Below are 57,671 nucleotides of genomic sequence, written 5' to 3'. Positions count from 1 at the left end.
TGTACATACCAGTTTTCGAATATAAGAGGAATTCTCTCCTATTCCTGCCGTAAAAACAATAGCATCAAGTCCATTTAAAACTGCCGTATACGAACCAATATGTTTTTTAATTCGATAGGCATTCATATCTAAAGCCAACTGGCAATCAACATTTCCTTTCGCTGCATTCGCTTCAACATCCCTCAAATCGCTGTAGCCGGTAAGACCAAGCATTCCACTTTGTTTCTGTAACATCGTATTGACTTCATCAAGCGTATAACCCAAAGAGTTAACTAGATAAAAAATCACGGATTGATCTACATCTCCGCTTCGGGTTCCCATTATCAAACCATTCATAGGACCAAAACCAAGCGTATGGTCAATGCTTTTTCCTTCTTTTATGGCTGTCATGCTACATCCATTTCCTAAATGTATCGTAATAATTTTCGAGCCTTTATTTATAGAATTCTGTTTCAAATAATGAATCGCATTTTCTGAAACATACTTATGACTCGTTCCGTGAAATCCATAAACACGAATTTTATTCTCTGTTAAAAGGGAATTCGGCAATGCATATTTGTGCGCCACAACTGGAATCGTTTGATGGAATGCAGTATCAAAAACAGCTACTTGTATTGCCGAATTGAAAATTCCCTCGGCCACATTTATTCCTTCCAAATTCGCTGGATTATGCAAGGGTGCTAAATCAAAAAGTTGTCTGATTTTGTCTTTTACCTCACTGGTAATAATTACGGTATTCGAAAAAGCGCTTCCACCATGCACCACACGATGTCCGACCGCTTCAATTTCATCCGTACTTTTAATCACTCCTACTATTTCGTCCATCAGTAATTTGGCAATTTTCTCCAAACCTATTTTATGGTTTGCGATAGGCAAAGTTTCTTCTAATTTAGTAGTATTCGTAACATACGTTAGATTTGAAGTTTCCAATCCTATTCGGTCAATCATCCCCGAACAAATGACTTCATTCGCGGGCATATTGATTAATTGGTATTTTATAGAGGAACTTCCTGAGTTTACAATTAATATTTTCATTTTATAATCCTTGTGCTTGAATCGCTGTAATCACGACAGTATTTATGATATCATCAACCGTACAACCGCGGCTTAAATCATTTACGGGTTTGTTCAGTCCTTGTAACATTGGTCCAATTGCTAACGCACCCGTTTCTCTTTGCACTGCTTTATACGTATTATTTCCTGTATTTAAATCCGGAAAAATCAAAACACTCGCTTGTCCTGCCACTTCCGAATTTGGCATTTTACTTTTCCCCACATCCATATCGACGGCAGCATCATATTGTATAGGCCCTTCAATTTTTAAGTCGGGACGTTTTTTTCTCACTATTTCAGTCGCTGTTCGCACTTTATCCACTTCATCTCCTTTTCCGGATGAACCGGATGAGTAGGAAAGCATCGCAATTTTTGGTTCAATACCAAAAGCCAAACTGGAATCGGCAGAAGAAATGGCAATTTCAGCCAATTGCTCCGCAGTAGGATTTGGATTAATAGCGCAATCTCCAAAAACAGAAACCCTATCCTCTAAACACATGAAAAATATCGAGGAAACCACTGATGAATTGGGTTTTGTTTTAATGAATTGTAACGCGGGTAAAATGGTATGTTGCGTCGTATGTGCGGCACCGGAAACCATTCCGTCAGCATGTCCTTTGTAAACCATCATTGTACCAAAATACGAAACATCATCCATCAAATCTTTCGCCATTCCTACAGTTACGTTTTTTGCTTTTCGCAGCTCAAAATACGTGTTTACATAATCATCATAATATTTAGATTCTATTGGATTAATGATGTCAACTTTTGAGAAATCGAACTCTAAACCTAGTTCTGAGACTTTGCTTTCTATTTGTTTTTTGTTACCAATAATCGTAATATCAACCACATCCATTGCTAGTAATCGAGAAGCCGCAATAATGATTCTTTCATCGTTTCCTTCTGGCAAAACAATGTGTTTCCTATGTTTTCTGGCTCTTTTTACCAAATTATATTGAAACATTTTTGGAGTCATTCCCTCGGCTTCAAAAGTAATTAGCTTTTCAGCCAAATTATCTAAGTCTACATATTTTTCGAACGTTAGGATAGAGGTCTCAATTTTTTGCTTGTTATCCGCGTAAATTTTGGACTTAATTGAACCTATTTTATTGGTAATATAATACGTTCCTTCTTCAACAGCAAAAATTGGAACAACCGGAGAAAGTCCTTCAATTAATTTTAAGATGCTCACTTCAGGCAATATATTACCGGTAAGAAGAATTCCTGAAATTGTCGGATAATTAACTGATTCATTTGCTTGTAACGCACCAAGAATAATATCAGCTCTGTCACCTGGAGTTATTACCAGACTATTTTCTTTCAAGTGCAATAGGTAATTACAAAGTTGCATGGCACCCACGCTGAAATTACCGGTTTGATTGTTTAAATAAGCAGACCCAAATAAAACTTTAGCTTCTAATTTGTTTACAATTTCTTGAATTGTGGGATTATTCAAATTAGAAATTAAAGGAATTGAATTCACTAATACGCTCTCCGGCAAACTTTTTTTCAATCCTGTAGTTACCAATTCTATATTCTCCCTTTGGACTTTATTAGCGATTACAGCCAAAACCTCTACTTCTTTTACTTTGAATGAATCGTATGCTAGGTAAAGACTATCAATTAATTCCTCTAATGTTTTCCCTACTCCGGAGCCAACAATAATAGTTGGAATCCCCAGATTTTTAGCAATTAGAACATTCATATCTAATTCTATAACAGTTCCTTCTCCTGTAAAACTAGTTCCTTCAACCAAAACAAAATCGAAACGTTCTTCTAATTTCTTATATTTTTCAATAATCAAATCAAGGACCTCTCCTATTTTTCCTTTGTTCTTCTTTTTGATTAGTTTACTTTTTGTAATAGCGTAGGCATCTTCAAATTGAATGTCTAACCCAAAATGACCAATCACCGTTTCAATATGATTGTCAAATCCTCCCTCTTCAAAATCTTCTACAATGGGTCTAAAATAACCTACTTTGGCAGTCTTGCCAATAAGCATACTCATCAACCCTAAAGTTATAATTGACTTACCACTATTCTGTTCGCTTGTTGCTATATATATGGCCTTGTTCATTTTTTATTTTTATATTTAATTCCAAATAGAATTGGATCTATTACTTTTTTATTACTAAAACCAACGACGTTTTTTAAAATAAATTATCATTCCAATTACAATCAAAAACATAATTCCCATTACAGTATGATAGCCATATTGATATTTTAGTTCAGGTAAATTTTCAAAATTCATACCATAAACTCCCACAATAAATGTGAGCGGAATAAAGATAGCCGACACAATAGTCAGTGTTTTCATAATCTCATTCATCTTATGCGTTTGCGCCGAAAAAAAGAAATTAGAAGCACTTTCCAGTGAACCCATATCGGATTCAATTTGTTCCAGGAGCTCCAAACTTTTTTGATGCAATCGAATAAAAAAACTAAAATTATCTGTTTCAATTGAATTGAACACGTTATCGTCTTTTATGCTTTTAATATCGTACAAAGAATCTCTTAAAGGAATAATTGATCGCTTCAGAAAATTGAAATTATCGCGATGTTTTTCAATTCTTTCCAGAATTTTTGGGTCAGCACTGTTTTTAGAAAGGTTAATCAGTTCTTCTACTTTATCTTCTTCATTCTCTATGGTTATATAGAAATTTTGCATAATGGCATCTAAAAGGATGTACAAAAGATAATCCGCTTTTTTTGTCCTTACAATTCCAGAATTCGTCCGAATTCGTTCCCGAATATGTAAGAAAAAATCACTTCGTTTTTCCTGAAAAGAAATCAAAATACCATCTTTTATCAGAAAACTGATTTGCTCGACACTAATATTATCTGAATCTCCGGCCGGCAAAAGTGATTTTATATTAAAAAATAAAGTATCTGACAATTCTTCTAGTTTTGTTCTCTTGGTAGTATTTAAAATATCGGCAAGCATAAAATTATCGATATTAAAATAGTTTCCAATGGACTTTATTAATTCAATATTATTTAAACCATGTATATTCAACCAATTGGTTTTTTGAATATTAATATATTTATCCAGATCCGAAACTTTAAAATCCTCATATTCTGTCAAATCAAAATTGTCAAAAACAAATAACTGCATTTCTGACTCGTGGCTTTGATGCACCCCGGTATATTCCAGATTGTAAGGTTGCAGTTTTCTGCCTTTCTTGTATTTAATTTTTCTCATCCAAAATTTTTTTATCTGGTAATAGTACGAAAATCTTTTATAAATGAATGGCTACTTATGGAATTTGACATTCATAAAAAACAAAGATAATCAGAAATAATAATTCTTAATATGAGATTAATCATTTAAGACTTATTAAAAACATTTATTTCTATATAAAAACAAAACCCGACTCCTTTTTGAAACGGGTCGGGCTTACTTTTATTTAAAAACTAAATTAGTTATTTCTTCTTCGATGATCCGGCAGAAGTTAATACAAATTTTTTATCCGCCGGAACATAAATCATTTTATTTTCCTTTGCTTTATTTTTCAATACCACATCTCCTTGTTTATTTACTATACATTCAAAACCTTCATTTCTAATTCGGTCTATTGTTTCAGAAACAGTTTGCTTATCATCTAAAAAGTGTACTTCAGTTATTTTTGTAGTAATTTGTTCATTGGTCAGCAGTTTTATTTTTGAAGCTATATCACAAATTACAGAAACGGTAGTTACAGCAGCCTCCGTTTTTAATTTAGTTTGCATGGTCTTTTTTTCTAGCCAAGTTATTTTATGCAAAGTAATTCCCTTGGTGGTAAAGGGTTCAATTTTGCATTCTAAAGGCAATTTATCTACCTCAAAACTTTTCATTAAAATCGTGTCTTTCTTGGCTCCTTTATTGGTGACTAACAAATAAAATTTATTCTTACTCATTTCTGCCAAAACATTATCTGATTTCGCAAAAATAGATGCAGATCCTGTTTTTTTTACTGCTTTATTGCTTTGGCTGAAAATAACAGTACTAAAAGATGACAGGACAAGAAGTAAGATTGTTTTTTTCATAGTTGCTTTCGATTTTAAATGTATTGAAAAGTACAATAATATTTCATACAAAAGGAGCTCATCTCTTTTTAAACAAAAAATAAATTCCATAAAAAAACCGAGCTATCACAAGTTCGGTTTTTAAAAACAAAGGAAATTAAAATTAAGTGGTTTGTGATTTTAAAGCTAAATTGTAAACTACAAGTCCAAATCCAATTTTATTAATGGCATCCGCAATATTGTACACAACATCAATATTAAGTCCTAAACCATGTATACCGTTGTACCAACCGTCAGTTCCTAACATATATCCCAATGGATAAATTGACCATCCAACTAGTACAAACCAACATAATATTTTATGGGCAGCCAAAACATTTCCACCTGCTGCGGCGGCTAATTTAGAAGCATTACCAAGCCAGATTTCATAAACAATCACAAAGTAAGCGATACCTGAGATTAATCCCCATATCCATGCATTAGGACGATCTACTGCTTCTCCGAAATAGCCTGTAAGGAGCATCACTAATGATAAAATTATCATTTTCCACATCAATGATTGCTTGGCACCAGCAACTTTCAAAATTAAGAAAAACTCAACACACATCAACGGAACTGTTAACGTCCAATCGACATAACGAAAAAATGTAGGCGATTCCTGGAACGTAGCCCAATAATCTCTCATGTAAAAATAATGTACAGCAGCAATGAAAGTAATTAAACCTGAAACTAATACTGAAGTTCGCCATTTTTTATCAAATTGATTTAATGATAAAAAGAAAAAAGCCGACGCAGCCATCATAGCCATGCAGCCAACAAAAAAGGTAAATCCTACATAATCAGTAGGAGATAATCTTGCAACTAATCCTGGAATAAACATAAAGTTTGTCATAAATAATTGAGGTTAAGTGAATTTGTTAATTCAAATATATGAAAAGTTAAATAATAAAAATACGTTTTGTTTATTTTTTTTGTATTAATTTTAAACAAAATATAAATTTAATGTCAAAATATTTGAATATCGCAATTGTAGTTAGCTTTTTTGGATTATGGATTGATTCTTTTTTTTCACATCAAGTTCAAATTATCATTGGATTTTTATTGATATTTTCCTTTGGAATTTTACATGGGGCAAATGATCTATTGCTAATCGAAAATATCAGCACTAGAAAACAGGTGATTCCTTACTTTAAAATAATAGCTTATTATTTACTTGTAGTTTTGGTTGGTGCACTTTTATTTTATTTAATACCTTGGTTAGCATTATTACTATTTCTTATTGTAAGCGCATATCATTTTGGAGAACAGCAATGGCAGAATTTAAAGCAGCTAGTGTCAAAATGGTTTACAATACTATTTCAATTTTTCTATGGTGCAACCATCTTGTTTCTCCTATTTGCCTTTCATGTTAATGAAGTCCAGAACATTGTATTTCAGATAATAAAAATTTCAATTGATATCCATTATATTGCAACAGTTCTGAAAATAATTAGTGTTATTTTAACAATATTAGGGACTTATTTGTATTGGAAATTTGAAATAGCAAGAAAACAACTTTTAACAGAAACATTTTATTTACTGCTATTTATTATTATTTTCAAATCCTCAAGTTTAATATGGGGATTTGCATTATACTTCGTTTTATGGCATAGTATACCCTCAATAATTGATCAAATAAAATTCCTTCATGGAAATTACTCCTTCCCGCTTTTTGTTACCTATTGCAGGTCGGCAGTTTTATATTGGGGAATATCCATATTGGGAATTTCAGTTCTTTATTATGTATTTAAGCAGGAACAATTATTCAATGCGTTATTTTTTTCCTTTCTTGCTGCCATAACATTTCCCCATGCCTTAGTTATTACAAAAATGTTTAGTGGCAAAAAACAAGACTGAATCGGAATTAATAACAATAAAAAAAACCGTTCACCAAAGGCAAACGGTTTTCTAAATCAACAGTAAAGACGACATAAATCGTGTCTCTAAGGAAATTATTATTTTACTTCTTCAAATTCAACGTCTTCAACATTGTCTCCTTGAGCAGCATCCCCTTGAGGTTGTGCTTCACCTTGACCTTGTTCTCCTTGAGCATACATCGCTTCAGTTGCTTTTTTCCAAGCTGCGTTGATGTTGTCAAGAGCCGTTTGAATTGCAGGAATGTCTTGAGATTGGTGCGCCATTCTCAATTCAGTTAATGCATATTCTACAGCAACTTTGTTTTCATCAGATAATTTAGAACCTAATTCTTTCAATTGAGTTTCAGTTTGGAAGATCATTCCATCCGCCTCGTTCAATTTTTCAGCTCTTTCTCTTGCAATTTTGTCAGCATCAGCATTAGCTTCTGCATCTTTTTTCATTCTTTCGATTTCTTCAGCTGTTAATCCAGAAGAAGCTTCGATACGAATATCATGAGATTTACCAGTTCCTTTATCAGTTGCCGAAACTTTAATGATACCATTAGCATCAATATCAAAAGTTACTTCAATTTGTGGAACTCCTCTTGGTGCTGGTGGAATACCATCTAAATGGAAACGACCGATAGTTTTGTTATCAGCAGCCATTGCTCTAGCTCCTTGTAAAACGTGGATTTCAACTGTTGGTTGAGAATCTGCAGCAGTAGAGAAAACCTGAGATTTTTTAGTTGGAATAGTTGTGTTAGGCTCAATAAGAGTTGTCATAACACCACCCATAGTTTCGATACCTAAAGATAAAGGAGTAACGTCAAGTAACAATACATCTTTTACATCTCCAGAAAGAACTCCACCTTGAATAGCTGCTCCAATTGCAACAACCTCATCAGGGTTAACTCCTTTAGACGCTTTTTTACCAAAGAATTTCTCCACTTCTTCAGCAATTCTTGGCATACGAGTAGAACCTCCAACCAAGATAACTTCGTCAATATCAGAAACAGTTAAACCTGCATCTTTAAGCGCTTTAGCAACTGGTGCCATTGAACGTTTTACTAAAGAATCAGTTAATTTTTCAAATTGTGCTCTAGTTAATTTTTTAACTAAGTGTTTTGGTCCTGAAGCTGTAGCAGTTACATAAGGTAAGTTAATTTCAGTTTCAGCAGAAGAAGACAATTCAATTTTTGCTTTCTCAGCAGCTTCTTTCAAACGTTGCAAAGACATTGGATCTAAACGTAAATCAATACCTTCTTCAGTCAAAAATTCAGCAGCTAACCAGTCAATAATTTCGTGGTCAAAATCATCCCCACCTAAGTGAGTATCTCCGTTTGTAGACAATACTTCAAAAACTCCGTCTCCTAATTCAAGAACAGAAATATCAAATGTACCTCCACCTAAATCGTAAACAGCAATTTTTTGATCTTTACCTTTTTTATCAAGACCGTAAGCAAGCGCTGCTGCTGTTGGTTCGTTGATAATACGCATTACTTTAAGACCTGCAATTTCACCAGCTTCTTTTGTAGCCTGACGTTGTGCATCATTAAAGTAAGCAGGAACAGTAATAACTGCTTCAGTAACTGTTTGACCTAAATAGTCTTCAGCAGTTTTTTTCATTTTTTGAAGTGTCATAGCTGACAATTCTTGTGCAGAGTATAAACGTCCATCAATATCAACACGTGGTGTATTGTTGTCCCCTTTTACTACTTTGTAAGAAACTCTTTTTGCTTCAGCCGAAACTTCTGAAAAAGAATGACCCATAAAACGTTTGATAGAAGCAATAGTCTTAGTTGGATTAGTTACCGCTTGTCTCTTCGCAGGATCCCCTACTTTAATTTCTCCACCTTCAACAAAAGCGATGATAGATGGTGTTGTTCTTTTTCCTTCTGCGTTAGGAATAACAACTGCTTCATTACCTTCCATTACAGAAACACAAGAGTTTGTCGTACCTAAATCAATTCCGATTATTTTACCCATTTTATTTATATTTAATTATAATGTATACTTATTTTAACGGCTCATGGTGCTTAAGTCAATCATTATGCCAATGCAAAAGGGTCCAGTAAATTGTCAGTTTTTGTTAAAATTGTCGTAAATTAATCTGACAATATGACATTTTAGGCATGCTGTCATTACTTCTATAAAACAAAACAGCATTCCTTTTGAGAGCAAAGTCACAAACACAAGAAAACAATGATTTAAATTCGTTTTTACAATGTATGACTGTCATAGCACGGACCCAAACTTATATACAAAGTAAATAGAATTCATATCGAAATAATGGAACGTTTTTTTTACCATATAAGAGATATAAGTTCGCTTCTCGGAACTTATATTTCTTTATGATATTAATTCAAATTTATTATTTAAAAACTTATTTGACCTCCATTACGGATAATCCTATTAAATTGTGTCCCTTCAAAAAAATATTTACATAAAAAAACGGGAATAAATCCCGTTTTAATAATTGTCCTATAATTCTCCTTTAAAATTTAAAGTTTAATCCCGCTGTAAATGTGGTACCGCTAAAACCAAATTGGTTTACTTCCCATGCGTATTTAAAACGACCTCCCAAATCAGTAACAACATCTCCTTTAGTATCTAATTTGTCAGGGTAGACATTTAGTAAGTTGTTTACCATCACATTGGCAGATATAGTATTTGTAAATTTATAAGAAAGACCTAAATCTGTAATCACTTTTCCAGCAAAAGTTTGATCTTTTGCAACATCAGTAGCATGTTGCCAAGTAACTTCACCAAAATAAGTATTGTTAAAAATAACACTCATTTTATTAATATCATAATTAGCTCCTAACAATACTTTTGTATTAGGTCTCGCATTTAATATTCTGCCTTGCTCTTTACGGTTAAAAATATCATACCCATTTGCTTTTAAAATAGCGGGCGTAGCAATTTGCCCATCAATTTTAGTATTAGAAATATTAGATGCCAAACTAAATCCTAGTTTCCCATTTCCAACCGCTAGATTTTTGTAGTTCAAAACAACATCAACACCTTTGGTTATTGTATTAACTGCATTGATAAAAAACTTCATACTTGTTATATCATTGTCAATTAATACTTGTTCAACCGGGTTAGTTGTTTTGTTATCGCCATCAAATTCAATCGCCCCAGAAAACAAAACACGGTCTTTTACTTTGATCTGGTAGAAATCAACCGAAGCAGAAAAATTAGCACCTGATCTAAAAGTAATCCCTGTCGATATATTTTGAGATTTCTCCGCATGCAATTGAGGAACTCCAAGTCCTATAACCGCAGGATCTACATTGTTAAAAGTCCCTTGATTAGAAATTGTACCTCCAGATACAAGCGTTTGAATATTACTCAAATAAATCTGGTGCAATGCAGGAGCTCTAAATCCAGTGCTGTAAGAAGCACGAACGGCAATATCGTTATTCAGTTTGTAACGAGAATTTACTTTCCAAGAAAAATTATCACCAAAATCAGAATAGTTCTCATATCGTAAAGATCCTCCTATCAAGAAAGCCTCATTCACATCATAATCTAAGGTAGTATAAACACCGATGTTATTACGGTCTTTTTTTAACGCATTTGCCGGTTGCAATCCAGGAAAAGATTGTGCGCCTCCACCGACATACGACTCCACTTGACCCGCTCTCGCTTCAAATTGCTCTTTTCTTATTTCTGTACCAAAACCGAAAGTCACTTTATCAAAAGTTCTGCTAAAATCGGCATTTCCTACAAACTGACTAAAAGTATATCCACCCGTTTTAAATTCAGTTGGACTTTTAGCCCCCAAAGAAACGTTTAATGAGTTTTTTACAGTATAATCAACCGTATTAGAACCCGCTGTAAAACTGAAATCCGAATTAAAACCAAACAAAGTAGATCTTAACCCAACACTTCCTAGATTATCGAACACATCTGTATTGAATGTAGGTTGGAAACCATTATAAGTTGTACCAGCTGCGTGCAATAAATTGTTAGGATCTGAAACCCAATAAGGAGCTCTATATAATGCAAAACTCGTTCCTTTTCTTATATTGATATCTCCAAAAGTATAAAGCGTTGTTTTGTCCGAAAGAGGATATTCAGCATTGAAAACCAAAGCACCCATTTTAGAATCTGGTTGTCCGATAGTCATTCCTAAGTCAGGATTTCTACTTAACCAATCTCCCCATTGCGGGTCATTTGCAGCTACCCCAAACAAATCATCTTTTCCTGGCTTTCCAGCTCTATTGGTTTTATTTTGGTCCAAATAAGAAAGGTTGAAATTTACAAAGCCTTTATCAGCAATTTTAAATCCCGAGTTTAGATCAGCTCCAAAATTAAAACCATCTCCCAGTGAAGTTACTCCTGAAGTAAGAGTTACTTCAGTAAAGTTGGTTTGCTTTTTAAGGATAATATTCACTACCCCTGCAATAGCATCAGAACCGTATTGAGAAGACGCTCCATCACGAAGTACTTCTACTCTTTCGATTGCAGAAAACGGAATACTTTTCATATCTGTTCCTACCTCACCTTTTCCAGGAGTATCATTGATATACACTAATGCACTTTGATTTTTTCTTTTTCCATTCACTAAAACTAAGGTACGACTGGGTCCTAAACCACGCAAATCTGCCGGGTCAAAATGGGCTGTAGCATCAGAAATAGCCTGACTGCTAGAATTAAAGGAAGGGATTTTGTAGGCCAACATTTTATCAAATGTAACCTGACCGCTAGATTTAAGATCTTCTGAGTAAATCTTATCGATCGGAACAGCAGAATTTAGTACACTACGCACTTTTGATCTGTTTCCTGTAACAACAACCTCATCTAAACTATTATTAGGCAGTAGCTTAAAAGTAATGGGGGCGGTATCATTTGCCACCTCAACATTTTGATTTTGATAACCCACATATTTGGCAGTCAATGTAGCGGGCAATCCTTTTACCTTAATTTCAAAATTACCGTTTCCGTCCGTGGTTACACCATTGGATGTTTCTTTATCTATAACATTAGAATAAGGCAAAGATTGCCCATTCTCGTCCGTCACAATCCCTTTGATTGTTTGGGCATTCATAACTGCGGGCATTATTAACATAAATAATACACCTAAAACAAAACGGTTAATTCTCATAAATAGTTTTTTTGATAATTTCATATAGTGAAGATAGCAAACCTATGTATTTTTGTTAAAATAATCTTAAAAATATTATGTTTTTATTAAAAAAATTATCAACAATACATTTTTAATTGAAAAATCTTACAAAAATAGCTTTTTATAAATTGAACCACCCGCTATTATTTTGATTAGTGCCACACTTGTACAAACAGCTGAATAATCGCTACTTTAGGGGTCAAGTTCTTCAGTTTTCTGGAGCTATTCCCGCTATACATTGCAATCTTTTTATCCTCCAAAAAGGCGAATAAAAAGGATTTTCACTGCTATCGGGGCTAAGGGAATTTGGGTTTCAATGCCTTTTTTTGGAATTAGGAATTTTTATTGACACTTTCAAAAAAATCCAATTTTATAAACTCCCAAGATTTTTTAAGTAAACGTAACGGGTCAAAATCAGCATCAGCCAATTCAAAATTTACAAATTGACTTTTAATATTGGTGCAATCGTTACAAGGTTACCGCTGTTCATTAAACGAAATCATTTCGTCAATACTTACTTTATCAAGATAATAATCTAAGTCCCAAAAATATTTTTTTCTGCTGCACCTCAAAATAATATATAATTTCATTGCAATAATTTCATTTTCAGAAGTCATTCTAATAGTATCTTTAGAAACTGCATCAAAAATAAAATCATCCGTATAATACAAGTCTATTTTTACAAAATCCTCTTTTGAATTTCCCACTTCAAAATAAGTTATAAACGCAACATTATTAAGATTTCTTGAACTAAAAAACGAATATTTATTCTCAAGAAAACTTCTTATCTCCTTAAAATCGATGGTGCCATATCGGCATCAGTAAACAAATCAATATCAACAGAAACTATATGCCCAATAGAAGTTTTCCAGCTAAATACTAAAACGTTTCATCAATCAGGGAATGGATAGGCTAGTTTGGGAGAAGCTTATTTGAAAAATGGAGATAAAAAGCTTCCCATTTTGAATTATAAAAAATCAGTAGAACTTGATTCAAGTAATGAAAGTGGAAAAAAAGTATTAAAAGACATTTCAAAATCATAAATTTGCCCTTCTTTCGTATTAATTTAAATCGAAAGGAAGCGACATTAACTAATATAAAAAACAATGACAGCATTTAGCAAAGAATTATCTTTTCGATGGTCAGATCTTGACCCTAATTTTCATGTACGACACAGCGCTTATTATGATTTTGGCGCGCAACATCGTATTGAGATTTTAGAAAGCTTGGGTTTAACTATGAAAGTTTTGCGATCACAAAATTTTGGTCCTATATTATTCAGGGAAGAATGCGTTTTCAAAAAAGAAATACTGCTTTCGGATAAAATAACTATTCATACTAAAATATCTAAAATGAGACCCGATGCTTCGCGCTGGTCTATTGTACACGAATTTATCAATGACGAAAATAAACTTTGTGCCATAATAACTGTTGATGGTGCCTGGATGGATACCAAACTGCGCAAAATAGCCAACCCAACACCTGAAATCGCGATGGACGCTATTCGTAATTTTCCAAAATCCAATGATTTTCTAGAACTTTAAATTTATGAAACAATTTTATAAAATTGCCAGCTGCTTATTAATCGTAATCGCACTGGCTGTAAGTTGCAGTCCGCTGATTAATGCAAACACTACTGATTTTACCACTGGAAAAGTGCAGGAAATCCTGTTTGGCAAAGACGGGTATACAGCCAAATTAGCAGCAACCAACAATTCAATTTATTTAGTAACTATAAGTCGTGCCAATTTATTAGATCCAACACAATATAAGGAGATTTCAACTGGAGAAACTATACAAGTGAAAGGCGATGTTTTTAAAGTTGCAGGCGTTAATCATATGACAGTGCGAGTGCTAAAGTAACGAAAAATCAAAAAAATTGTAAATCAAGAATACAAAAAAGTCAGTAGAAAATGTTCTACTGACTTTTTTGCGTTCATTAAATATTCTTTACTACAAATTAGTTCTGCTTCTATTAAACAGCCCAACAATAAATAAAAGAACAACAGCACCTAAAACCGCAGTTAGTATGCTGGCTAAATTAAAACCACCAGTTTGAGTACCTCCTATACCGAGTCTGGTCCCTAACCAGCCTCCTAAAAAACTTCCTAAAATTCCAACAATTATGTTTCCGATAATGCCAAAGCCACTACCTTTCATAATTTGACCAGCTAACCACCCTGCGACTACTCCTAAAAGTAACCAAACTAAAAAATTTTCTGTTGACATAATTAATTAATTTAAATTGTTAAAAGACTATTTTAGTAAAAATCAAACATAAAGGTAGCATTTTTCTGTTTAAAAAAATAAAATATTTTACATATATTATTATATTTCAGACACTTAAGTTAATTTATAATAGAACTGCGCGCTAAACTTAAAAACCTTTTTTTTATCTCCTTTTTTCAAACATGAAACGCAATAAATAAAAATTAGTCAGTTTTATTATCTGTCCATTAAAAATAAATTAGAGAAAAGACTAACGGTCTTACTAAACGATTGTTATAATTATTCTTAGAGCTTCACTTTTAAACAAATTTTCAAATCTCATCGAATCAATTTGAGTAGTTCGAAAATGTATTACTTTTTTCATACTTTTATAAACTGAATGCTATTTAATTCCTAATCAGAAAACCAAAAAATGAAAGCAACAAAATTACTATTCCTAATGATTATCGCCTCAGCCATTACCAGCTTTACAATAGTTACGGCAGATTCTAAAATCGTAGTTCAATCCAGAGAGTTCTACCAACTCAAAACCTACGTTTTAAATTCAGAACAACAAGTTCAAACCACAGATAAATATTTAAAAGAAGCCTATTTACCGGCACTAAAAAAACTGGGAATTAAAAATATTGGGGTTTTTAAACTAAAACCAAATGCTACTGACACGTTAAAAAAAATCATAGTATTAATTCCTTTTAAGTCCCTCTCACAATTTCTTGCATTGGAAGAAAAACTGGCTAAAGATAAAACCTATTTGGCTACCGGAGCGCAGTATTTGAATGCGACTTATAAGCAAGCGCCTTATTCCCGTATCGAATCTGTTTTATTAAAAGCATTTGCTGATCATCCCATTTTGACAATTCCTGTTTTGAATAGTCCAAGAGCAAATAGAGTGTATGAATTAAGAAGTTATGAATCAGCAACCGAAGCGATTTACAGCAATAAAGTCGATATGTTTAAAGCTGGTGGGGAAATTAAACTCTTTGACCGCCTTGCATTTAATCCCGCTTTTTATGGCGAAGTAATTTCGGGAGCCAAAATGCCAAACCTGATGTATATGACCACTTTTGCTAATCAGGAAAGTAGAGATGCGCACTGGAAAGCATTTTCAGATTCTCCGGAATGGAAAGAATTAATAGCCTTGGAAAAATATAAAAACAACATTTCCCATATGGACATTACTTTTTTATATCCAACGGACTATTCTGATTATTAGATTATTTATACAAAAACCTAAAAATCATTACCCCTAAACCGCAGTTTTACAAAAAAGACTTCTAATTGTTACGTATAGAACTACAACTCTAAAAAAGTTGTGGTTTTTTATTTTAAGAACTATAACACACAATTTTAAAGAAAGAAATACACATTTTCAGAAAAATTATATAAGTAAATTTAAGTATCTTTAAAGCTATGGAAAACCTTAATCATTTCTTGAAACTTGCGGCTGGGATTGGTTTATTCCTTTTTGCTATGTATTTATTGGAGGAATCCTTAAAAAATCTATCAGGACGAAATTTCAAACTTTTTCTGCAACGCATTACCAAAAATAAATTTGGCGCTGTTGCAGGTGGTGTAATCATAACAGGTATTCTACAAAGTAGCTCTATGGTTACACTGATGCTACTTGCTTTTGTAGGTGCAGGGGTTTTCAGTATGCGAAATTCAATGGCAATTATCTTGGGCGCAAATTTGGGAACAACAGTTAACGGTTGGCTAATTGCAAGTCTTGGTTTTAAAATGGATATTGAAATAATTGCCTATCCTGCCGTATGCTTAGGAGGTATATTTCTAATTCTTTTTGGTAATCGCAAGACAATGAAACATCTAGCCTATTTCCTTTTTGGTTTTGGATTGTTATTCATTGGCCTTTCTTTTATGAAAACCGCAATGGAATCGCAAGTACAGGATTTTGATTTTTCACATTATGTTGAAATGCCAAAAATCGTTTTTATATTCATCGGTTTCCTCATAACCCTTATTGTACAATCAAGCTCTGTAACCATGGCCCTCACACTTAGTGCGCTGCACGCTGGGGCAATCAGTTTTCCTATAGCAGCTATAATTGCATTGGGATCAGAAACGGGTACGATTATTAAAATCGTACTTGGAGCGATAGGCGGCAATGCTTCAAAAAAACGAATCGTTCTGGGTAATTTATTTTTTAATATTTTTATTACAGCACTGGCCTTTGTTTTTCTGACCCCAATTCTTTTCCTGATTACTGATATTTTACATATAAAAGATCCGTTAATTGGGTTGGCCACTTTTTCCAGTCTGATTAATTTTTTAGCCATTGTGATTTTTTTTCCAATACTCAACCCTTTCACAAAGCTTTTGGAACTCTTTTTCAAAGATACTGATGCCGCTACAGTGGCTTTTATTAGTCATGCAGCAATCAATGAACCTGAAACCGCTCTTGATTTACTCCGTAGAGAAACAAAATACTTCTTCTATAATTCAATGTTATTCAATCTGGAATTATTCAAAATTGATACCGTACAACTTCGAGAAAATACTGACTTTAAAAGGATTAATGAAAAAAGAAATTTCTTTTCAAAAACGATAGAAGAGAAATATGAATTCCTCAAACAATTACAAGGGGAAATACAATCGTTTTACTTAGACTTACGAACAAAATTAAAAGGAGAAAAGCAGGCTGAACTCAACCAACTGATTTCTTCAGTACGGAGTTCCATGCACTCGGTAAAAAGTGTGAAAGACATTGGCACTAATATTTCAGACCTCAGAAATTCGTCAAAAGATATTAAGTACAATTTTTTTACACACCATAAAAAAGAAACTGAAAATCTGTATTTTGAATTGAATGCATTCCTTATTCAGGATAAAAAAGCAAGCTTTGAAGAACTGCAACATTTATTTGATTCGATACAAAATAATTATAGCACCGCTTTAAATAATTTTTATACCGAAGCGGTAAATGCACCTATTGAAAAAATCGACATAACCACTGTTATTAACTTTAATCGAGAATTATTTACTTCAAATAAAGCAATGCTTATGGCTTTAAAAGAAATTATATTAGAAGAAAAACAAGCTGAATACTTTAATGAAATTCCCATTTATAAAACATAAATTAATATGTATATTTTTACTTGAACATAAGCTATTAAATATCGAACACTTAAATTATTTATAAATTGCACTTTGTTTAATTCAAATCCAAAAATTTTACAATATTTACCCTTAAATTCATAAGGTTTTTCTATTTAAAATTTAGATATTTGTAGATTATTCCATTTTGGATTACAATTGTTAATCTGGTTTAAATTGGTTATTTTTAAACCTTAAAAAACACTTCATTTGAAAAACTATTTAAAGAAAATTTCTAAAATTTTCCTTTGGACATTAGGAGCAATCATACTATTGTTTCTATTGCTAATAGCCATTATTCAAATTCCCTCCGTCCAAAACTATGCTAAAGAGAAAGCGGTAACCTATCTTGAAGGAAAAATTAAGACTAAAGTTTCTATTGACACCTTACAAATTGGATTTCCAGAAAAGATAATACTCAAAGGTGTTTATTTTCAGGATCAAAAAAAAGACACTCTTTTAGCTGGAGAAAAATTATCGGCTGATATTAGTATGTTGCAATTGATGAATAACAAAATCGAAATCAACTCCTTGGAACTTGAAGGAATTACTGCCAATTTAAATAGAGATTCAAAAGCAGTTTTTAATTTTGAATATATCTTTAAGGCTTTTGCTTCGCCAGAAAAGCAAAAAAGTGATTCTCCTCCTATGCAATTTTCTGTAGCCGATATTAAACTGGACCGTATAAAATTTAATTATAATGATGCGGTTACAAAAAACGATTTAAATGCAAATCTAAATCATTTTGAAACGACTGTAAAAACGTTTGATTTAGATCAAATGATTTTTGAAATTCCAAAAGTTAAAGTTAATGGCTTACGGTTTAAGTTAAAACAAGGTTTGGTTCAAATATCCAATAAAACTAAAGTTGCTGCTATAAAAAATGCGCCGGAATCCATCTTAAAATTAAAACTCGGAGAAGTTGATTTTGCCAAAATTGATGTAGATTACCAAAGTGACGAAACCAAATTATCAACTAAATTTTATTTAAAAAAACTGTTAGCTAAAATTGATAAAATTGATCTTAATAATCAGTTATTATTATTTGACAGTATTGATTTGACTGGTGCTGAAGGCGAATTGGCTTTTGGTAAACTTGACCCAACAAATGCAAAAAAAGAATCAAATGGTGCACCAAACAATTGGGAAGTAAAAATAACCAAAACCGAGTTTAAGCGAGTAAACTTCCGTTATGACAATAATAATATTGACAGAATAAAGGAAGGTATTGATTACAATCATTTAGACTTTACTAAATTAAATCTACAACTTGATGCCTTTTACTACAATCCAGAAAACATTTCCGGAGATGCGAATTCGTTAACATTTAAAGACAAAAGCGGTTTAAATATTCAGTCGTTTAATGCTGAATTTTTCTATGGTAAAAAGAATGCTTTTCTTAAAAAATTATATTTAAAAACACCTCAAACAGAATTAAGAGATGAAATTTTAATAGGTTATCCTTCGATCCAATCATTAGTCAAAAATCCAGGGGAATTAGGGATTACAGCTAATTTGAAGAAAAGTAAATTGGGTATTAAAGATATTTTGCTTTTTGCTCCCATTTTAATAAAAACGAATCCTTTCATGAGCAATCGCAACGCGATACTACTGGTAAATGGTAAAGTTTCGGGGAAATTAAAGAATTTTTCATTTCCAGACATAGAAATCAGCGGTATTGGAACTACAAAAGTGGTTGCAAGCGGAAAAATTATAGGTTTACCAGATGCCAATAAAGCTTTCTTTGATTTGAATGTTAAAGACTTACAATCCAGTTCTAAAGATTTTAATGGAATCTTACCTCCAAAAACGATTCCAAATTCGATTCAGCTTCCGTCGAAATTCAGCGCCGTTGGAACTTTCAAAGGAACTATTACTAATTTTAATACCAATATGAATTTGGTAAGTAGTTTTGGAAAGGCAAAAATCAAAGGCACATACGACCGCAGTGTAAAAAATAAAGAGAAATATGATGCCCAAACAGAGCTAACTAATTTTGATTTAGGGAAGTTTATCAAAAACGATTCTATTGGAAAAGTAACTTTGAAAGCCAATATAAAAGGGAGTGGTTCCAACCTAAAAACAGCTATGGTTTCACTGAACGGAACTATTCTAAAAGCGTATTATAATAAATATACGTATAAAAATTTGAGTATAAAAGGAAATATTCGCAACGGAAATTTCAATGCAACTGCTTTCGCAAAAGATCCTAATCTCAAATTTGATTTGGTCAGTAGTGGAAGCTTTAGAGACAAATATCCAACAGGAAAATTAAAATTGAATATTGATATCGCTGATTTAGAAAAACTGAATCTGCATGCTGGTCCTATGAAAATTAGAGGTGTTATAAATGCTGATATTCAATCTGCTAATTTAGATTATCTTAATGGAACCGTAAATGCATATAATATTACCATTGCAAATGCGAAAGAACAATTTTTAATTGATTCAATCAGCGTAGTGGCAACATCTACCTCTCAAAAGAACACATTAGTATTTAAATCTCCATTTATGGATGGGGAGGTAAACGGGAAATACAAGTTATCAAAAATAGCCACCGCTTTATCTAATTCTGTTGCAAAGTATTATGACAGCAAACCAAATAGAAGAAAAATCCCTGTCGAAAAACAACAATTTGTTTTTAAAATTGGCGTAAAAGACAGTCCAATTCTATTGAATCTCATTCCTGATTTGAAAAGTCTGGAACCAATTAATATTAGTGGAAGATACAACTCTGTTAACGATTCTATTGTTCTAAACGGCACAATTCCTAAATTAACTTACGGAGAAAATACGATCACAAATGCCGTACTTAAAGTTGATACCAAAGATAAAGCGCTCGTTTATAGTTTAATTATTGACGACATTCAAAATAAGCAAATTCAGTTGCCTTACACCAATATTTCGGGGAAAGTGCAAAACAATATTCTGGATTACACACTGCAATTAAAAGACGTAAAAGACAAAGAAAGATACTTGATAAGTGGAACTCTGCAAGCAACGAACGGAAATAACGAAGTAAGTTTTGATCCAAATAATCTATTGCTCAATTACGAATCTTGGAAAATAAAGCAAGATAATTTAATTCGTTTTGGTAAAAATGGAATTTATGCTGATAATTTTGAATTGAGCAAAGATGGAAGTAGTATTAGAATACAATCTGAATCTAGTAACAGAAATGCACCAATCGCAATTGATTTCAAAGATTTTGACATCAAAACTATTACTAGTGTAGTTGAAAAACAGGATTTGCAGATGAGCGGTAAAATCAATGGAAAATCATTGGTTAAAAATGTAAATACGTCACCCCTTTTCACTTCGGATTTAACTATTGAAAATTTTACTTTCAAAAAAGATACTGTCGGTAACGTTATTATAAAAGTAAATAATGCATTTGCAAATAGATATGATGCAGTAATTTCGATTACAGGTCAAGGGAACCAAGTCAATTTAGATGGAAATTACAAAACAACTGACAGCAGTTTTAATATGAATCTGGCTATTGAAAAACTGAATTTGAAAAGTATTCAAGGTTTTACTTTGGATAATCTAAAAGAAAGTACAGGATTTTTTACTGGAAATTTTAAAATTACGGGGAATACAACTCAACCCAAAGTAATTGGAGAATTGCAATTTAATGAAATTGGTTTCAAAGCGACGAAACTCAATTCATCTTTTAAGTCTGCAAATGATAAAATTGTATTTACAAGCGATGCTATTCTTTTTGATAATTTCATTATAAAAGATGAAAAAGACAATCCTTTGACCATTAATGGAAAAATTAACAGTGCCAATTTTAGGAATTTTGGTTTTGATTTAGCCTTGGATGCAGATAATTTTAAAGCCATTAATTCTAAAGCCAAAGACAATGCAATGTACTATGGCGAATTGTATTTAGACAATCATTTAAAAATATCAGGCAATTTTGATAATCCTGTTGTGGAAGGAAATATAAAAATTAACAAAGACACCAAATTCACTGTGGTCATCCCGCAATCTGACCCATCAATTGCTGATAGAGAAGGAATTGTAGAATTCATTGATCAGGACAATCCGCAATTATTGGGAGAAATTGCTTTAGAAGAATTTACTAGTGAATCAGCTATAAAAGGAGTCAATGCTTCGGTAAATATTGAGATTGATAAAGAGGCCGAATTATCTCTGGTGATTGACAAAGCCAATGGGGATTTTCTAAAATTAAAAGGAGAAGCACAATTGAACGGTGGAATTGATCCTTCCGGAAAAACGACGCTGACCGGTCGATATGAATTATCCGAAGGAAGTTATGAAATGAATTTCAATTCCATTAAAAGAAAATTCGACATCAAACCAGGAAGTTATATTCTTTGGACGGGAGAACCAACCACCGCTGACATTAGTATTACAGCAATTTATAAAACAGATGCAGCGCCAATTGATTTAGTAAATGATCAATTAGGAACTGTAACTGCCGAAGTGAGAAATACATACAAGCAAAGAATTCCTTTTGAAACCAGATTAAAAATGACTGGAGAAATAATGAAACCTACCATTTCGTTTGACATCGTTTTGCCAGAAGGAAATAACAGTGTTTCGACAGAAATTATTAATACTACGCAAGCCAAATTGGCTCAATTACGTCAACAGCCAGATGAATTGAACAAACAGGTTTTTGCCTTACTTTTATTAAATCGTTTTATTGGAGAAAATCCATTTGCGAGTGAAGCAGGAAGAGCAAATGTTTCTTCATTAGCAAGAGAAAGTGTGAGCAAAATTTTATCACAACAACTGAATAATTTGGCAGGCGACTTAATCAGCGGTGTAGAATTTAATTTTGATTTAAATACTTCTGACGATTATACAACGGGTCAGCGAGCAAACAAAACCGATTTGAATGTAGGTATATCTAAAAAACTGCTGAACGACCGATTGAAAGTTACCGTTGGAAGTAGTTTTGGAATTGAAGGACCGCAACAAGTCAATCAAAATGCAAACAATATAGCCGGTGATGTTTCTTTGGATTACCAACTTTCGAAAGATGGTAGGTATAAAATCAGAGCGTACCGTCTCAATAAATATCAAGTGGCGCTTCAAGGTGAAGTCGTAGAAACTGGAATTGCTTTTATAATCACTTTGGATTACAATAAATTCAAGGAATTATTTAATAAAAGCAAAATTAAAAAAGCAACTAAAAAAAACAAATAAAATTTTGAACTATTAAGAAATTAAGAAAATTACTGAGTTGATTTTTCTTAATAAAACTTAATTCCTTACTGTTTAATTTCTTTTTAATCACATCAAAAAAATCAGATGAATAAAAATCATTTACTATACTTCCTTTTTCTAGTTTTGTTTGCCGCTTCCTGCAGCAATACAAAATTTTTACCCGAAGGAGAACTCCTATACATTGGTGCAACAGTGAAAGTAGAAGGAAAAGAAATATCTAATAAAGAGAAGAAAGCATTAAAAACGGCATTAAAAAGTACTCTTAGACCAAAACCAAATTCTTCATTTTTGGGATTACGTCCTAAATTATTCATCTATAATTTAGCGGGAACACCAAAAAAAGAAAAAGGATGGCGCTACTGGTTGAAAACCAAAGTTGGTGAACCTCCTGTTTTATTCAGTCAAGTAGATCTAGAATACAGCAAAAGTGTCTTACAGAATTTCTCCGAAAACAGTGGTTATTTCAACACTAAAACTGAAGCGGATTCAACCCGCCATGGCAAAAAAGCAACCGCGGAATATATTGTAAAACCATTAAAACGATATAAAATCAGAGAAGTAAAATTCCCAACGGATTCCTCCGTCATCTCCAGTGCGGTTCGTAGAACAAGCAGCAGAAGTTTATTAAAAAAAGATAATGGCTACAGTCTTGATATTATTAAAGAAGAAAGAGTTCGTATTGACGCCCGACTAAAGGAAAAAGGATTTTTTTATTTTAACCCTGATTATCTTAAAGTGCAAGTGGACAGTACCGTTGCAGATCATCAGGTGGATCTTATTGTAAAAGTAAAAGATGAAACTCCAAAACTGGCGGAGACGCCTTTCAAGATTAATAAAATTATTGTTTATCCTAACTATTCTATTGGTTCTGATAGTTTGAAACCCGATTATAATTCCATCAAAAAATACAATGATTTTACCATTATAGATCCGGATAATTTATTCAAACCACGGATTTTTGACCGCGCTTTATATTTTAAAAAAGAAGATCTATACAATCGGACCAATCATAATTTATCTTTGAATCGATTAGTGAATTTGGGTACTTTCAAATTCGTTAAAAATCAATTTAAACCTTCTGATACCTTAGGAAATTATTTAGACGCCTATTATTATCTTACGCCTCTACCTAAAAAATCCCTTCGTTTGGAAGTTTTGGCAAAAACCAATTCTGCTAATTATACCGGAACCGAACTCAATTTAAACTGGAGTAATCGAAACGCTTTTAGAGGTGCTGAATTACTAACAATATCTGCTTTTGGAGGTGTTGAAGTACAGGTTTCCGGACAAAATAACGGATTTAATGTGTACCGGGTTGGAACCGAAGCTAATTTAGTTTGGCCAAGATTTGTTTCCCCATTAAAGCTTCGATCTTCTAGTGGTTTTGTGCCCAAAACAAAAGCTACATTAGGATATGAATTTCAAAACCGAACCAAATTGTATTCGTTGCAAACATTCAAAGGCTCGTTTGGTTATTTATGGAAAGCGAGCGAGAAAAAAGAGCATTTATTAAATGTTACTGAAATCACTTATGCAAGCCCTCAAAATATAACTCCTTTGTATCAAGAACAAATTTTAGCCAATCCATCACTAAGTAAAGTAATAGAAAAACAATTAATTTTTGGTCCAACCTATTCTTATACTTACACCAATACAGTAGAGAAAAGAAGGAAAAATACATTTTATTATAAAGGGTCTTTAGATTTAGCCGGAAACATAACCGGATTAGCTACAGGAGCAAACATAAAAAAAGGAGATACCATCAAACTGTTTAATGTTCCTTTTAGCCAATTTATAAAAGTCGAAAACGATTTTAGACATTATTTGAAATTAGGTCCAGATTCACAGCTTGCCAGCAGAATTATTGTAGGCGCAGGATTTGCTTACGGAAATTCGAATGAGTTACCATTTATTAAGCAGTTTTTTATTGGTGGAACCAATAGTTTAAGAGCATTTCGTGCGCGATCCATTGGTCCTGGAACCTATGATGGTAATGCTACGGCAAGTAGTTTTTTAGCAGATCAGTCAGGAGATTTAAAACTGGAATTCAATACAGAATACCGAGCTAAAATTTATGGTTTGGTAAAAGGAGCTTTATTCCTAGATGCAGGAAATATATGGCTGTTGAAAGATAATCCTGAAAAACCAGGGGCCCAATTTTCTAAAAATTTCATGAACGAATTAGCTGTTGGTGCTGGGGCGGGATTACGTTTTGATTTTTCTTTTCTAATTCTTAGAACAGACCTCGCCTTCCCTATTCGGAAACCTTATTTGCCTGATGGGCAACGCTGGGTTTTAGATCAAATCAATTTTGGAAGTGGCATGTGGAGAAAAGAAAATTTAGTTTTCAATTTGGCTATTGGATATCCTTTTTAGGCAGAAATTAAGGCAATCAAAACTTTTTAGAAAAAAGTTCCATTAATTTTTAGTTTAAAATTTAAACACTTTTAACAAATTTATTTGGAACATCCGGAAGTACCACTAAATAAAAAGCATTTAATTTACCTTACTTTTTTATCAAAGCTATATATTTTATTTAAAATATGATTTGTATTTATTTAAAAATGAACAATCTAAATAAAAAATTAAATTAATTAAAGTAAGTAAAATGTTTTTCATTCTTGAAAACTAAACACAATAAAGTAGGCAATACAATCAAAAGTAAAGGCATCGCAATGATAAATCCTCCAATCACAGCAATCGCTAGTGGCTGATGCAATTCTGATCCAGTTCCAATTCCTATTGCTAGTGGAAATAAGGCTATGATTGCTCCAAACGCAGTCATTAATTTGGGGCGCAACCTAGTGGATATTGAATAAATTATAGATTCATTTACATTCCGTGTCAATTTAAAAGTTTCCCTGAATTGCAGAAATGTAAAAATAGCATTCTCACTTATTATTCCTACTATCATAATAATTCCTGTGTAACTTCCCACGTTTAATGGCGTTCCTGTTAGAAAAAGCAAAATATAGCTTCCTGCAATTCCTAAAACAGAAATTATTAAGATTACCAATGCTACTCTAAAATCTCTAAATAAAAATAAAATGACACCAAAAACCAATAAGGAAGAAGCGATTAATATCATCAACAACTCCTTGAACGATTGTTGCTGCTCTTTATAAGCACCTGCGTATTCAATATAATAGCCACTGGGTAAATGAATATTTTCTGAAATTTGAGATCGAATATCCTTCATCACACTTCCTAAATCCCTATTATCAAGCCTTCCCGTAACCACACTTATAATTTGAAGATTTTCACGTTCTATTTCCGCTACTCCTTTTTGAGCTTCAATACTAACCAAACTGGAGATAGGAATGGATTGTCCATTTGGTAAAAACAGTTGCAATTTTTTAATTTCTTCTAGACTTCTTTTTTCTGAATTTTTATAAATTAACCGAATGGGAGTTACACGTTCATTTTCTAATAAATTCCCAATAACATTCCCTTCAAGGGCAGTTTGCAATTGAAATTGCAAGTCGGCTGGAGTAATTCCGTATTGCGCTAACTGACTATAATTAGGCACTATATTTATGGATGGCCCAGCCAAAACAATACCGTCAAATACATCAGCAGTACCTTTTACTTTTTCGACTATTGCATTTACTTTCTTGGCTATTTTTTGTAATTCTGCTTGATTGTTCCCAAATATTTTTACTTCAATCGGCGAAACAGAACTCATTAAGTCACCCAACATATCCCCTATTACCTGACCAAAATCAATGCGTAAAGCGGGCTGAGTCGCTTCTACTTTTTGTCTAATTTCATCAATAATAGCATTGCTGGTTTTACTTCGGTCCTTTTTTAATTGAATCAAATAATCCCCGCGATTGGGTTCCGTTATAAAAAATCCCATTTGGGTTCCTGTTCGGCGACTGTACGCTTCTACTTCAGGAATTTTTATAATTATCTTTTCCACTTCTTTCAGCATTCTGTCAGTCTCTTCAAGTGAAGTTCCTGGGGGGCTTTCATAATCCAAAATGATACTTCCTTCATCCATTTCTGGTAAAAAACCAGTTTCTAAATTAGGCAGAATAATAAAAATAGATAGCACCAGAACGATACAAAATGAAATACTAATTATAGGTTTTCCAATAAAATAAGCTACCCAAGTCTGTGTTTTTACATCGTGAATTTCAAGTTCTTTTTTAACTTCAGAATTATTTTCTTTTTTGGAAAGCAATAAATAAACGACCGGAAGCAACAACCAAGTCACAAAAAAAGAACAAACTAAAGTGATTATCATGGTATCTGTTAACACTTTAAAATACGAACCCGCAACACCGCTCATTAATACAAAAGGAATAAAAATCACAATCGTACTTATGGATGAACCTACCATTGCCGGAAATAAATAGTGAATCGCTTTTTGCAAAAGCGAAACAGTGGGCTCATCAGGATGTTCCTCATAAGTTCTGTGAATTTGTTCTACAACTACAATCGCATCATCAATAATTAATCCTAAAGCCGCTGCAATCGCGCCTAGGGTCATGATATTAAACGTTTGTCCGGTTACGTACAACACAATCAATGTTAACCCCAAAGTAACGGGAATAACAACCAAAATTGTAACGCTGGCTTTCACTGATTTTAAAAATAAAACAGCAACAATAATCGCTAACAAAAGCCCTATCAACAAACTATCCGTTACACTTTTTACAGCATCATTTACAAAACTGGCCTGCTCATAAAATGGCGTTATTATTATATTTTTCGGAAGGATTTTTTTTAATGATTCCAGTTTATCATGCATCGCCTCAGATAATGAAATCAAATTTGAATTGGGTTGCTTGAGAACGGCGATAAGAATACTTTCTTTACCATTCGCATTTACTTTTATGTACTCTTTAGCTTCTCGAATTTCAACAGCAGCAATATCTTCTAAGGTTACAATTGCTTTTCCGTTATTGCGAATAACCAAATTTTCCAGTTCGTCCTTTTTATTAACCTGGGCATCTGCAATTGTGAGATATAAATAACGATAATCCGACAAATACCCATTGGATTTAATAAAATTGGTTTGACTTAAAACTTGCGTGATAGCATCTGGCGTAATTCCCAATGCTGTCATTTTAGTGAAATCAAGTGACAACCAATATTCTTTTTCTTTTCCGCCAATAATCCTAATCTCAGAAACACCATCAATTTGAGAAAGGAAAGGTTTTATGGTATAATTGGCTATTTTTTTAAGTTCAATAGGCGAGATTCCTTTTCCTTCTATAGCATATCCAATAACCGGAAGAATAGAAGGATTCATTTTCTCGACTGAAATTTGAGTATCAGGCGGAAGATTATTTTTTATCTGATTAATTTGCTCTTCTATCCGGGTTTTGCTCAAATCGATATCCGATTTCCAATCCATGAATGCCGAAATTTCGCAACTTCCTCTACTGGTTGTACTTCTGACCGTTTTTAAATCCTGTACTTTTTTAATGGCATTCTCTAACGGTTTTGTAACCGTAATCATCATTTTATCAATCGGCTGTTGTCCGGCATCTGCAATGATTTTTATTTTAGGGAAAGTAATCTCCGGAAATAAACTGGTTTGCATTTTAGAATACGCAAAAAAACCTCCCAAAATAATTAGAAAAATTATGGCACTCAATCCGTTTTTATGTTTGACAAAAAAATTATTCATTTTAATCCGGTTTTATCACTTTTACTTTAATGGTATCTGCAACACCATAATTTCCTGAAAGTAAAATTTTATCTTCAGAAGTTAAAATAGGTGTTAGAATTTCTACTTTATCAGGCGTTTCTACTCCTTTTTTTATCGGGATTTTTATGGCAGTATTGTTATTAATCATTTTCATAATCCAAAAATCAGTTTCCGTTTCATTACTTAAAACGGCTGCTTTTGGTAATGAAACAGTTTTTGAATTTGAACTTTTATTAATTCTGACTTTTACAATTAAATTCTCTGGAATGTCGTGTTTACCAATGACTTTTAAAATCACACTTTGTGTTTGTGAAGTGGCATCAACGGAAGGCATGTATTTTTGAACTTTCACTTTTACCAAAGTACTATCTGGTAAAATCACCGTTAGTTCTTCATTGATTGAAACATATTTTTTGAACTCGTAAGGCAAACTCAAAACTATGGCAAAACTTCCGGAGTCATTAATAGAAACTAATGGATCACCATCCTGAACATAATCACCTTGTTGCACATTTACTGAAGTTACAAAGCCATTAGTATTTGCTCTGACTTTTATGGCTCCGCCAAAATTTAAACTAGGGTCAATTTTATTAATCGTATTCCCTAACACTTTTGCCTCACGGGTTTTTATCGAAAATAATGCCGCCCCTTTAGAAACATAATCATTGGAAACCACGTTAACTGAATTCAAATAACCTGTAGCATTTGCTTTTATAACATTTTTGACCAAATAAGTTGCTGTAGCATTCAGGTCAATAAAACTTTGAATTGAACTGGTTTCAATCGTCGTTAAGGTCACAGGAACACTCGCGTCAATTACTTTTTCGGCTTCATTATTATTTTTACAGGAAATAAAAAAAAGCGCTATCACGATAAAAAACAGAATGGATTTCTTCATAGAATTAGTCATTAAAACTCCAATAATTAATTTCATTTATAATTTGAAGTTTGTTGCTATTATTTTGGGAAATGGCATTTTTGATGGCTATTAAATTACCAACAGCAATAATATATTCGGTAATTTGTGCATCTCCGGTAAGCAATAATTTTTTATTTGCTTCAATTAATGCATCAGCGATAAGAAGCTGTAATTGCAACTGATTTTCTACAGCTGCTGATTGTTTCCGTTTCAAATTCAACATTAATAATTGTTGTTGGTATTGTTTATTGAAATTGTTTTTATAAGCTAAATTAGTAGCTAATGCCGCATCATTTTTTTGATGCTGCAAAGTGCGTTGATTACCATCATAAATAGGAATTGACAAACCCAAACCCACACTAAATCCGAAATTTTTATAAGCCTGATAGGCAAAACTGGAATTGTAACCTGCATCTCCTAATAAAGACAAGGAAGGTCTATAACTGTAATCAATGAATTTATTTTGATTCTGAAGTTTTAAGCTGTCCACCTCAAATTGTTTCAAAAAAACTATTTTATCCGAAGACCGACTATTTTTCAAAGTAATTTCAGGCTTTTTTAAATTAATAAAAGTCGTATCGGTTTCTCCTGAAAGGTAATTCAACAAAGCCAAATCATTTTGATATTGTTGTTTTAATTGTAACAATACTAAATCCTGTTGCTTCACAGTTGCGCTAAAAATCAAATAATCTGTTTGTTTGTAAACTGCATTTTGAGTTAATTTTTTTAGGATGCTTGTTTCCTGTTTTAAAAGAGTTGCAATTTTTTGGTTGAAACCAATTTGTTCTGAACTTGCTGAAGCCAAAATATATTGAGCAATAATGGTTTTGTTTAAATCTCTTAAGGTAATTTTTTGATTTAAAACCAAAGCTTCTTTTATCAATTGAAACGAATCAGATTGCGAATTGATTCTTTTTTTTCCAATTATTTTTTGGTTAACTCCGACCAAACCCGCAACAGATTGTCCGTTACTCAATGCGGTATCATAACCAAAACCACTAATTACAGGTGCGTAATTAGCATTAAGATTTCCAGTAACTTGTGGTTTATAAACTGCGCGATTCAATAAACTATCTAGTGTCGCGGATTTTATTTGATTGCTATAATCTTTAAGTAAAGGAGAATTATTTTGTGCTTTAGCAATAAAGTAATTCAAATCTTTTTCTTGCGAAAAAGATTTGAAACAAATAAAAAATAATAATAAAAGCTTCCATTTCATTGGATAAATTTAGATAAAAAGAATTAAACTATTTAGAAATTGGTTCAACAACTAGAACAACGAACGAATTAGGTACTATTCCTGCTCGTGGTTTTGGGTTTTCTGTTGTTGGTTCTGGTTTTAAACCAAAATCTGCCGAAGGTAAATACAGTTGATTTGTAGTTTTGTTCAGTGCAATGGTTCTGGCTCCTTTTTGAGACTTTACAGTTTCAAGAATTGAAAAAGTATTTGCGTTACTCTCTTTTACAACCGTAATCGTTCCTTCGCCATTAGAAGCGAAAATAAGCTTCTTTTTGGCATCAAAAACAACGCCGTCACAACCATCACCAATTGGTAGTGTCTTTATAATTTTTCCATTTTTAGCATTAACAATTATCATTAAATTATTACTGCAAACAGAAAACAGTCTATTAGTAACTAAGTCAATTGCCAGTCCTGATGGTTCATCTCCAGGAACAATACTCCAAGTATTTGTTACTTTTAGTGTTGAAGCGTTTATCGTTTTTATTTCGTTTTTATTTTCAATATTCACATAAATTAATCCCTTAGTATTGGTAACTGAGAACTCTGGTTTTCCACCCAATGGAATTGTTTTCACCACTTTGTTTGTATTGGCATCAATAACCGTAGCATCATTACTTTCTGCATTGTAAATAAACACTTTTCGAGAAAATTGATCGTTTAAAATGGCATCTGGTTTAACTCCTGTAATTTTTACTTTTTCAAGTAATTCAAATGTTTTCAAATTGACAATTGTAATAGAATTGTCTTTTCCGTTGCTAATAAATGCTTTATTGAGATCATTGGCAACTGCAATTCCATGAACTCCTTTTGTATCTGGAATAGTTGCTATTGTTTTATCTGATTTTAAATCAATCACATTGACCATGTTTCCGTGTGAAACAAATAAATGTTGCGCCACATCATCAACAGCAAGATAATCCCAGCCGTCATTACCAGAAGTGCTGATCTTTTTAGATAATTTATAGGTTTGACTGTAACTATTAAAAATAGAAGCAAAAATTATTACGGACAGTAGTATTTTTTTCATTTTAAAAAACTTTAAAAATTAATTTTAACCTTTTTTGTAAGACAAATAGCTTGTCCGATCTATTTGCACTTTATGCAGACACCACTTTTTACATCATAAAAAAGAGTCGGATGTAAAACCAACTCTTTATGTATATTAATTAAAAAAATCGAAAATTATTCTTTTATCGACATACCATTTTCTTTAAAAGCAAGGCTTTTACTCTTCATACCTTTTTTTAAATCTACTTCATAGATAGTTCCATGTTTTGAACTTTCTGTTTTGTCCGCTTCTGCAATTTTCCAATCACTGTATTTCGATTTTACAGCTGTTAAAATTGCTTTTGGTAAATTGACAACTTTAATTTCTCTTTCCGTTTCCAGCCAAGTTCCATCTTCTGAGAAATTAGCAGAAATCTTGTTTCCTTCCAATGTAAATTCTGCTTCCCATTCTTTTGGACCTTCAACTCCCCAACTCACTTTTGTTGCAGCAGGAAATTTTTTAGCGAAGGCTTTTTTTACTGCATCCGGTGGAGTTCCGGCAAACGCACAACTGCAAATGAATACAATTGACATAATCATTACTAATTTTTTCATTTTTTAAAAGTTAAAAGTTAATTGTAAAAATTTTATAGTACAAATATCAAATACAATTCTATTTTAATTCTATGCTAAGAGAGTAGCAATTCAGTTTTTCATAACGCGCATAAAGTCAAACTCGTTGTTACATTTGGTCGATTATTTGCAAAAATACTTCCTGCCAATAATTTGGATGATACGAGGTTTCGGTATCGCCAAAGCGGACTATAATAATATTTTTCTCGGGATACATATAAAGATATTGACCAAATAATCCCACAGCAAAATAACTGCCATATTTCAAAGGTCCTATTCCCCAATTATTATTATAAAAGTGTTTATTATTTCCCGATGGATCTGAATGAGTAGATAATTCTACCCATTTTTTAGATACAATTTGCTTCCCATTCCAATTCCCATCGTTTAGATAAAGTCTACCTAACTTAGCAAAGTCAATGGCTCTTGCTTCTAAACAACAAAATGATTTTTCAATTGCTTTATCATCTTTTCGATCCAAACTCCATGATGCTGGTGCCTCCATCCCTAATGGTTTCCAAATTTTATCTTCAAAATATTTTGAAATTGTACCTCCAGTCACCTTCTCTATAATATATCCTAAAAGTAATGTGTTCTCGCTGCTATATCTAAATTTAGTATTGGGCGGACATTCAAGAGTTAAATTGAGCATTCTCTCTCTTAAATTATCGCCCCAGTAAAACGCTGCATTATCAGATGCAGGATCTAATTCGTTATCAGTAAATCGTATCCCTGATGTATGTTGTAATAAATTTTTTATGGTAATTTTTTCCCAACCAATTTTACCTTTAAATTCAGGTAAATAATCAATAATGAAGTCATTCTCACTTTTTATTTTTCCTTCATCAATTGCTATTCCTATTAATGTTGAAACAAATGGTTTAGCCATCGAAAAGGAAGAAACAACTGAATTTGATGTATACCCTTTATTATATTTTTCATAAACAATTGTGTCATTGCGAATAATTAAAAATGTTACCGTTTTATGTAATGTCGTAAAACTATCCAAGTTGACATTTGTAGAATTAAAATCCCTATTGATTACTCCTACTTTTGTTCCTAACTGAGAATCTTTATTGGATTTATAAAAATTATAAACAGGACCTTCATTATTAACTACTCTGTGCGGAAAATGTCTGTAATCACTTTGACTTGGAATCCCACCATATCGCAACGATCGCAATACATCACAAGAGATTAAGCTACAAAGCAATAGCGGTATAAAAAAATATTTAAATAACTGTTTTAATTTCATAAACTAACTGGTTTTAATTTTCTGGTCCTATTTTTTTGTCAAAATAAAATCGTGCTTTCCGGCAGTAAATTTATAATCAAATACCAATCCGCTTACCTCTGCAATTTCTTTTACGATAGACAATCCAAGTCCTAAGGACTCTTGTGAAGTAGAGTCTTTATGAAAGCGCTCAAACAACTGACTATCAATTGGATTATCAAGCCCCAAATTTGAGATTGTAATTTTATTTTTTGCTATAAAAATTTCAATATTCCCATTATTAATATTATGTCTGATTGCATTTTGTAATAAATTATTAATCAGTACTAAACTCAAATCAGCATTCATTAAAACACAAAAATCGCTTTCAATATTTTTTATTACCTCAATTTTATTGGCTTGAATGTGTTCTTCAAAAAAAACTAAGGAGTTATCAACTGTATTTTCAAAAGATACATTTTCTGTAACATTAAATTGTCTGTTTTCAATTTTGGTGAGTAATAAAAATGATTTGTTCAATCGAATTATTTTAGAGCAAGCGTCATCAATCGCAATGATTAATTTTACATCATTTTCTTTCAAATTTTCAGATTGAATAAGTAAATCAATTTTCGACCTTATAACAGCTAATGGCGTTTGGATTTCGTGCGAAGCATTTTCAGTGAATTTCTTTTGGCTATTAAAATCAACAATCATTTTCTGCATCATAACGTTTAAGGAACGATTTAATTCATCAAATTCTGTTACCGAAGTATTTTCAAAACATGGAATTACATTATCAATTACACGAAATTTCTTTAAATTGGATACCGTTCGATAAAAGGGTTTCCATACTGTTTTTGAAATCCAAAAATTTATGACCAAGTAGGTCACAAAAAGCAAAATCAATAAAACAACAAAAGAAGTAAAAATACCTCTGAACAATTCGTTATATTCTAATGTACTTCTCCATATCTTAATAGAATAATTAGCATTTCCAACTTTAAAAACAGAAGAAAGCAATCTGTTTTCCGCTAGTTCATTTTCTTTTTTATCAAAAATTAAAGTGTCCGAAAAAATAGGTACAGGAATTTTGAAATTATTTATTATAGCTATTTTTTTGATTGTAGCTTCACTGCTTTTAGTGATTATTTTCAGAGAAATCGTGTCCTTTTCTTTTAAATAATTTTCAATTACTTCATTGCGATTTAGCAATAGTTCATTATTACTTTCTCTAACCTCTCTTGTAATGATATGAAAACAAATAAATCCTGATAGAATTAATATCGGGATACTCAAAATCAAATAATACAAACTTGTTTTAGCTAATAATTTCATTCTTGCGTTTTAAAATTGTAACCTATTCCATAAATAGTTTGCAAATAATCTTCGCATTCTTTTTCTAATAATTTTTTACGCAGATTTTTCACATGATTGTATATAAAATCAAAGTTATCTAATCTATCCGAATTATCACCCCAAAGATGCTCTGCAAGCGCACTTTTACTCACTACTCTATTTTTATTAGATATAAAATAAAGCAATAAATCATATTCTTTTGACGTCAAAATTACATCTTGATTATGAATTAAAACACGTCTTTCGTGAGGCAAAATTTTTATTTCATTGACACTAATTTCCAAATTTCCATCAAAACTTTTTCTTCGAATCACAGCTTTTATTCGTGAATTAAGTTCAGACAAATGAAATGGTTTTGGCAAATAATCATCTGCTCCAAGGTCTAAACCATTTACTTTATCATCAAGTGAATTTTTGGCTGAAATTATTATAACACCTGCTTTAGATTTTTTTAGTTTAATTTCTCTGAGTAAATCTAAACCAGAGCCGTTTGGCAAAGTAATATCTACTAAAATACAATCATAATCATAAATCGAAATTTTCTGTTGAGCATGAGAGAAATCAGGAGAAATTTCAACAATATTCCCTTCCATTTCAAGATATTGCTCAATGCTTTTTTGCAATTCTGGTTCGTCTTCTATTAGTAGTATTTTCATAGGTAATGTAAAAATAAAGCTAAAATCTATTCTAATTCTGTTTTTAAATTAAATTTAAGTGATTTCAATAACTCCTATTTACTCACTTTGTTAAATGATCAGAATATGACGTAATAAATTGCCAAATATTTAATAAATCTCCTTTTTTAAACCTCATCATTGCTACATTCTATTATCTTTGTTTTAAGTAAACCTACTGATAAATTATGGAAGAATGTATTTCTGTTTTTGATATGCTTAAAATTGGTGTTGGACCATCTAGTTCTCACACACTTGGACCTTGGCGTGCTGCAGAACGTTTTTTGGAAGAATTACGAACTAAAAACTTAATAGATACTGTCAACAGAGTAAAAGTAGATTTATACGGTTCCCTCTCCCTTACTGGTAAAGGCCATGCCACCGATTTAGCGTTAATGCTGGGTTTAAGCGGACAAGATCCTGAAATTATTCCTATTGAAAATATCGCTGGGATTATAAAATCAATTAAAGATGAAAATGAAATCAATTTGGGAAACCGCGTACTGATTCCATTCGATTTTTTACAAGACATTGTTTTCAATAAAAATTTCCTTCCCTTTCATGCCAATGGGTTGACTTTTAAAGCTTACACAACTGATGGCCAAGAGTATTCGGGAACCTACTACTCCATCGGAGGTGGATTTGTGGTGAAAGAAGAACGCATCAATGCCAAGAAGAAAATTGCCATAAAATGTGCATTCCCATTTCCAATTGACAAAGCCGAAGAATTACTGAATTACACTAGTACTGAAAATAAAAAAATATCTGAAATCGTTTATGAAAACGAGAAATCAATGCGTTCCGAGGAAGTTATTGATACCGAATTAATGCGTATTTGGCACACGATGCTAGAATGCATTTACATTGGTTGCCATTCTGAAGGGATTCTTCCCGGGGGACTGAATGTACGCCGAAGAGCATTTGACATGCACCAAAATCTTATAGGATTAGCCAACTATAATACACCTCAAACATGGCTTGAGGAAATAAGAAAAACGGAAGTAAAATTTCGCCAAATCCTTCAATGGGTAAGCTGTTTCGCACTTGCAGTAAATGAAGTTAATGCCGCCTTAGGACGTGTAGTTACCGCACCAACTAATGGAAGTGCGGGTGTTATTCCTGCCGTTTTAATGTATTATTTAGTTATTGAAAATCATGATGCCGGTGAAAAAGAAATCAAACAATTCTTGCTGGTTGCCGGAGAAATAGGCAGTATTTTCAAAAAAGGGTCCACAATTTCAGCAGCTATGGGCGGCTGTCAAGCTGAGATAGGCGTTTCTTCTTCCATGGCGGCGGCTGCTTTATGCGAATTAATGGGAGGAACACCGGAACAGGTTTTAATGGCTGCCGAAATCGCCATGGAGCATCATTTAGGTTTAACCTGCGACCCTGTTGGTGGATTGGTTCAGATTCCGTGTATCGAACGCAATACTATGGGTGCCATAAAAGCCATTAATGCTGCCGAATTAGCCTTATCAACTGACCCAAAAAATGCAAAAGTTCCTTTAGACAAAGTAGTTGATACCATGTGGCAAACCGCTAAGGATATGAATAATAAATATAAAGAAACTTCAGAAGGTGGCCTTGCAATCGCAGTGAATATGGCTGATTGTTAAAAGAATTCATTTTATCTTACTAACTTTTGTAGCCCTTTAGAGGAACTGAGCTTAAAAAAAAGCGATTTTTTTAGCTCAGCTTAACAATAGTAGCTCTATTTATAATTTTGTAGATTTACCTACTGTCAAATAAATATGGTTGTTTGGATACAGAAATTCCATCTTAGTATTCTTTTTATTTACTCTCATCTCTACTTGGCCACGTTTATTTTCTAAAGTATAGAGCATGTAATCAGGATCGGGAGAATAGACCATCGAATTAACTATTTTATAGACCAATTTCATGTCCGTGAAAAAGAAGACGACGTCATTTTTTTGAGTGTCCAAGAAAACAAACGAATATTCATTTCCTGAAATATCACATTCTCCATTCTTGAAAGGCAATTCATCTACGCAATAACGCTGAACATTAAATACATGTTCCTGAGAATACGCACTACCAGCAGTTAGCAATGCCATTAGAATTATTTTTTTCATATTTCTTGACTTTTTTTTAATGGTTTGAAATTGAAATAATATTTTTCTGTAAAACAAAATACATGCCAAAAAAAATAGTTTTTGTAAATCCTGAAAATAACTTTATTTATTCTCCATTTAGGGTACTAAAAAATATTGACTGCAGGTATAAAACTGTTTTGAAAACAGCATCGCAACGCTTTGAAATCTATAACGGCTATTATAAATTAATTAAAACCACAATTTGCTATTCTTGATCAAAATGCAATCGAAAAATTTATAATATTACGATTAAAAGTGACTTTAAATTTCAATATCTGACAATACAGATTGTATAAAAAAATCGTTTCTTTGAACAATATTACAAATGCTAGAATGTAAAAATAAAATTGAGTACCTCATTTGTGTAAATTATAATTTCTGTTAAAGTTCCCAGATCAAAAAAATATTTTAAAAAGTATGAATATAAAAAGAGACATCAATGCATTAAGAAGAACATTAATGCGCAGTTTAACTAAAAACATTGGAACTTCCCATTTTGACCCAAATACAGATTTCACTAAAGTAATCATTAAAAAAATTTTAATTTGCAGGCCAAATCCCAGATTAGGAAATCAATTATTAATCACTCCACTTGTTCAGGAAGTCATTGCCACTTTTCCGGAATGTGAAATTGATTTATTTGTAAATGGTGGTTTAGCGCCAATTGTATTTAAAAATTATAAAAATGTTACGCGTATAATTCAACTGCCACGAAAACCATTTAAAGAGTTAATCAAATACTTTAAAGGATGGATGGCTCTTAAAAAACATAGTTATGATATTGTGATTAATGTGGTTGAAAGTTCCTCATCAGGGAGATTGTCAGCGCAGTTTGCCAATTCAAAATATACGTTTTTTGGAGATGATATTGATGAACTTCAACTTAAATATGAAGATTACAAACACATCGCTAAACAGCCAGTCTACAACTTTAGATATTATCTAACCAAACTGGGATTAAAGGAAAATGACAAACCAATTCCTTTTTTAAATCTAATGCTAAGTCCTTCTGAAATTGCTGAAGGGCAAAAAGTACTGCAAGACATTGTAAAAAATGACAAAAAAACAATTTGCATTTTTACTTTTGCAACGGGTGAAAAATGTTATTCAGAGTCTTGGTGGGAAGCATTTTACCAAAGATTAAAAACAGAGTATCCAAATTACAATATAATTGAAGTTTTACCTGTTGAAAATGTTTCACAAATAGGATTTAAAGCGCCGACATTTTACAGTAAAGATATTCGTGAAATGGGATCGCTAATTACCAATACAGAAGTTTTTATTGGTGCCGATAGTGGAATTATGCATTTAGCCAGCGCATCACCAGCTCCTACTGTTGGTTTATTTTCAGTTACGAATATAAAGATGTATGCTCCTTATAATAAGGATAGTGTTGCGATAGATACTAATACTAACAGTATTGATGATTGGATTAAAATATTGGATCAAATTCTAAAAAAATAGTTGAAAAACATAAAGGCGAAAAATCCTTTAACCAAAAAAAGAAGCTAAACAGCTTCTTTTTTTGGTTTTTATTACCAACCGTTATTTAATCCTTCTTTTAGTGCTTTTTCATATTTTTCCACATCAAATTGGTAGAGGTCCGGAGCTTTATGTGCACCACCTTTTCTGCTTTCGTCCAATTTAATAAGAATATCATACCGCAACATTTTTCTGTAAAAATTACCACGATTTAATTTCTTCGCTAAAATAATTTCATATAATTTTTGAAGTTCGGGCATAGTAAATTTTTCTGGAAGTAAATTATACCCAATCGGTTTGTCATTCAATTGTTTTCGAAGAGTAATTAGCGCGATATCAAAAATACTTCTGTGATCCATCATAAAATCAGGCAATTCATCAATTGCTTTCCATTCGCAAGCATCAGAAATATCGTCCATAACAAGATTTACTTGATGAAAATCGACTAGCGCATAAAACCCAACAGAAAGAAATCGTTGTTTATTCCATAATGTATCTGGAAATTCATCAAAAACACCATCATTTCGATTCAAATTACTAAAAACTTTGAATTCCTCTAAATAGATATTTTCAGCCCCTGTTCTGGTAAATAAAATTCTATTGGCCGCCTCTTTAAGATTTTCTGTTTTTAAAACATAACCTCCTGGAATTGCCCAAATATCTTTATCTTTTAGTCTGGTTACCAATACTTTTAAGGTAGTGTCATGAAACCCAAAAACGACACAATCCACTGATAAATTTGGAATGTATACTTCCCAAGCTTCTGCTGATTTTTCCTCTATTATTTTATTAAATTCCATTGTTTTATATTGATTGCAAAAATACAAAATTGATTATAATTTTTGCTTTAAAAACTGATAATCAAAAAATAAACGCTCTTTTTTTGCAAATATTAAAAAAATATTTTACATCGCTTTATAATGAAGAAATAAAAAGTTGTTTACCAAATAAAGAACAACTAAATTTCAAATATAGCAAAGACGTCGCTATTTTCAATATTAGTCCTTTCTGGAATTTCTTGGGCAAAAACCTTAGAAATAAAAGAGACCACACCCAATCAAATAATCACCCGTAACGGATTTACCTTTTATGATTTAATTGGTTTTGTACGTATGATGTATCCCTTTTTGTGCAGGATTGTTAATTTTCGTATGGAAAATTTATTTCACTTAAAAAACGCATTTTTTTGTTGTAGTTTGCTTGTGATATTGATCTTAGCTAGGCCCAAAATTGGTGCAGACGAACATTTACATATGAATGGTGTTTATTATTCAGCAGTTGTAATTTTATTTTTCACACTAATTATTTTATTGACGCCAAGCGGAGAGATTAAAAGTAAATTTTCTTCACGTGTTTGTAAATTTTTTGGTTATATCTCATATCCGATAAGCATTACTCATTATGTAATACTATATATACCATGGGTAGCAGATAATAAAACATCATTTAGTAAAGCATTTCAGATGAGTTTATTAGTTTTATTATCGTGTGTTGCGCTTGCTTACATTTGCTTGAAATTATAAGCCGCACTTGAAAGAGAATGGATAAAAAAACATCTTAGATAAAGTGGGAACTTTCTTTTAAAATTATCGTGTTTAAAAATATAAAAAATGGACTTGAAATAAATCAAGTCCATTTTTTTATTTGAAAACTACTGATTTTATGCTTATTATAAACTAAATCTGAAATCAGTTTTTAAATCTTTTTTCTTTCTAATTCTAATTTTATAATAGGTTGGTATACGAAAGCTACCTCTTCAATTTCAACATCGCTTTTATCCAATCCAAATGCTTTAGTGTCAGAAAGTGACCAGTTTTTAAGCATATAATAGGAATTCAACAGAAAAGCATCTTCAACAGTAAATTCATTTTCGACTGAAAGGAATTTCTCCAAAATAATGAATTTAAAATCAGGTTCAGCGTTGTATTTTGTGGAACCATCTGGGCGAATATGCAAATTTAACTCCTTCTTTTGGACCAAATTTTGAACAATTTTTTTAAAATATAATTCAACTTTGGGTTGGATTCGGAAACCAATATTCAGCACAATTTTAATCACCTTATCATCTAATAATTCAATTACTTCATAATTTAGAGTAAAAGGATCATTGGTTCTGTTGATATGAAAAAACCAATACACATCAGCTCTTTTTGGTTTTTTGGAAAAAATGGATTTTAATATTTTTTCCTCAATTTCATAATTTCTATCCGCTTTGGACAGATAAATTAAATGAGTGGAGTACTTTGGAATACTGATGTCGTTACTTAAATCCTGAAGTTGTTGGGTGTGTTCAGATAAATTAGTGAATTTTATAAATTTATTATTAATTTTTCTTGCGTAAAACCAAACATACATCGTCATGAAAATGAATAGTTCGAAGAACAAGAACATCCAACGCTCTTTTATTTTTACAATGTTGGCAATAAAAAAGGCAATTTCAATAATACCAAAAACGGTAATAATTAAGGTTATCAAAACCTTGTTCATTTTTTTTATATAAAGCAAGTAATAATTTAAAAGCACAGTGGTCATTAGCATTGCAATGGTAATCGAAAAACCATAGGCCGCTTCCATGTTTGACGAGTTTTTAAAATATAAAATCATTAAAACACAGCCCGCCCAAAGAATTGTATTTACCGAAGGAATATAAATTTGTCCCTTCAAATTAGTTGGATTTCGCATAGACACCCTTGGCCAAAAGTTAAGAGACATTGCTTCATTTATTAAAGTATAAGACCCGCTTATTAAAGCTTGAGAAGCAATAATTGCAGCAAACGTGGCAATGATTACTCCCGAAAAAAGAAACCATTGTGGCATAATGGTGTAAAAAGGATTTCTTCCTTCAAGAAATCTATTTCCTTGCGTCATTAGCCAAGATGCTTGGCCTAAATAATTCACAACTAATGCGATTTTGACAAAAATCCATGTAATTCTGATATTCTTTTTTCCGCAATGTCCTAAATCCGAATACAATGCCTCGGCCCCGGTTGTACATAAAAACACCGCTCCCAGCAGCCAGAATCCATGAGGATATTCAACTAATAGTTCGTAGGCATACATTGGGTTTAATGCGCTCAAAATACCGGGATGATCTAATATTTGTACAAATCCTAAAACAAAAAGCATCGAAAACCAAACTACCATAGCAGGTCCAAAGAAGAAACCTACTTTCTGGGTTCCGAATCGTTGAAAAAAGAACAATCCCGATAAAATTACAATCACAATGGGAAGAGTTGAAATACCAGGAACTACATCTCCTAATCCTTCAACAGCAGAAGCCACGGAAATGGGAGGAGTAATAATTCCATCGGCCAAAAGTGTCGTTGCTCCAAGAATGGTAGGAATTACCAATTTTCCTTTACCAAACCGTTTGACCAATGCGTAAAGTGAAAAAACACCTCCTTCTCCATGATTGTCTGCCGAAAGTGTTAATAAAATATATTTGAATGTAGTTTGAAATGTAAGCGTCCAGAAGATGCAGGAAATACCGCCATAAACAAGCAATTTAGATATTTCTCTTTTCCCAATAATGGCTTTCATCACGTACAAGGGACTGGTTCCTATGTCACCATAAATAATTCCTAATGCCACTAAAAGCGATGCGGCACTTACTTTTTGGATAGTTGATTTATTCATTTTAATTTAAATTTTTAAGATTGTAAAGCGTAATAATTAGACAATAGAAAACTTGAATCGTAATGTTTAGAACATACAATGCGTTGTTTATTTTTGCCTTTTTGGGGTTATTGCTTAAAGTTTAATACTCAAAGCATTCTGATTTTAGCTGGTGTTGAAGCGATAACCAACTCCGGATTCTGTGATTATAAATTTAGGATGGTTCGGGTCTTCTTCAATTTTTTTACGAAGTTGTGCCACAAATACACGTAAATATTGTGTTTGATCGGAATAGCTGTTTCCCCAAACTTGTTTTAATAAATACTGATGTGTGAGCACTCTGCCTTGGTTTTTAACCAAAATAGAAAGCAAGTTATATTCCGTAGTTGTTAATTTTAGGATTTCGTTTTTCAACTTGACAATTCTCGAAGTAAAATCAATAGAAATTTCTCCGAACTCGATTACTGGTTCATTTTCACTTTGGTTTAAATTCCTTAAAGCGGTACGAATTCTAGCCAATAATTCTTGGGTTCTGAATGGTTTTGCCAAATAATCATTGGCACCATTATCAAGTGCTTTTACAATTTCTTCTTCAGTATTTTTTACGGTTAAAATGATAACAGGCTTTTTATACCATTCTCTTAATCTTTTTAAAACTACTTGTCCATCTTCATCAGGTAAACCTAAATCCAATATGATTAAGTCCGGCTGATAATTTGCTGCAAGCGATATACCTTCCTTTCCATTTACAGCGAAAATAGTTTTATACCCGTTTGAATCTAAAGCGATTTCGAGTAATTTCCTGATCTGAATTTCATCGTCTATGATTAATATTTCGGCTGAGTTATTCATTTGAAATGGCTGCTGTATTCATTACTAATGTTGGGAAATCGATTTTAAAAATGGCACCACCTTCCTCTTTATTTTCCAAGGTGATTTTTCCGTTTTGGGCTTCGACAAAACCTTTTACAATGGATAAACCTAATCCAGTTCCTCCCGTTTTTGAATTTTGCAATCTGTAAAATTTATCAAAGACTTTATTTATTTCTGTTTCAGGAAAACCGTTTCCATCATCGGAAATAGTAATTACGCATGGCATCAGTGTATCTGGATTATATTCAAAATCAATATTAGGGTTATAGTCCACTTTGATTTCAATTTTAGCTCCTTTTGGGGTGTATTGTGATGCATTAAAAACCAAATTGTAAATAATTTGTTCCGTTAAGCCATAATCCAACTTGAAAAGCGGTAAATTTTCATCAGCATGAACGACAATTTTATGAAAATGTAAATCCTCTTTTAAGCTATCCAAAACATTATAAACCAATTCTTTTAAATCACACCAATCTATTTTTGGCTGTATTACACCAGATTCTAACCTGGACATATTCAATAAATTCTCGACTTGATGGTTTAGTCGTAAAGATGCTTTTTCAATTTCTAAATATAATTTTTGCTTATTTTCCTCAGAAATAGTTATAGTTTTACTTTGTATTGTATCTATTGAACCCATAATGGTAGAAATTGGAGTACGTAATTCATGTGATAATGAATCCAGTAAAGCATTATATAGTTTCATTGTGTTCACCTTGACTTCTTTTACTTGCAAAATTTTTTCGGCTTTTCTAATTTTATGAGTTAAAACTCCATTAATCAATGCAATTATGAAAAACAAAATCAATAATAAAGAATCTTCGGCATTGCTAATATGAAAAGTATAATACGGTTTCAGGAAGAAGAAATTCATGATTAAAGCACTTAAAACAGCGCTTAATAATACCGGCAAAATATCTAAAAATGCAGCTAATAAAGAAACGACAACCAGCAATAAATATCCTACGATTATATGATCTAAATAGTCTCTGGTAAGCAAACATAATGAAGCTGCTATGCTTACTGACAATACACATATAAGGTATTGGTTTTCACTTTTTATTTGGCTCAAAATACTTTGCACAGGAATACTTTTTATTAACAGCACAAAGTTAAATGATATGTTGTAAGTATTTTATAATATATTAGAACATGTTATAAAGATTTTATAAAGATTTTTTTTTCCTGATTCTTAAAAAATAAGCAATCTAACTCTCTTAATAATTCAATTTCACTACTTTTACGGGCACAAATCGTATTTTTAATACTTAAAATCGTAAACCACAATGTCTGTAGCCAAAAAAGATTACAAAAGAATTACAACAAAGTCATTAATTGAAATGAAAGCCAATGGAGAAAAAATTTCCATGCTGACTGCTTATGATTATACAATGGCTAAAATTGTTGATACTGCTGGAATCGATGTAATACTTGTAGGTGATTCAGCTTCAAATGTTATGGCGGGTCATGAAACAACTTTGCCAATTACTTTAGACCAAATGATATATCATGCTTCCTCAGTAGTGAGAGCTACAGAACGAGCTTTAGTTGTGGTTGATTTACCTTTTGGAAGTTATCAATCTGATCCTAAAGAGGCGTTGCGTTCTGCCATCAGAATCATGAAAGAAAGCGGCGGACATGCCGTAAAACTAGAAGGTGGAAAAGAAATAAAAGATTCTATCAAGAAAATATTAAACGCAGGAATTCCAGTAATGGGACATTTGGGTTTAACCCCACAGTCTATTTATAAATTTGGAACATATACTGTTCGTGCCAAGGAAGAAGAAGAAGCAGAAAAATTGATGGAAGATGCTAAATTATTGGAAAACCTCGGTTGTTTTGCCTTAGTTTTAGAAAAAATTCCTGCACATTTAGCCGAAAAAGTAGCGCAAAGTATTTCGATTCCTGTAATTGGGATTGGTGCTGGTGGTGGGGTTGACGGTCAAGTTCTTGTAATCCACGACATGTTAGGAATGAACAATGAATTTAGCCCTCGCTTCTTAAGAAGATATATGAATTTATACGAAGGAATGACTGCTGCCATTGGTCAATATGTTGCCGATGTGAAATCAAGTGATTTTCCAAATGTGAATGAACAATATTAGTGTTTAGTATTCATTTGCAGTGTTCAGTTCTCGATAGTATCGATAAAATTTTAATTAAAGCCTTTTACACTTGTCTAGTAAAATAATTTCGAACAAAAATAACCTACAAATCCTTCATGAAGACAACCATCTTATAGTGGTTAATAAACGTGTGGGGGATATTGTGCAAGGCGACAAAACAGGGGATCAACCTTTGAGTGAGGTTGTAAAAGAATACATAAAAGATAAATACAACAAACCTGGTGAAGTTTTTCTTGGAGTTGTTCACCGTTTAGACAGACCAACAACCGGAATTGTGGTTTTTGCAAGAACAAGCAAAGCATTAACTCGAATGAATGAGTTATTCAGCACTCGTGAAACGGAAAAAACGTATTGGGCAATTGTGAAAAACAAACCCGAAAAAAGTGAAGACAAATTGATTCATTTCATAAAGAGAAATGAAAAAAACAATACTTCCAAAGCGCATATTAAAGAAGTTCCTGAGAGTAAATTAGCCAGTTTGGATTATAAAATATTCAAAGAATTAAATAACTATTTTGCACTAGAAATTAATCTTCATACCGGAAGACATCATCAAATCAGGGCTCAACTTTCTGCCATTGGTTCGCCGATAAAGGGAGACTTAAAATACGGTTTTGACAGAAGCAATCCTAATGGAGGAATACACTTACATGCGCGAAAATTAGTTTTTACCCATCCCGTTACCAAAGAGAATATAATTCTTATTGCTCCTATCCCTTCTGATTCAATTTGGGATGCATTATGATTTTTTTTGTAAGAATGATCATTATGTAAATTATAAAAATTAACTTGCATAGCACTAAATAAATTTTCTATCCGATGAATTACAAAACGAACATAGCTCATAGAAAAGAAGCCTTAATAAAGTTACTAGATGTCATTATCACTCATGAAAATGAAATTATTGAAGCTTTATATTCTGATTTCAGGAAACCTGCTTTTGAAGCTGTACTCACAGAAACAAATTATGTGATTTCCGACTTAAAAGATACCATAAAAAATTTGAACAAATGGGCAAAACCAAAAAGGGTCTTCCCATCCATACTTAATTTTCCCTCCACGGATTATATCTATAAAGAACCCTATGGTAAAATATTGATAATAGCTCCTTGGAACTACCCTTTTCAATTAGCACTTTGTCCCTTAATTTCAGCTGTAGCTGCAGGAAATCAAGTGGTACTAAAACCCTCTGAACTTACTCCAAAAACATCAGAAATAATCACAAAAATAATAACGAAAACATTTCTGGTTAATCATGTTGAAGTTATGGAAGGTGGTGTTGAAGTTTCTCAAAAACTGCTGTCACAACGCTGGGACTACATCTTTTTTACGGGAAGTGTTCCTGTGGGAAAAATTGTTGCAAAAGCAGCAGCCGAAAATCTAACGCCCGTAACATTAGAACTTGGAGGTAAAAACCCTTGTATAATTGACAATACTGCCAATTTAAAATTGGCTGCAAAAAGAATTGTTTGGGGTAAATTTATAAATGCAGGTCAAACCTGTATTGCACCAGATTATATCTTAATTCAAAAAGACATGAAAAATCATTTCATGGAATTCATGAAATTGGAAATCATCAAAGCCTATGGAGAAAATCCAAAATTATCCCCAGATTATGCCCGAATTATAAATGAAAAAAACTGGCTTCGATTAGCGAATATGATTGAGGAAAAGAAAGTGTTTTTTGGCGGTCATACTAACATTGAAGAGTGCTACATCGCTCCTACACTTGTTGATGAAACTGGTGTGGATAGTTTGATTATGCAGGACGAGATTTTTGGCCCTTTACTTCCTATTCTCTCCTATGAAAATGATGCCGAAATAAACACTATAATCTCTAAATACGAAAAACCATTATCGTTATATGTATTTACAGAAGACAAAAAATTTGCACAAAAAATAATTAAAAAGTATTCTTTCGGAGGAGGCTGCATTAATGATACCGTTGTACATTTTTCTAATAAAAGACTGCCTTTTGGTGGAGTTGGTCACAGCGGAATTGGTGCTTATCATGGTCGTTTAAGTTTTGATACTTTCTCACATAAAAAAGCAATTGTAAAAAAAGCAAATTGGTTAGATTTACCGATGCGATATGCACCTTATAAAGACAAGTTAAAATCCATTCAAAAATTATTAAAATGGCTGTAACCAATGAAAAATCGGTAAGTGAAGCTATAAAATATAGGCGATCCGTTCGGGTTTTTAAAAAAGAACCTATTGATGAGCAAAAAGTAAAAGATTGCATCCATTTAGCCACACTTGCGGCAACAAGCAGCAATATGCAACTTTGGGAATTTTATCATATCGTATCTCCTGATAGTATTAAAGAAATAGCAGCAGCCAGTTTTGACCAAAATGGGGCTAAAACTGCTCAACAACTAGTGATTGTTGTCGCTAGAAAAGATTTATGGAGAAAAAGAATGCACGCTAATATCTCTTTTTTGAAATCCCAATTTGGCAACAAACCGGAAGCTGAATATTCTAAGAGGGAAAAATTTGCAATGAACTATTATAAAAAAATCATCCCTACAATTTACATTGATTTCTTTGGGATATTTGGAATGATAAAATTTATTGCTTTTCAAATTATTGGATTATTTCAACCTATTTATAGACAGGCAAGACAAAGCGATATGCGAATTGTGGCACATAAAAGTGCCGGACTTGCTGCGCAAAATTTCATGATCAGCATGGCAGCCATAAATTACGATACATGCCCAATGGAAGGTTTTGATTCTGTCAGAATTAAAAAAATACTTCATTTACCCTCTTCTGGTGAAATTAATATGATCATTGGATGCGGACTTAGAGACGAGCAAGGAATATATGGAGAACGCTTCAGAATTCCATTTGAAGAAGTGTATCACAAAATATAAAAACCGTAAATTAACCAAATAAAACCTTAAATTAAATGCTGAAAACTACAAAAGAGAAAATAGAAGAAATAAAAACCAATGGTTACCAAATAGATTTTGGAAATGTTTTTAATCATGCATTTGAAAATTATAAAAAAATTGCTTTATATGCCGGTCTAATGATTTTTGTATTTGCAATACTTTTAGGATTTCTAGCTGCTGGAATAGTGATTTCTACTTTTGGAGTTTCTGCACTAAATCAAAAAATTTTAGATGATTTAAGAGTCGAAAATTTTACAGGACTGCATTTGGCTATATATTTAATTTTGGGAATATTGTTTAATTGTCTTTTGGTTCCATTCTTAGCAGGATTAATTAAAATGGCTCATAGTGCGGAAAAAGATGAAGAATTTCATGTTTCTACAGTTTTCCAATATTATAAAAATCCTTATTTTCAGGAACTCGTCATTTCGGCATTTATAATTACGATTTTCAGCATTGGTCTATCTGAAATGTTAAAGCTTGTTGGTATCGAAATAATTGGTGCATTACTTAGTGCTGTAATCTCCTTTTTTACATTCCTGACTATTCCGCTAATTATTTTTGGTAATCTAAAAGCTATTGATGCCCTAAAATCAAGTATGATAATCGTTTCAAAACAACCTTTAGTGCTTTTGGGATTAATAATTGTAAGCCGTATCGCTTCATTGGTCGGTTTTATTGGATGCTGTATTGGTTTATTTTTTACAATTCCTTTTATATATTCTATGTATTATGTCATTTACACTTCAATTATAGGAATAGATTCCGAAAATGAGTGGGAATAAATAACCTAAACTTTAAAAGATACTTTTTATAGAAAACGCAATCTGATCTTTTTCAGGTTGTGTTTTTTATTAAAAAAAATTATATATTACTGACCAATTAAGATAAGATCAAAAATCTAGTCTTTCTAACCTAATCTAAATATTCCTATGGTATTATGCTATAGCTCATTATTTTCAACTAAGAGTAATCTGTTTTTTCTTAATTGGTTTTATAATTTTATAACAACAAATAATTTTTCGCTAATTAAAATACTGATTAACAGCACTCTTAATTTTTGGGCTATAATCCTTATTCTAGTTATATTATTTTCGTTATTGATTTACAGCTTTACAAAAATTAGAAAAATTTTATATAGTAAGTCCTTAGAAAAAAATTATAAAGAAAATTTAAGGAATAAAGAGTATCAGATCTATCTTTTATTTTTAGGAATAGTACTACCCATATTAGAAATTAATTTAGAAATTTTTAGGGTAAGACCTAAAAGCTTACTTGCTACTAATGTAGGAATTGGCATCGCATTGCTACTTATTTATGTTGCTAGTTTAAAGTCAGGTTTTATATTTAGAAATATTAAAAATATTTTTATAACTGTATATCTTCTCTATTTTGCTTTAATTTGTAGAAATCTAATTCTAACACACGCTGATCTTATTCCGATGGTAGCGTTTGTGGTTACTTTTTTCTTTTCTTACAGCATTCTTAAACCAGTTAAACTGTATTGGTATTATGTTGGTTTTGTACTAATTTACCTTTTTAGCGTTCTGACATTATCGCTTGTACCATTGAAAACTTTAATCATATTATTTAATTACACTTTATTAACTTTTATATTAAATTACATCCGATATATATCCTCGTTGAATATAAAAGATAAATTTCGTTTTAATGATCAAATTATAAATAAAGGAAATTCATTAATACTTGCAACAAATAAAAAGGGAGAGATTGTATTTTGCAGTGAAACTGTTACTTCAATTTTAGGTTACTCTGTAAGCGAGGTTATGGGGTCAGGCTATTGGAAACATATTCAAAACTCGAGATTTACTGATGAAAATTATCATTTAAATTTTAACGAAGATCAATTATTTATCAGAAAGATAAAATGTAAAAATGGTGAATTCAAATACATTCAATGGAAAGACAAAAAGTTTTCTGATGATTTAATAATAGGAATTGGACAAGATGTAACTAACGAAATTAATATTCAGAATCAATATAAAAACTTAATACAATCAGCGACGGACATGATCTATGAAGTAGATAAAGATGGGAATTTTACCTTCGTAAATGATTTTACCATTAAAATTTTAGGGTATGAAGAGAACGAAATTCTAAACCATAATTATTCTGAATTTATACGAGAAGATTATGTCAAAGAAATAATGCGCTTTTATCAAAACTTAGAAGATAACGAAAATGATTTTCCTACAATTGAAATTCCGTTGGTAAAGAAATTTGGGGAAATATTATGGATTTCTCAAAAAGTTATTATTCGAAAAAATGACTCCAACAAAATATTAGGCTACTCCGGTATCGCTAGAGATACTACTGCATTTAAAAATATTGAGGCTAAAAATAAAATACTTCAAGAAAAAAATGAACAATACAACAAAACAATCAAAAAATTATCTACAACTAATTTTAGTAATCATGAAAATTTTGAAACTAGTTTAAAATTGATAATCGAAGCTGCAGCAAAAGCTTCAAAATGCAATAGGGTCAGCTATTGGAAATACACAGAAGATAAAATTATCTGTGAAATTTTATACCATTTGGACACTGACAAATACAGTGTTGGAAATATATTGGACAAAGAAAAATTTCCAATTTATTTTGAATCAATAAAAGCAAAAAAACAAATTAGCGCACCTGATGTTTTTAATAAATCTGAAGTATCGGAATTTACAAAATCCTATTTTTTAAAAAACGACATCAAATCGCTTCTTGAGATTCCTATTCTAACCAATGGAGAATTAGTGGGTACGCTAAGTTTTGAAACTACAAAAAACCAAAGAAACTGGGATAACGAAGACATTAATTTCGCCAAAACTATATCGGATATAATTTCATTAGCGATTATATCAAATATGAGATTTACAGCGGAGAAAAAATTGGAATACAAAAGCGAGCTATTATCTGCCATGACAGTTTGCACTGAAAAATTCCTAAACAGTAACGATATCAACGATATTTTCTCGGATGTTCTTGTTATAATGGGAAAAGCGACTAAATCTCACCGGGCTTATTATTATGAAAGTGATTCAGATGCAAAATCCATCAGCCAAAAATACAGGTGGATTATTAATAATAACAGATTAACCGAGAATAATACAAAATTACAAAATTTGCCTTACGCCTATTTTGAAGAATTATTAACTCCTTTGTTGAACAATAAAATTTATGAAGCAACAATTCCAAAAATTGAAAATGAATCCTTAAAAAACAAATTATTGGCGGTAGATGTGACTTCCTTGATTCTTTTTCCCATTTTTGTAAAAAACAAATTTCATGGCTTTTTAGGCTTTGATGACACCTATAATGAAAGAAAATGGAATGAAGATGAAGTCAATATTTTGCAAACTTTATCAAGAAATATTGCTTCCTCAATAGAACGAATTACAAATGAAATAGCGATTTATGAAAGTGAAGAAAAATTTCGATTGCTTGCTAATAATATCCCCGGAACCGTTTATTTATCAAAATATGATAAAAATGCTACTAAAATTTATATCAACGATCAAATTGAAAAACTAACGGGTTATCCAAAATCAGATTTCCTTAATAATAAACTTTCATTTATCGATTTAATTCATCCGGAAGACAAAAAGCGAACCGTCCTTGAACAGCAAAACGCCATAGAAAACGGAAAACAGATACATCTAACCTACCGAATTATAAACAAAAACAATACTGTTGTTTGGGTGGAAGAATTTGGGGATGTGATATACAAAGATGGAAAAATCACTTTTATTGAAGGGATTTTTATTGATATTACGGAGACGAAACAGACAGAATCTTTTATTAAAGCAAAGGAATTAGCGGAAGCTTCCAATAAAGCAAAATCAGAATTTCTTGCCAATATGAGTCACGAAATCAGAACTCCATTAAATGGAATAATTGGTTTTACTGATTTGTTAATGAATACAAATCTTGGTAAAACCCAAGAAAAATACATGACTACGATAAATCAGTCTGCTAAATCATTATTAGATATTATAAATGACATTCTTGATTTTTCTAAAATAGAAGCTGGAAAATTAGAGCTGTATTTGGAAAAAAATGATGTCCAGGAAATTTTGAGCCAAATTATTGATTTGATATTATATGAATCAAATCAAAAGAATTTGACGTTAGAACTAAATATTGCGTCAGACGTTCCTAAATATTTTTGGACAGACAGCGTACGTTTAAAACAAATTTTACTAAATCTTTTATCAAATGCAGTGAAATTTACTGAAAAAGGTTCCATAAAATTAAATGTTTCAGTTGCTGAAAAAACAAATGATTCCAGAGCTAAAATACTTTTTTCTGTTATTGATACTGGTGTTGGAATACAAGAGGAGAACAAAAGGAAAATTTTTAAAGCCTTTTCTCAGGAAGATAACTCAACTACAAGAAAATTTGGAGGAACTGGATTAGGTCTCACCATTTCGAACCAATTATTAGGTTTGATGAATAGTCACTTACAATTAGAAAGCACAGTTCAATTTGGTAGCGCCTTTTATTTTTATTTAGATTTAGAAATCAGTAACGTGGAGTCAGATGAGGTTAAGGAAATTATTATTCCAGATATCTATAAAGAGATAGCATTTAAAAATTATCAAAAAATAAATATAATGCTTGTTGAGGATAATAAAGTTAACATGTTATTACTTAAAACTATCATTAAAAACTTATTTATAAATGTGACAATTTTTGAAATTCCAAATGGAAAAGTGGCCGTTGATCAATTTGAAACTTTAAACCCGGATCTTATTTTTATGGATATTCAAATGCCAATTTTGAATGGATATGAAGCTGCGAAAAAAATACGAAATCTAAAATCTGGTCAAAATGTACCTATAATTGCAATAACTGCGGGCACAGAAAAAGAGGAAAAAGACAAATGTATAGCGGCTGGAATGAATGATTATATTGCAAAACCTATAATAAAAGGAATTATTGAAGAGTCCATTTTGAAATGGATTAAATAACTTATGAAGATTATTTATTGCGAAAATTGAATCCAATTACAAAAAAACAATCTAAATTAGTACTGATTTTAAAAATACAAATGACTTAATACATTATGTTATGAAATGGAGTGGCAGGCGTTCAAGTGAAAATTTCGAAGACCGAAGAGGAATGTCCTCTAGTGGAAAAACAATTGTTGGAGGAGGAATTATTGGGATTATTATATTGTTATTGAATGTATTTGGAGGAGAAAATGCCCAAATGCTTTCTCCAATATTAGAACAAATGAACCAAGGAAATGGTACTCCTACTGAACAACGAGCTTTGACAGCAACAGAAATTGAGGAAGGCAAGTTTATAGAAGCTATATTAGTAGATACTGAGGATGTCTGGTCAAAGATTTTTCAGGAAAACAATATGCAATATAAAAGACCAAATTTAGTATTGTTTACGGATGCTGTAGAAACTGCTTGTGGCAATGCTACATCGGCTTCGGGACCTTTTTATTGCCCCAGCGATCAAAAAGTATATATGGACTTGGCATTTTTTGAGGAACTGAAAACGAGATTTGGTGCTCAAGGGGGTGATTTTGCTACCGCTTATGTAATTGCCCACGAGATTGGACATCATGTACAAACCTTATTAGGAACTTCTAATAAAATGAGACAGATGCAAGAAGGAAAAAGTGAAGCCGAAGCCAATAAATTATCCGTAGCTTTAGAATTACAAGCTGATTTTTATGCTGGTGTATGGACGCATTACAATCAAAAAATGAACAATTTCTTGGAAGAAGGCGATATTGATGAAGCGCTAAGTGCAGCACATGCAGTAGGTGATGATGCTATTCAAGCTAAAATTCAAGGACATATTGTTCCGGAATCGTTTACACATGGAACTTCCGCACAACGTAAAGCTTGGTTTATGAAAGGGTATAAAACAGGAGATATTAAACAAGGAAATACTTTTGATGAAATAAGATAAATCAGAATTTAATCAGAACTCAAAAATCGGGATATATTCCCGATTTTTTTTTGTTTGTATATTTTTGTGATTCTTACAGCATATCTACAGTAGTAAATTTTATCTTAGTTTACTGCGGATTAAATTGAAGTACTGTATTTTATTTAAACAAAATCAAGCAATCAAAAGCACTTCGAAAAATTAGCAGTACCTTTGCGCCCACTTAAAAGAAGTAAACTAAATAATTGTGTTCGCTTCATAAACACCATTTATGTCATTTAACTCATTAGGCTTATCTGATGCCTTACTAAAAGCCATCAGCAAAAAAGGATATACTACACCTTCTCCAATACAACAAAAAGCAATTCCACCCATTTTAGAAGGTAAAGATGTATTAGCATCTGCACAAACAGGAACAGGAAAAACGGCAGGTTTTACACTACCTATTTTACAATTATTATCACAAGGTCAACAGTTAAGAAACAGACCTATTCGTGCCCTAATATTAACTCCAACACGAGAATTAGCAGCACAAATATTGGCTAATATAAAAGAATATAGTGTGTTTTTAGACTTAAAAAGCACCGTTATTTTTGGGGGAGTAAACCAAAATCCACAAGTGACACAACTGCGTCAGGGTGTCGATATTTTAGTTGCCACTCCAGGTCGGTTAATAGATTTGCAAAATCAGGGTTTAATATCGCTTGCAAAAGTTGAAATCTTAGTTTTGGATGAAGCTGATCGTATGCTGGACATGGGTTTCGTACGAGACATTGAGCGCATTATAAAAGTATTACCTTCAAAAAGGCAAAACTTGATGTTTTCGGCAACCTTTTCAAAAGACATTAAGAAATTGGCAATGGGCATTTTGCACCATCCCGTTCATGTGGAAGCAACCCCGGAAAACACAACCGTGGATGCTATTATTCAAAAAGTATATCCTGTTGCCAAAGAGAAAAAAACAGAACTAATCATTAAACTTATTACGGAAGGAAACTGGAAACAAATTTTGGTTTTTACCCGAACCAAACAAGGCGCCAATAAACTGACGGAAAGCATGATTAGCGCCGGAATTAAAGCAGCTGCCATTCATGGTAACAAAGGTCAAGGAGCACGAACCAAAGCCTTGGCAGGTTTCAAAGACGGGAGCCTAACCGCTTTAGTCGCTACGGATATTGCAGCACGAGGTTTAGACATCCCGTTATTACCGCATGTGATTAATTTTGAATTGCCTAATATTCCTGAAGATTACGTTCACCGCATTGGTCGTACAGGAAGAGCTGGTGCGAGTGGTGAAGCTATTTCATTATTCAGTCCGGACGAAACGGTTTTTTTACATGATATAGAAAAATTAGTGGGTTTAAATTTGCCTAAAGAAAACATCAAAGGTTTCGAGCCTGATCCTAACGCTTCCAAAGAACCAATTAAACAAGGTCAAGGAAGACAACAACGCGATTCAACTCCGCGAAAACCAAAAACAGATACTACAAACCGAAGCAGCAATAATAGTTTTGGTCCAAGACGTCCAAGTCAAAATAATGACCGACGTTCTAATAGATAATTAATTTTTATTGTTTTTTAGGAGCAGAACGAGTTCGTTTTTTTAGAACGCATTTCCCGCTATACATTACAAACCTAGTAAGAGCTGAACACCAGCTCTTACTAGGTTTTTCATTTCTATCGGGGCTATTGAGAGCGTTTTTGATTTCATAATGTCATTTTGCAAATTCATCCGACAAATCTTAAATAGCCAGATGAATTGTAAGAAAAAAAACAATATATTTGAGATAAAATAATATGACTGTTGTCATGAGTATGTAGCAAATTTTAGAAAAACTTTATGGATATTTTTTTTGTACAAATCACATTTGGAGTTGTTTTATTTTTTTTAATTAATTGGATTGGAAAACATTCCTACTCTATTGGCTACAGGGGAATATCTATCTTTGTAAAAGCCGAAGAAGCTCCAGCTCTAAATTTCTTAATTCGTGTACTAACACCAATTGTATACTTAATAATAATTTCATCTGCTCTTTATTATTTCAATCTTGACAAATATGTAACCAATATATATTTAGTAAATATTTATTATATCATTTTTCGTTTACTTTTCAATCTTGTTACAAGTAGAGGAAAGCTTTTAGATTGGTATCGACAAGCATTATATTGGTCTACAATAATAATAATCTCTTATTTCGTTTATGATAAAATAATAAGAATAAAAGAAAATATTCTTCCTGATTTTACAACAATTGCGAATGAACTTTGGATAATAATTCTAATTTTTATTTTTCAACTAACCAATAACATAAGGTTTTCACAAGATGGAACTGTTAGAAGAAAAGAAAATTATTTAAAATCAAGATATAGACATTTTAATAATCTTTACGGAGAGTTAATCAAAGACATAACTAAAAACGAAGCATTAGAATCTGTTGCTTACTCAATACTGATTTATGAGGATTTTAATCGTCCAAAAGTTATAAGACTAATCGAAAATATTAAACATAGATTTTCTGATAAAAGTCACACTTTAGGTGTTATGCAAGTTAAAAGTGATAAATTAATAAATGACCGAGAAAGTATAATGTTAGGAACAACCAAAATTGTAAATAGTTGCGATAGATACATTAAAGAAAATTCTGTTGATGGAGAAAAAGTTTACGAATGGAACGTAATTAATAGTATCATAGCAGATTATAATGTCGGTTCTGAATATTTATATGAAGTGAACGAGTTAAGCTACGAAATTAGAAAAATATTTTATCCTAACTCAAAAGATAGTTTAGGATTCGTGGAATAAAAACTGCTACAACAGCAAGGGTTTCGTTGGGCTTGCCCCCCGCCAGCGCGAGCGTCCCGCTCGTGAACACTAAGAAAAGTAAATTACTATAAATTTGTAATAGGCACGAGCGGGACGCTCGCGCTCAATGTCATTAAGTTAAGGTTTTATTGTTTTGATTTACAGCTATTTATTGTATTTGCAATTAGGTTTTTTATAGTATATTTCTTATATTTAAGCTGTAATATAACAGTTTAACATATGTCGAAGAGCTCAATCTTAATCATTAAACAATTGAGAGAAGTAATTTTTAGCAAAGAAATAATATTAGATTATAGGATGAAGGAACAAGATTTTACCAGAAATCGTAAGCAGCCTTTTGGTCGGGTATTGCTTTTTATGCTGAATTTATTAAAGAAAAGTATGGTAATTGAAATTGATAATTTTCTACAACATCTCAACTCAAAATTAGATTGTCAGAAAGTTCAAAATTTCACATCTAGTGCCTTTGTTCAAAAGAGAAAAAAAATAAAACCAGAGG

Annotated in this window: 40 protein-coding genes and 1 pseudogene (1 of these 41 running past the window's edge); 19 read left to right on the top strand and 22 right to left on the bottom strand. The window is 32.1% G+C overall.

Going from position 1 to position 57,671, the window contains the following annotated elements:
* From C4S35_RS13600 to C4S35_RS13580, 5 genes are all read right to left on the bottom strand, one after another.
* A protein-coding gene (locus C4S35_RS13600; protein ID WP_104000697.1) for an acetate/propionate family kinase crosses the window boundary here: on the bottom strand, positions 1–1,035 show its 5' portion. 165 nt of this gene lie to the left of the window's left edge; only the first 1,035 of its 1,200 coding nucleotides appear in the window; it begins with the start codon at positions 1,033–1,035; its stop codon lies off the left edge, out of view.
* Position 1,036: 1 nt separating this feature from the next.
* On the bottom strand, positions 1,037–3,130 hold the full coding sequence (gene pta / locus C4S35_RS13595) for a phosphate acetyltransferase (protein WP_104000696.1): 2,094 nt from the start codon (positions 3,128–3,130) through the stop codon (positions 1,037–1,039).
* 54 nt (positions 3,131–3,184) lie between these two features.
* Entirely contained in the window at positions 3,185–4,255 is a 1,071-nt protein-coding gene (gene corA, locus C4S35_RS13590; RefSeq protein ID WP_104000695.1) for a magnesium/cobalt transporter CorA, read from the bottom strand.
* A 221-nt stretch (positions 4,256–4,476) separates the two neighbouring features.
* Positions 4,477–5,079 (bottom strand): hypothetical protein, encoded by a 603-nt coding sequence (locus C4S35_RS13585; protein ID WP_146059554.1) that lies wholly within the window; start codon positions 5,077–5,079, stop codon positions 4,477–4,479.
* 142 nt (positions 5,080–5,221) lie between these two features.
* Positions 5,222–5,950: a bacteriorhodopsin-like gene (locus tag C4S35_RS13580; protein WP_104000693.1), complete on the bottom strand. Its 729-nt coding sequence runs from the start codon at positions 5,948–5,950 to the stop codon at positions 5,222–5,224.
* Positions 5,951–6,159: 209 nt separating this feature from the next.
* Here C4S35_RS13580 and C4S35_RS13575 point away from each other — a divergent pair, with 209 nt between their 5' ends.
* A complete protein-coding gene (locus C4S35_RS13575) occupies positions 6,160–6,954 on the top strand; it encodes a Brp/Blh family beta-carotene 15,15'-dioxygenase (RefSeq protein WP_244175287.1) in 795 nt (264 codons plus the stop codon).
* Positions 6,955–7,052: 98 nt separating this feature from the next.
* Here the strand turns inward: C4S35_RS13575 and dnaK are convergent, their stop codons facing one another.
* The 3 genes from dnaK to C4S35_RS13560 form a co-directional block, all read right to left on the bottom strand.
* Positions 7,053–8,939 carry a molecular chaperone DnaK gene (gene dnaK / locus C4S35_RS13570; protein WP_104000691.1) on the bottom strand — a complete coding sequence of 629 codons (1,887 nt, stop codon included), beginning with the start codon at positions 8,937–8,939 and terminating at the stop codon, positions 7,053–7,055.
* Between the two features lie 508 nt (positions 8,940–9,447).
* Complete coding sequence (locus C4S35_RS13565; RefSeq protein WP_104000725.1) at positions 9,448–12,066, bottom strand: TonB-dependent receptor; 2,619 nt, start codon at positions 12,064–12,066, stop codon at positions 9,448–9,450.
* A gap of 497 nt (positions 12,067–12,563) precedes the next feature.
* Complete coding sequence (locus tag C4S35_RS13560) at positions 12,564–12,794, bottom strand: hypothetical protein (protein WP_104000690.1); 231 nt, start codon at positions 12,792–12,794, stop codon at positions 12,564–12,566.
* A 399-nt stretch (positions 12,795–13,193) separates the two neighbouring features.
* Here C4S35_RS13560 and C4S35_RS13555 point away from each other — a divergent pair, with 399 nt between their 5' ends.
* Positions 13,194–13,631, top strand: a complete 438-nt coding sequence (locus C4S35_RS13555; RefSeq protein WP_104000689.1) for an acyl-CoA thioesterase — start codon at positions 13,194–13,196, stop codon at positions 13,629–13,631.
* A 4-nt stretch (positions 13,632–13,635) separates the two neighbouring features.
* Entirely contained in the window at positions 13,636–13,950 is a 315-nt protein-coding gene (locus C4S35_RS13550; protein WP_104000688.1) for a hypothetical protein, read from the top strand.
* Positions 13,951–14,040: 90 nt separating this feature from the next.
* Here the strand turns inward: C4S35_RS13550 and C4S35_RS13545 are convergent, their stop codons facing one another.
* Complete coding sequence (locus C4S35_RS13545; RefSeq protein WP_104000687.1) at positions 14,041–14,316, bottom strand: GlsB/YeaQ/YmgE family stress response membrane protein; 276 nt, start codon at positions 14,314–14,316, stop codon at positions 14,041–14,043.
* Between the two features lie 412 nt (positions 14,317–14,728).
* On the opposite strand from C4S35_RS13545, the gene C4S35_RS13540 reads away from it, so the two are divergent.
* From C4S35_RS13540 to tamL, 4 genes are all read left to right on the top strand, one after another.
* A complete protein-coding gene (locus C4S35_RS13540) occupies positions 14,729–15,529 on the top strand; it encodes an NIPSNAP family protein (RefSeq protein ID WP_104000686.1) in 801 nt (266 codons plus the stop codon).
* 197 nt (positions 15,530–15,726) lie between these two features.
* Positions 15,727–17,409 (top strand): Na/Pi cotransporter family protein, encoded by a 1,683-nt coding sequence (locus C4S35_RS13535; RefSeq protein ID WP_104000685.1) that lies wholly within the window; start codon positions 15,727–15,729, stop codon positions 17,407–17,409.
* A 228-nt stretch (positions 17,410–17,637) separates the two neighbouring features.
* The gene (locus tag C4S35_RS13530; protein ID WP_104000684.1) at positions 17,638–22,611 is read left to right on the top strand and encodes a translocation/assembly module TamB domain-containing protein; all 4,974 of its coding nucleotides are present in this window, start codon (positions 17,638–17,640) and stop codon (positions 22,609–22,611) included.
* Positions 22,612–22,716: 105 nt separating this feature from the next.
* On the top strand, positions 22,717–25,008 hold the full coding sequence (gene tamL, locus C4S35_RS13525) for a translocation and assembly module lipoprotein TamL (RefSeq protein ID WP_104000683.1): 2,292 nt from the start codon (positions 22,717–22,719) through the stop codon (positions 25,006–25,008).
* Between the two features lie 214 nt (positions 25,009–25,222).
* Here the strand turns inward: tamL and C4S35_RS13520 are convergent, their stop codons facing one another.
* The 8 genes from C4S35_RS13520 to C4S35_RS13485 form a co-directional block, all read right to left on the bottom strand.
* Positions 25,223–28,273 (bottom strand): efflux RND transporter permease subunit, encoded by a 3,051-nt coding sequence (locus tag C4S35_RS13520; RefSeq protein ID WP_104000682.1) that lies wholly within the window; start codon positions 28,271–28,273, stop codon positions 25,223–25,225.
* Position 28,274: 1 nt separating this feature from the next.
* A complete protein-coding gene (locus C4S35_RS13515; RefSeq protein WP_104000681.1) occupies positions 28,275–29,228 on the bottom strand; it encodes an efflux RND transporter periplasmic adaptor subunit in 954 nt (317 codons plus the stop codon).
* The gene (locus C4S35_RS13510) at positions 29,197–30,432 is read right to left on the bottom strand and encodes a TolC family protein (protein ID WP_104000680.1); all 1,236 of its coding nucleotides are present in this window, start codon (positions 30,430–30,432) and stop codon (positions 29,197–29,199) included. The genes C4S35_RS13515 and C4S35_RS13510 overlap by 32 nt, the downstream gene beginning before the upstream one ends.
* Positions 30,433–30,460: 28 nt before the next feature.
* Entirely contained in the window at positions 30,461–31,483 is a 1,023-nt protein-coding gene (locus C4S35_RS13505; protein WP_104000679.1) for a YncE family protein, read from the bottom strand.
* 155 nt (positions 31,484–31,638) lie between these two features.
* Positions 31,639–32,058 carry a PepSY-like domain-containing protein gene (locus C4S35_RS13500; RefSeq protein WP_104000678.1) on the bottom strand — a complete coding sequence of 140 codons (420 nt, stop codon included), beginning with the start codon at positions 32,056–32,058 and terminating at the stop codon, positions 31,639–31,641.
* 127 nt (positions 32,059–32,185) lie between these two features.
* Complete coding sequence (locus tag C4S35_RS13495; protein WP_104000677.1) at positions 32,186–33,331, bottom strand: serine hydrolase domain-containing protein; 1,146 nt, start codon at positions 33,329–33,331, stop codon at positions 32,186–32,188.
* Between the two features lie 27 nt (positions 33,332–33,358).
* Complete coding sequence (locus C4S35_RS13490) at positions 33,359–34,627, bottom strand: sensor histidine kinase (RefSeq protein WP_104000676.1); 1,269 nt, start codon at positions 34,625–34,627, stop codon at positions 33,359–33,361.
* Complete coding sequence (locus C4S35_RS13485) at positions 34,624–35,304, bottom strand: response regulator transcription factor (protein WP_104000675.1); 681 nt, start codon at positions 35,302–35,304, stop codon at positions 34,624–34,626. Before C4S35_RS13485 ends, C4S35_RS13490 begins: the two co-directional genes overlap by 4 nt.
* Before the next feature lie 206 nt (positions 35,305–35,510).
* Between C4S35_RS13485 and C4S35_RS13480 the strand changes: the two genes are divergently transcribed.
* Entirely contained in the window at positions 35,511–36,938 is a 1,428-nt protein-coding gene (locus tag C4S35_RS13480; RefSeq protein WP_104000674.1) for an L-serine ammonia-lyase, read from the top strand.
* 99 nt (positions 36,939–37,037) lie between these two features.
* Here C4S35_RS13480 and C4S35_RS13475 read toward each other — a convergent pair whose 3' ends face one another.
* Complete coding sequence (locus C4S35_RS13475; RefSeq protein ID WP_146059553.1) at positions 37,038–37,415, bottom strand: hypothetical protein; 378 nt, start codon at positions 37,413–37,415, stop codon at positions 37,038–37,040.
* Positions 37,416–37,853: 438 nt separating this feature from the next.
* On the opposite strand from C4S35_RS13475, the gene C4S35_RS13470 reads away from it, so the two are divergent.
* On the top strand, positions 37,854–38,900 hold the full coding sequence (locus C4S35_RS13470) for a glycosyltransferase family 9 protein (RefSeq protein ID WP_104000672.1): 1,047 nt from the start codon (positions 37,854–37,856) through the stop codon (positions 38,898–38,900).
* A gap of 71 nt (positions 38,901–38,971) precedes the next feature.
* On the opposite strand, the gene C4S35_RS13465 is transcribed toward C4S35_RS13470, so the two are convergent.
* From C4S35_RS13465 to C4S35_RS13440, 4 genes are all read right to left on the bottom strand, one after another.
* Positions 38,972–39,718: an NUDIX domain-containing protein gene (locus C4S35_RS13465; RefSeq protein WP_104000671.1), complete on the bottom strand. Its 747-nt coding sequence runs from the start codon at positions 39,716–39,718 to the stop codon at positions 38,972–38,974.
* 895 nt (positions 39,719–40,613) lie between these two features.
* Positions 40,614–42,554, bottom strand: a complete 1,941-nt coding sequence (locus C4S35_RS13450) for a KUP/HAK/KT family potassium transporter (RefSeq protein WP_104000668.1) — start codon at positions 42,552–42,554, stop codon at positions 40,614–40,616.
* A gap of 144 nt (positions 42,555–42,698) precedes the next feature.
* Positions 42,699–43,385, bottom strand: coding sequence for a response regulator (locus tag C4S35_RS13445; protein WP_104000667.1), 687 nt, complete (start codon positions 43,383–43,385; stop codon positions 42,699–42,701).
* Entirely contained in the window at positions 43,378–44,514 is a 1,137-nt protein-coding gene (locus C4S35_RS13440; protein WP_244175286.1) for a sensor histidine kinase, read from the bottom strand. Before C4S35_RS13440 ends, C4S35_RS13445 begins: the two co-directional genes overlap by 8 nt.
* Positions 44,515–44,692: 178 nt before the next feature.
* On the opposite strand from C4S35_RS13440, the gene panB reads away from it, so the two are divergent.
* The 10 genes and pseudogenes from panB to C4S35_RS15850 form a co-directional block, all read left to right on the top strand.
* Positions 44,693–45,511, top strand: a complete 819-nt coding sequence (gene panB / locus C4S35_RS13435; RefSeq protein WP_104000666.1) for a 3-methyl-2-oxobutanoate hydroxymethyltransferase — start codon at positions 44,693–44,695, stop codon at positions 45,509–45,511.
* 70 nt (positions 45,512–45,581) lie between these two features.
* The gene (locus C4S35_RS13430) at positions 45,582–46,277 is read left to right on the top strand and encodes an RluA family pseudouridine synthase (RefSeq protein ID WP_104000665.1); all 696 of its coding nucleotides are present in this window, start codon (positions 45,582–45,584) and stop codon (positions 46,275–46,277) included.
* A 74-nt stretch (positions 46,278–46,351) separates the two neighbouring features.
* Positions 46,352–47,680, top strand: coding sequence for an aldehyde dehydrogenase (locus C4S35_RS13425; protein ID WP_104000664.1), 1,329 nt, complete (start codon positions 46,352–46,354; stop codon positions 47,678–47,680).
* The gene (locus C4S35_RS13420) at positions 47,671–48,408 is read left to right on the top strand and encodes a nitroreductase family protein (protein WP_104000663.1); all 738 of its coding nucleotides are present in this window, start codon (positions 47,671–47,673) and stop codon (positions 48,406–48,408) included. Before C4S35_RS13425 ends, C4S35_RS13420 begins: the two co-directional genes overlap by 10 nt.
* Positions 48,409–48,443: 35 nt before the next feature.
* Positions 48,444–49,214, top strand: coding sequence for a DUF2189 domain-containing protein (locus tag C4S35_RS13415; RefSeq protein ID WP_244175285.1), 771 nt, complete (start codon positions 48,444–48,446; stop codon positions 49,212–49,214).
* 657 nt (positions 49,215–49,871) lie between these two features.
* Positions 49,872–53,408 carry a PAS domain S-box protein gene (locus C4S35_RS13410; RefSeq protein WP_244175284.1) on the top strand — a complete coding sequence of 1,179 codons (3,537 nt, stop codon included), beginning with the start codon at positions 49,872–49,874 and terminating at the stop codon, positions 53,406–53,408.
* Positions 53,409–53,508: 100 nt separating this feature from the next.
* Positions 53,509–54,369 carry a KPN_02809 family neutral zinc metallopeptidase gene (ypfJ, locus tag C4S35_RS13405; RefSeq protein WP_104000661.1) on the top strand — a complete coding sequence of 287 codons (861 nt, stop codon included), beginning with the start codon at positions 53,509–53,511 and terminating at the stop codon, positions 54,367–54,369.
* Positions 54,370–54,619: 250 nt separating this feature from the next.
* On the top strand, positions 54,620–55,909 hold the full coding sequence (locus C4S35_RS13400) for a DEAD/DEAH box helicase (protein ID WP_104000660.1): 1,290 nt from the start codon (positions 54,620–54,622) through the stop codon (positions 55,907–55,909).
* Positions 55,910–56,188: 279 nt separating this feature from the next.
* Positions 56,189–57,151, top strand: coding sequence for a hypothetical protein (locus C4S35_RS13395; RefSeq protein ID WP_104000659.1), 963 nt, complete (start codon positions 56,189–56,191; stop codon positions 57,149–57,151).
* Positions 57,152–57,424: 273 nt separating this feature from the next.
* Positions 57,425–57,671, top strand: a pseudogene (locus C4S35_RS15850) (hypothetical protein); the annotation flags it as partial.

The sequence above is a fragment of the Flavobacterium urumqiense genome, from assembly GCF_900108015.1.
GTDB classification, from domain to species: Bacteria; Bacteroidota; Bacteroidia; order Flavobacteriales; family Flavobacteriaceae; genus Flavobacterium; species Flavobacterium urumqiense.
This window is presented reverse-complemented; position numbering and strand designations above follow the sequence as displayed.

Excerpts from the sequence above, each read along its gene's own strand:
- C4S35_RS13520 (WP_104000682.1), bottom strand. The coding sequence starts at position 28,273 with ATGAATAATTTTTTTGTCAAACATAAAAACGGATTGAGTGCCATAATT.
- C4S35_RS13500 (WP_104000678.1), bottom strand. The coding sequence starts at position 32,058 with ATGAAAAAATTAGTAATGATTATGTCAATTGTATTCATTTGCAGTTGT.
- C4S35_RS13400 (WP_104000660.1), top strand. The coding sequence starts at position 54,620 with ATGTCATTTAACTCATTAGGCTTATCTGATGCCTTACTAAAAGCCATC.
- C4S35_RS13475 (WP_146059553.1), bottom strand. The coding sequence starts at position 37,415 with ATGAAAAAAATAATTCTAATGGCATTGCTAACTGCTGGTAGTGCGTAT.
- C4S35_RS13470 (WP_104000672.1), top strand. The coding sequence starts at position 37,854 with ATGAATATAAAAAGAGACATCAATGCATTAAGAAGAACATTAATGCGC.
- C4S35_RS13480 (WP_104000674.1), top strand. The coding sequence starts at position 35,511 with ATGGAAGAATGTATTTCTGTTTTTGATATGCTTAAAATTGGTGTTGGA.
- panB (WP_104000666.1), top strand. The coding sequence starts at position 44,693 with ATGTCTGTAGCCAAAAAAGATTACAAAAGAATTACAACAAAGTCATTA.
- C4S35_RS13505 (WP_104000679.1), bottom strand. The coding sequence starts at position 31,483 with ATGAAAAAAATACTACTGTCCGTAATAATTTTTGCTTCTATTTTTAAT.
- C4S35_RS13550 (WP_104000688.1), top strand. The coding sequence starts at position 13,636 with ATGAAACAATTTTATAAAATTGCCAGCTGCTTATTAATCGTAATCGCA.
- tamL (WP_104000683.1), top strand. The coding sequence starts at position 22,717 with ATGAATAAAAATCATTTACTATACTTCCTTTTTCTAGTTTTGTTTGCC.
- C4S35_RS13465 (WP_104000671.1), bottom strand. The coding sequence starts at position 39,718 with ATGGAATTTAATAAAATAATAGAGGAAAAATCAGCAGAAGCTTGGGAA.
- C4S35_RS13585 (WP_146059554.1), bottom strand. The coding sequence starts at position 5,079 with ATGAAAAAAACAATCTTACTTCTTGTCCTGTCATCTTTTAGTACTGTT.
- C4S35_RS13425 (WP_104000664.1), top strand. The coding sequence starts at position 46,352 with ATGAATTACAAAACGAACATAGCTCATAGAAAAGAAGCCTTAATAAAG.
- C4S35_RS13565 (WP_104000725.1), bottom strand. The coding sequence starts at position 12,066 with ATGAGAATTAACCGTTTTGTTTTAGGTGTATTATTTATGTTAATAATG.
- C4S35_RS13490 (WP_104000676.1), bottom strand. The coding sequence starts at position 34,627 with ATGAAATTATTAGCTAAAACAAGTTTGTATTATTTGATTTTGAGTATC.
- C4S35_RS13410 (WP_244175284.1), top strand. The coding sequence starts at position 49,872 with ATGGTAGCGTTTGTGGTTACTTTTTTCTTTTCTTACAGCATTCTTAAA.
- C4S35_RS13555 (WP_104000689.1), top strand. The coding sequence starts at position 13,194 with ATGACAGCATTTAGCAAAGAATTATCTTTTCGATGGTCAGATCTTGAC.
- C4S35_RS13450 (WP_104000668.1), bottom strand. The coding sequence starts at position 42,554 with ATGAATAAATCAACTATCCAAAAAGTAAGTGCCGCATCGCTTTTAGTG.
- C4S35_RS13510 (WP_104000680.1), bottom strand. The coding sequence starts at position 30,432 with ATGAAATGGAAGCTTTTATTATTATTTTTTATTTGTTTCAAATCTTTT.
- ypfJ (WP_104000661.1), top strand. The coding sequence starts at position 53,509 with ATGAAATGGAGTGGCAGGCGTTCAAGTGAAAATTTCGAAGACCGAAGA.
- C4S35_RS13485 (WP_104000675.1), bottom strand. The coding sequence starts at position 35,304 with ATGAAAATACTACTAATAGAAGACGAACCAGAATTGCAAAAAAGCATT.
- C4S35_RS13580 (WP_104000693.1), bottom strand. The coding sequence starts at position 5,950 with ATGACAAACTTTATGTTTATTCCAGGATTAGTTGCAAGATTATCTCCT.
- C4S35_RS13395 (WP_104000659.1), top strand. The coding sequence starts at position 56,189 with ATGGATATTTTTTTTGTACAAATCACATTTGGAGTTGTTTTATTTTTT.
- dnaK (WP_104000691.1), bottom strand. The coding sequence starts at position 8,939 with ATGGGTAAAATAATCGGAATTGATTTAGGTACGACAAACTCTTGTGTT.
- C4S35_RS13415 (WP_244175285.1), top strand. The coding sequence starts at position 48,444 with ATGCTGAAAACTACAAAAGAGAAAATAGAAGAAATAAAAACCAATGGT.
- corA (WP_104000695.1), bottom strand. The coding sequence starts at position 4,255 with ATGAGAAAAATTAAATACAAGAAAGGCAGAAAACTGCAACCTTACAAT.
- C4S35_RS13545 (WP_104000687.1), bottom strand. The coding sequence starts at position 14,316 with ATGTCAACAGAAAATTTTTTAGTTTGGTTACTTTTAGGAGTAGTCGCA.
- pta (WP_104000696.1), bottom strand. The coding sequence starts at position 3,130 with ATGAACAAGGCCATATATATAGCAACAAGCGAACAGAATAGTGGTAAG.
- C4S35_RS13495 (WP_104000677.1), bottom strand. The coding sequence starts at position 33,331 with ATGAAATTAAAACAGTTATTTAAATATTTTTTTATACCGCTATTGCTT.
- C4S35_RS13420 (WP_104000663.1), top strand. The coding sequence starts at position 47,671 with ATGGCTGTAACCAATGAAAAATCGGTAAGTGAAGCTATAAAATATAGG.
- C4S35_RS13535 (WP_104000685.1), top strand. The coding sequence starts at position 15,727 with ATGGAAAACCTTAATCATTTCTTGAAACTTGCGGCTGGGATTGGTTTA.
- C4S35_RS13445 (WP_104000667.1), bottom strand. The coding sequence starts at position 43,385 with ATGAATAACTCAGCCGAAATATTAATCATAGACGATGAAATTCAGATC.
- C4S35_RS13540 (WP_104000686.1), top strand. The coding sequence starts at position 14,729 with ATGAAAGCAACAAAATTACTATTCCTAATGATTATCGCCTCAGCCATT.
- C4S35_RS13515 (WP_104000681.1), bottom strand. The coding sequence starts at position 29,228 with ATGAAATTAATTATTGGAGTTTTAATGACTAATTCTATGAAGAAATCC.